The sequence below is a fragment of the Streptomyces sp. NPDC056883 genome, from assembly GCF_042788835.1.
Lineage (GTDB): Bacteria > Actinomycetota > Actinomycetes > Streptomycetales > Streptomycetaceae > Streptomyces > Streptomyces stoeckheimensis.
Genome location: NZ_JBHUBS010000002.1, coordinates 408,664 through 464,104, shown reverse-complemented (window position 1 = coordinate 464,104; position 55,441 = coordinate 408,664). Strand labels below are relative to the sequence as shown.

Below are 55,441 nucleotides of genomic sequence, written 5' to 3'. Positions count from 1 at the left end.
CGTGGGTCCGGCCGGGCCGGGGGCCGGTCCCGGGCTCGGGCCGGGGAACGGAGCGCGGCCCGCGCCGACGGAGGTGCGGGCGGTCCTGCCGGGACCGGCGACCGAGGCCTGGCCGCTGGGGGCGCTGCCGGAGGTCGCACAGGACGCGGACGCCGAAGCGGAGGCGGATGCTGAAGCGGAGGCGCATGCTGAAGCTGATGCTGATGCTGCGCCGGACGGTGCCTCGACTCCCGTGCCGGGGGCTGCAGTTGCTCCGCGGCCGGCCGCGCCCGCTGCGCCCGTTGCCCGGGCGCGGAGCCGGGTGAAGCCCGCCGCCCCGCGGCACCGGCCGGCGAAGCCCCGGCGGGTCGCACCGAAGAAGCCCGCGGCGCCCGCCGCGAAGGCCCGTCGCACCCGGCCCGCGCCGAACCGTACCTACGACATGGCGCCGCTGTGCGCGGCGGCCCGGGGGCGGGTGGACCCGGCCATCGTCGCGCTGTGCCACTGACCGCGTGGCGCTGCCGCGTGCGGGAGGCGGGATTCGCTTGGATGGGCCCGGCGGACCCCGACCGGGGCCCCTCCAGCCTCCACCTCCAGGAGTGGCCATGGCGAAGATCGCTCTCTTCGGCGCGACCGGCATGATCGGATCCCGGGTGCTGCACGAAGCACTCGGGCGCGGACACGAGGTCACGGCCGTCGTACGCGATCCCGCGCACTTCGCCGAGTCCGAAGTCAGCTCCGCGGACATCGCCGTCGTACGCGGCGACGTCCTCGACCCCGCGTCCGTGAGCCGGGCGGCGGCCGGGCAGGACGTGGTGGTCAGCGCGTACGGTCCGGGCTCCGGGGATCCCGGCACCCTCGTCGGTGCGGCGAAGGCACTGATCGGCGGCGTGCAGGCCCTCGGCCAGGACGGGCCCCGGCCGCGTGTGGTCACCGTCGGCGGTGCGGGCTCCCTGCGCACCCCCGGCGGACCGATGGTCTGGGACCAGGCCGGGATCCCGGCGCCGGTGCTCGCCGTCATGCACGCCCACGGGGACGCCCTCGACTTCCTGCGGACCGTTCCGGTGGACGAGGTCCACTGGACCAACCTCAGCCCGGCCGCCACGATCGAGCCCGGCACCCGGACGGGCACGTACCGGCTGGGGCTCGACGACCTGGTCGTGGACGATCACGGCAACAGCCTGATCTCCACGGAGGACTTCGCGGTCGCGCTGCTGGACGAGATCGAGCGCGACGCGCACGCGGGCAGGCGGTTCACCATCGGGTACTGAGCCGCCGATATTCGCTGGTCCGGGCTGGTTCGGCCTCCCTAGAGTGGCCGGGCACCAGCCTCGGCCCGCAGGGAGCGGATCATGCGCACGCACTACCCCCGGACCCCGCACCTGCCCTGGTCTCCGGGTGCGACGTCCGACGACGTGCGGACCAGCGGCCCCGGCATGCTGGCCGGGTTCGCCGGGCGCGAGGTCGTGGTCACCGAGAAGCTCGACGGCGAGAACACCACCCTCTACCCCGACGGCCTGCACGCGCGGTCGCTCGACTCGGGCCACCATCCGTCGCGGGCCTGGGTGAAGGGCCTGCAGAGCCGCATCGGCCCGGGAATCCCGGCCGGTTGGCGGGTGTGCGGGGAGAACGTCTACGCCCGGCACTCGCTCGCCTACGAGGAACTCGACGCGTGGTTCTACGGGTTCTCGGTGTGGGACGGCGACCACTGCCTGGACTGGGACCGGACGGAGCTCTTCCTGCGCGGTCTCGGGGTCCCCGGGCCCCGCGTCCTATGGCGCGGCGTCTTCGACGAGCGGGCCCTGCGCCGCCTGCGGCTCGATACGGCGCGGCAGGAGGGGTACGTCGTCCGCACCGCGGCCGGCTTCGACCGGGGCGACTTCGGGCGGTGCGTGGCCAAATGGGTGCGGGGCGGGCACGTGCAGACGGACACGCACTGGATGTACGCCCAGGTCGTGCCGAACGGGCTCGGTCCGGCGGCCGCCCTCTGGGACGCCCGCTCGGGCGCGGATCCGGACGCGGCCGGGCTGCTCCGCGCGCTGGGGCCGGACACGGCGGTCGAGGCGGCCGGAGTCGAGGAGCTGGTCGCCGAAGTGGCGGACCGCATCGACGGGCTGGGCGTACGCCGGTCCGGGGAGGAACGGCTGGCCGGGCTCCTGGCCGCGGCCCTGCACGGCGTACCGCGGTCCGTGCTCGCGTCCCGGCTGGCTGCGGGGCCGCTCGGGATGGCCACCGCACGGCGGGTCGCGGACCTGGTCGGGCTCTACCCGGCGCTGCGCAGGCCCTTCCCCTACCCGGACGCGGAACGGCGGGCGGGGCTCGTACGGATGGCGGAGGCGGCCGACCTGGGAGTGCTGCACGCGCTGGCCGGGGCGCTCCCCGGGGCCGGTGGGGGCGGTGAGCGGGGCGACGGGGCCGGCGAGCGGGGCGAGCACGTCGAGTCCGTCGAGTCCGTCGAGTGGTCCGCACTGCACGCCGAGGAGGCGGGGCTGCTCGGCCCGGCGCCCTTGGAGCCGCTGCGGGACGGGCTGCGAGAGGCCCTCGCGGGAGCCGGCATAGGCCCCGGAGGCGACGCGGGCGACGGAGGTACGGGCGGGGACGTCGCCGACCGCTGCTGGGCCGAGGCGCGCCAGGCCTACGGGCAGGGCAAACTGACCGGCGCCGAGGAGGCGGTCGCGGCGACCTGGCGTTGGCGGGACGGCGCCTCCTTCCCCCGGCTGGTGCAGCTCTGCGGGCCCTCGGGCAGCGGGAAGAGCACCTACGCCCGGAACCTGCCCGGGGTGGAGGCGTACATCAGCCTCGATGACCTGCGCGGCGCCCGGGGCTCCCGCGCGGACCAGCGGGACAACGCGGACGTGCTCCGCGAGGGCCTCGACCGGCTGGACTCCGCGCTCGCCGCGGCAGCGCGCCGAGGGGGCACGGTGGTGTGGGACGCGACCTCGCTCACGGGCCGGCAGCGCGGGCTGGCCGGTGCGGTCGCCCGGCGGCGCGACGCGCTCGTCACCCACGCGGTGCTGCTGGTCGGGGAGGCGGAGCTGATGCGCCGCAACTCCACGCGCACCCACCCGGTGCCGGAGCAGGTGCTGGCCTCGCAGCTGCGCCGGTTCGCTCCGCCGTATCCCGGCGAGGCGCACCGCACGTGGTACATCGGGGCGAGCGGAACCGTCGAGGACACGGCGGGCACGATCGGTGCGGCAACCCGCACGGTGCCCCGCACCGCGACCCGTACGACGACCCGTGAGGAGGGCTGATGCGTACCAGCGAGGAGCTCTACCACCAGGTCCGCTGGGACCCCCGATTCGATCCCGCCCGGTTCACGCTGGGCCTGCTGCAGCGCGGAGCCGCGCCGAAGCGGGTACCGCTGCCGTCCTTCGTGCCCGGGGGCGACATCCCCTGGCACCGGGTGCTGTTCGTGGAAGCCGACGGCGAGCTGGTGTGGGACCGGGCGACGGGCGTCGACATCATCGACAGCACCGCGGCCGGGCGGGTCCGCGACCCGAGGCTGCTGCGGGCGCCGTTCTTCACCGCACGGACGCCGTACGCGTGGGACGCGTCCGGGGGCGGCGCATGGCGGGCTGCACCCGAGGGCACGGCCGCCCGCACTCAACGGCCTTCGCAGATACGCCTGTTGACATGGAACACGCTCTGGGACCGGTACGACGCCCCGCGCATCGCCACCGCACGGCGCAGGCCGCTGCTGCTGGCCGACCTGGCGGCGGCGGACGCCGATGTGATCGCGCTCCAGGAGGTGGAGCGCGAGCTGCTCGGCATGCTGCTCGCCGAGCCGTGGGTACGGGCCCGCTACACGGTCGCCGCGAACCCGGGCGGCCGGGACGTGGCGGAGAGCGGGCTGCTGGTGCTGAGCCGACTGCCGGTGCGGGAGGCGGGCGTTCACGTACTGGGGCCGCACAAGGCGGTCGTCGCCGTGACCGTGGACACGGCGGGCGGGCCCCTGGTGGTCGCGGCCACGCACCTGACGAGCGATCACACGGAGCGGGGCGAGGACCGGCGCACGGCCGAACTGGCCCGGTTGTCGGAGGGATTGGCGGGGATCGAGGCGGCCGACGTGGCCCTGCTCGGCGACTTCAACGACGGCCGGTCGGGAGCCGAGGGACCGGCGGCGGCGCTGGGACTCCGGGACGCGTGGACCGAGGTCCACGGGCCGCAGGACGAGACCGCGACCTTCGACCCCGTCGCCAATCCACTGGCCGCCGTGGGGTCGTTGACGGGGCGGGCCGCCCGCCTGGACCGGATCCTGCTGCGGTCGGCGGGGGTTCGCGTGGCGGAGGCGGCACTGCGCGGCGACTCCCCATCGGCGGACGGACTGTTCATCTCCGACCACTACGGGGTCGAGGCCGCCCTGGACTTCGGCCCGGCGGCGGACGGGTCCGAGCATGCGGTACTGGACGTCCACGCCACCGCGCGGACGGCGGTGGCGTGGCTGGCGCCGCCGGACGAGCCGGTCGAGGCGCTGCGCCGCGCACACGACCCGCAGGCGGAGCGCTGGCCCGCGCACGTGAACCTGCTCTTCGGCTTCGTACCGGAGTCCTCCTTCGAGGCGGCGCTGCCCCTGCTGGCCGAAGCGGCCGCGGAAACGGCCGCGTTCACGGCACGCCTGGAGGGCGTGTACTCCTTCGGCCCGACCCTGTGGCTGGACCCGGCCGCGGCCGGTGACGCGCCGTGGCAGGCGATGCGGCAGTCCCTGGCCGCGCGGTTCCCGGGCTGCCGGGGCCGGGCCGAGGGCTACACCCCCCACCTGACCCTGGGCCGCAGCACCGATCCCCGGCGCGCGGAACGCGAGTTCGCAGCCCGCCTGGGCGCCGGCCGCACGGCCCGCGTGACCTCGCTCGCCGTACTGTCCCGACGCGGGGACGGCCCGATGGAGATCCGCGCCACGGTGGAACTCGGCACGGGAAGAACCCACTGGGCCCCCGACCCGCCACTCCCCGCACTTCCCGGCCCGAACGAAGCGGGGCTCGCCGCGCGGGTCGCCTCGCTGGTCTCCGCGGCGCTGCCCGAGGGGGTCGTGTGCGTGGCCGGCTCGCGCCGGATGGGGTGTGCGGGGGCGGGCTCCGATCTGGACCTGGTTGCGGCCCTGCCCGGCGCCGTCGACTTGGCGGAGGTGCGGGCGCGCATCGCGTCGGCCCTCCCCGAGGCCGAGCGGGTCCGTGAGGTGACCGGCGCCCGGGTGCCGGGCCTGCGGCTCGGCGTAGCCGGGCTGGACGTGGACCTCGTGGTGGTCGCCACCGGGCCGGTGCCGCCGGAGCGGGCCGTCGCCCGGCGGGCGGAGCTGGGCGAGGCCGCGGCGGTGGCGCTGAGTGCGGTGAGCGACGCCGAGGCGGTACGCGACTTCGTGGGCCCGGAGCATGCGGCGTTCGCCCGGCTGGCGCGCGAGGTCAAGGCCTGGGCCCGGTCCCGGGGCCTGGACTCGGCGCCCTTCGGCGGCCTGCCGGGACTCGCCTGGTCGGTACTGGCCGCCCACACGGTCCGCTCCGCCCCCGGCCTCTCCCCCGGGGCCCTGCTCCGTACCTTCTTCGCCACCTGGGCCGCCTGGGACTGGCGCACCCCGGTGTCCCTGGACCTGCCGCAGGCCGCGCCGGCCGCCCAGGGCGCAGCTGCGGACCGAGCCGCGCACGCAGCCGAGTACGCAGCCGCATGCGCGGCCGGGGACCCGGTCACCGTGCTGACCCCCTCCGCCCCGGTCCGTAGCTGCACCGGCCAAGTCAACGCAGGAATGGCGGAGTTGCTGACTCGCGAGCTGTTCGCCGCGTGGGAGGCGCTGGAGGAGAGCCCTGCGGCAGGGCCGGCCGACGCCGCCGCCGCCACGCCCCCGCACCGCCGGCACGCCGCCTGGGCCGTGGTCACCGTGACGGGCTCCCGGCCCCGCGACTTCGAGGACAACCTCGGCCGCACCCGCGGCCGCCTGCGCGCCCTGCTCGGCGCCCTGACGGAGGCCGGGTGCGCGGACGCCCACGCCTGGCCCCGGCCCTTCGAGCGGACCCCGGCCCTGGCCCGCTTCGCGATCGGCCTCGGCCCCACGCCTCCGGACGCGAGCACCCTGGCGGCCCTGGCCGCACCCTGGTCGGCGACACTCCCCGGCACCGAGGTCAACTGGGCGGACTGCGGCACCGTCCCCGACCTTCCCTGACGACAAGTAGCGAACACAGAACGGCAATCGGGCGGACCCCGGCGCCCACCCTCCGAACGCGGCGAAGACTCCCGACCAGAGCTCCGCCCCGCCGTAGCGGGCACGGCGAGACGGAGCGGTCAGAGCCTCAGTAGAGTTGGGCAAAGTTTTTTCGTCAATACTTTTCACAAGGATTGAAGAAACTCCAAGTTCACAGGCCTGATGCGTGTTTGACACGTCATTGGATCTTCAGTTCATGAACGCTCAAACCCTTGACGGCCCCGGCGCCGGGCAGTTCACTCACGCTTCGATCCCCCCGGATCCACAACGTCAGGAGTAGCCCCGCATGCCCCTCCTCTCCGCCCACCCACCCCACCCGGCGCGCCGCGTCCCGCGACCGTCCCGGCTGACCGTGGCCTCCCTCGCGGCCGCCCTGGTCGCGGCCCTCCTCGTGCTCCTGCCGAGCACAGCGGCGACGGCCGCACCCACGCTGCTCTCCCAGGGCAAGCCCGCCACCGCCTCCTCCTCCGAGGGCGCCGGCACCCCCGCCTCCGCGGCCGTGGACGGCAACAACGGGACCCGCTGGTCGAGCCAGTTCGCCGATCCGCAGTGGATACAGGTCGACCTCGGCGCGGCCGCCCAGCTGAGCCAGGTCGTCCTGCGCTGGGAGACCGCCGCCGCGAAGGCGTACCGCGTCGAGCTGTCCACGGACGGCACGAACTGGTCCACGGCCTACTCCACGGCCAACGGCACGGGCGGCGTGCAGACCCACGACATCACCGGCACCGCCCGCTACGTCCGCGTGTACGGCACCCAGCGGACCACCGGATACGGCTACTCCCTCTGGGAGTTCCAGGTCTACGGCACCGGGGGCACCGGCCCGCAGCTGCCCGGCGGCGGCGACCTCGGCCCCAACGTGATCGTCTTCGACCCGTCCACGCCGAACATCCAGGCCAAGCTGGACGAGGTCTTCGCCCAGCAGGAGTCGGCGCAATTCGGCTCCGGGCGCTACCAGTTCCTCTTCAAGCCGGGCACCTACAACGGCCTCAACGCCCAGATCGGCTTCTACACCTCGATCTCCGGCCTCGGGCTGAGCCCGGACGACACCACCATCAACGGTGACGTGACCGTGGACGCGGGCTGGTTCGGCGGCAACGCCACCCAGAACTTCTGGCGTTCGGCCGAGAACCTCGCGCTCAACCCGGTCAACGGCACCGACCGCTGGGCCGTCTCCCAGGCCGCGCCCTTCCGCCGGATGCACGTCAAGGGCGGTCTCAACCTGGCCCCGTCCGGCTACGGCTGGTCCTCGGGCGGCTTCATCGCCGACTCGAAGATCGACGGCCAGGTCGGCAACTACTCGCAGCAGCAGTGGTACACCCGCGACAGCTCCATCGGCGGCTGGTCCAACGGCGTCTGGAACCAGGTCTTCTCCGGCACCCAGGGCGCGCCCGCGCAGAGCTTCCCGGAGCCGCGCTACACCACCCTCGACACCACCCCGGTCTCCCGCGAGAAGCCGTTCCTCTACCTGGACGGCTCCGAGTACAAGGTGTTCGTCCCCGCCAAGCGCACCAACGCCCGCGGCACCTCCTGGGGCAACGGAGCCCCGCAGGGCTCCTCGATCCCGCTGAGCCAGTTCTACGTGGTCAAGCCCGGCACCAGCGCCGCGACGATGAACCAGGCACTGGCCCAGGGCCTGCACCTGCTCTTCACCCCGGGCGTCTACCACGTCAACCAGACCATCCAGGTCAACCGTGCGGACACGGTCGTCCTGGGCCTCGGCCTGGCCACCATCATCCCGGACAACGGGGTGACGGCCATGAAGGTCGCCGATGTCGACGGCGTGAAGCTCGCCGGCTTCCTGGTCGACGCGGGCCAGGTCAACTCGCCCAGCCTGCTGGAGGTCGGCCCGGCCGGCACCACCACGGACCACGCGGCGAACCCGACCACCGTCCAGGACGTGTTCATCCGCGTCGGCGGCGCGGGCGCGGGCAAGGCCACGGTCGGCATGGTGATCAACAACCACGACACGATCGTCGACCACACCTGGATCTGGCGCGCCGACCACGGCGACGGGGTGGGCTGGGAGACCAACCGCTCCGACTACGGGTTCCGCGTCAACGGTGACGACGTACTGGCCACCGGCCTGTTCGTCGAGCACTTCAACAAGTACGACGTGGAGTGGAACGGCGAGCGCGGCCGCACGATCTTCTTCCAGAACGAGAAGGCGTACGACGCCCCCAACCAGGCCGCGATCCAGAACGGTTCGATCAAGGGATACGCCGCCTACAAGGTCGCCGACTCGGTCAACACCCACGAGGGCTGGGGCCTGGGCAGCTACTGCTACTACAACGTCGATCCGACGATCCGTCAGGACCACGGCTTCCAGGTGCCGGTGAAGCCCGGAGTGAAGTTCCACGACATCCTCGTGGTCTCGCTCGGCGGCAACGGCCAGTACGAGCACGTCATCAACACCACGGGCCCGCCGACCTCGGGCACCTCGACCACCCCCTCCACCGTCGTCTCCTTCCCCTGATCACCCCCTGACACCCGGTTCGCGGGGCGGCCACCGGCCGCCCCGCGTTTTCCGGGGCACACGAGAGAGCGCTCTCCCAACCCCGCTCCCTCTCCGTTCCCTCCCTCTCCTCCCACGAGAAAGAAGCAGAGGAATGCATCTCCGACCGCGGACCCTGTCCGCACTCCTGGTCTCGGCGGCCATCGCCGTGACCGCGGCCGCCGGACTCGGCGCCACCACGCTCACCGCACAGGCCTCGCCCGACTCCGGCGCCGTCCACATGAACATGGACCACTCCGCCGTGGCGGCGGTCGCCGGGGGCGACGACCCCGACGGCGACGGCTACATCCCGGCCGTTCCGCAGGTCACCGGCGTGACCCCGTCCTGGAACAACCCGCCGGACCGCTACTTCCACGAGTTCCAGGCCAACTGCTCGGTCACCAAGACCGCGCCCGACGACCCGATCGTGTACGCGGGCCGGCCCGGCGCCTCGCACGACCACACCTTCATGGGCAACACCGGCACGGACGGCAACAGCACCACCGCCTCCCTCAGCGCCGGCAGCACGGCCTGTACCGCACTCGGCGACCTGTCCGGCTACTGGATGCCGACGCTTCTCAACGGCAGCCAGAAGATCCTGCCCACCGGCCCCCAGGTCATCTACTACAAGACCGGGGTCACCGATTACACGAGCGTGCGCCCCTTCCCCAAGGGACTGCGCTTCCTCGTCGGCAGCCCGACCCAGACCGCGGCGGAGTTCCGCGCGCACAAGGGCTGGGTCGAGGGCTGGGAGTGCGGTGACAGCTTCAAGAACACCGAGTTCCCGGCCAACTGCCCGGCCGGCACACAGCTCAACATCCGTATGCAGTCGCCCAGTTGCTGGGACGGCAAGAACCTCGACGTCCCGGACCACAAGGCGCACATGGCCTACCCGGTCACCAAGCCGGGCAACAACGACAACGTCTGCCCCGCCTCCCACCCGGTCGCGGTCCCGATGGTCGAGTTCAAGATGGCCTTCCCGGTCAGCGGGGACATGTCCCAGGTCAGGCTCTCCAGCGGGTCCGGCCACTCCTTCCACTACGACTTCTTCAACGCGTGGGACGAGCGCACCCTGAACGCCATGGTCGAGCACTGCATCAAGGGCGGCCTGCAGTGCAACAACCGCGGCTACGACCAGTTCCACCCGGAGGCCGGCACCGTCCTGGGCCCCGACGGCCGTCTCCCGTAGCGCGACTCCGGCGTCCGGCCTGATCCCCGGCACGACGCCCCCGTACGCTCCGCGCGCCGCCCGGGACCAGCCCGGGCGGCGCGCGGTCGCGCGCGCGGAAGCCTGCGGCGCCCGAGGCATCCGGGATGCCGTGATGCCGTGATGCCGTGATGCCGTGATGCCTACGATGCCTGCGACTCCGTGATGCCCGTGACGCCCGTGCCGTCCGGCTCAGACCTCCAGGACGATCTTCCCGGCGGTGTGTCCCTCCCGGTTGAGATCGAAGGCGGCCGCGAGTTCCGCGAGCGGGAAGGTCTTCGCGACGGTGACGGTGAGCTGCCCGGCGTCGGCCAGCCGGCCCAGCTCGGCGAGGTCGGCGCCGACGGGCCGTACCCACATCCACTGGCCACCGGAGCCGAGCACGGTGTGGTCGGCGATGGAGGCGTGCCGGCCGCCTTCGGCCAGTACGGCCAGGGTGGTGTCGAGGACTCCCCCGACGAAGTCCGCGACGACGGTGACCCCGTCGGGCGCGAGGGCGCGGACCCGCTCCGCGAGGCCGTCTCCGTACTCGACGGGTTCGCAGCCCAGCTCCCGCAGCCGGTCGTGGTTGCGCGCGGAGGCGGTGCCGATGACGCGCGCCCCGAGCGCCCGGGCGATCTGCACGCCCAGGGAGCCGACGCCGCCCGCTGCTCCGTGCACCAGGACGGTGTCCTCCTTGCCGGTGTCCAGACGCGTCAGCAGTTGGTACGCGGTGAGGCCCGCCAGCGGCAGCCCCGCGGCCTGCTGCCAGGTCAGGGAGGCGGGCTTGGGCGCGAGGGCCCGTACGGGCACGGTGACGAACTCGGCGAAGGTGCCGCCGTGGACGTAGTCCTTGCGGGCGTAGGCGACGACCTCGTCGCCGGCGGTGAACTCGGGGGTGTCGATGCCCACGTACTCGACCGTCCCGGCCACGTCCCAGCCGGGGACGACGGGGTACACGACGTCCATCAGGCCGTCGAGACCGCCCGCCATGATCTTCCAGTCGACGGGGTTGACGGAGGCGCACCTGACCCGGACGAGCACCTCGCCGGGTCCGACCTTGGGGACCGGGAGCCGGGTCTCGGAGAGCACCTCCACTCCGCCGTACGTGTCGTACGTCATCGCCCGCATGGTGCCCTCTTGGTCCTCGGACATACCTCTCGCCTCTCCGTGAGCCGTTCGCCTGCCCCCGCCCCCCATCCCACCACGAAGAGCCGCACCCACCCCGGGAGGAAGGCCGGGCGCGGCGCGGCGGAGCCTTTCCGCGGGTTCGGCGGAGCCGATTAATTCAGAGCGTGAAGTAAGTGGCGGCGATGGATCGCGCCCGGGGGTCCCGCACGGTATGTTGCGATCGATGTCAGGGGCGGAAGGAGTCACATGACGACGGGGCGCAGTGGACGTACGGTGCGGGACCTACGAACGGGCAACCGCAGCGCCGTGCTGCAGCAGTTGTACTTCGGAGGCCCCCTGAGCCGGCAGGAACTGGGGCCCGCGACCGGGCTGAGCTCGGGATCCGTCAGCAACGTGGTCGGCGAACTCGTCGCGGACGGACTGCTGGAGGAGGCCGGCATCGTCGACTCCGACGGCGGCCGCCCGCGTACGCTGCTGCGCGTGGCGCCCGGCAGCGCGCACATGATCGGCATTGATGTCGGCGAAACCCGGGTCAGGGTCGAGCTGTTCGACCTGACCCTTACCGAACTGGCGCGCACCGAGCTCCCGTTGCAGCCGCGCGGCTGCTACGACGTCGGCCCGATCGTCGACCACATCCGGAGCGGGATCGCCACCGTCCTGGAGCGGGCCGAGGTCGGGTCGGACCGGCTCCTGGGGGTCGGCATCGGCGTACCCGGCATCGTCGACCGCGATGCGCCGGGCGGAACCGTCGTCCACGGGCAGACCATCGGCTGGGACGCCGTCCCGCTGGAGGCGCTGCTGCGCGCGACGGGAGCCGTACCACCCGAGGTCCCGTACATCATCGACAACGGGGCGCGCACGCTCGGCCAGGCGGAGATGTGGTTCGGCGCGGGGCGCGGGGCCCGGGACGCGGTGGTCGTGCTCTTCGGCTCCGGCGTCGGAGCGAGCCTCATCACCGACGGTTCCCCGGACGGTGCCACCCCCGGGGGCGCACCGCTGGAGTGGGGCCACCTCACGGTGCAGGTCCGCGGGCGGCGCTGTCGCTGCGGGGCGCTGGGGTGCCTGGAGGCGTACACGGGGGCGGAGTCGCTCCTGGCGCGGTGGGCCGAGCGGGGCGGCGGCGGGGACACGGTCGTTGGGGATGCAGTCGGCGGGGATGCAGTCGGCGGGGATGCAGTCGGCGGGGACGAGGAGGACGCCCTGGCCGCACTGCTGGCGGCGGCCGGCGGCGGGGACAAGGTCGCTCTGGACCTGCTCGACGAGACCGCGGAGTACCTGGGCGCGGGCCTGTCGGACGTGATCAACCTCTTCCAGCCGGAGCGGATCCTGATCGGCGGCTGGGCGGGCCTGATGCTGGGGCCGCACATCCTCCCGGCGGTACGGGAACACGCGATGCGCTACTCGCTGCGCCATCCGGCGGCCCGGGTCACGATCGACATGGGCTCGCTGGGCCCGGACGCGGTCACGGTGGGCGCGGCCACCCTCCCGCTGGCGGCCTTCTTCGCCGCGGGCGGCCGACGCACACCACCGGAGCCCACGACGGAAGCCCCGGGCTGGCAGACCTCGCTCCAGACCCGTGGCGGCTCGACGACGGCCGGCGCTTAGCGGGGATCGGGCACCGGGACCAGGTATCGGGCATCAGGTACCAGGCATCAGAGAATCGGGGAGGTGATGATCCGGATCGCTCGGCACACCTCCCCGGCACTACTCTGACGACCCACCCGGCCGAGGAGCGGAGCACCCCATGATCCTCCCGAAGATCCGGGACCCCCGTTTCGTGACGATCCGCCGGGGCGGGACCCTCACCGACCCGGATCATCACCTCCTCGCCCTGTGGGCGGCGTCCTGCGCGGAGCACGTCCTCGACCTGTTCGAGTCGGTTCGGCCCGAGGATCCGCGGCCGCGCCGGGCGATCGATCACGCCCGCGCGTGGGTGCGCGGCGAGGTGACGATGACGCAGTCACGCGCGGCGGGCGGCCACGCGATGGGCGCGGCCAGGGACCTGCGCGGTGCGGCCCGCCACGCGGCGTACGCCGCGGGCCAGGCAGGTGCCGTCGCCCACGTCGCCGCGCACGAGCTCGGCGCGGCCGCCTACGCGATCAAGGCCGCCCGTGCCGCAGCGCCGGAAGCCGAAGCCGAGGCGGCAGGGCGCCTGGAGTGCCACTGGCAGCGCGACCAACTCCCGGAGCCGATCCGCGCCCTCGTCCTCGACGACCAGCGGCTGCGGAACGACATCTGCTGGTCGGCCTTCGACTGCTGAACCGGGCGGCTCGGCCGCATGATCCGCAGGCGGGCGTGGGCGGCACGACCACCCCGGCCGCGGCCCGTTGCGCGGGGGCCGGCTGGCACCGCGCACCGTATCCCGATGCTCCGGTCCCTCGGCCCGGTCAGCGGCCGGCGCCGCCGCTCATGCCGAGTCGCGGACCACCAGTTCCGGGTCGAAGAGCACCGCCGCGGGGGCCGTCGGGGCCGTGCCGGCCACCCGGTCCAGGAGGAGGCGGACCATTTCCGCCGCCATCTCCTCCACCGGCTGGCGGACCGTCGTCAGGCGGGGCCTGGCCGCCACCGCCGCGCCGGAGTCGTCGAAGCCGACCACCGCCACGTCCTCCGGGATCCGGCGGCCGTGTTCGCGCAGCACCAGACAGGCGCCCTGGGCCATCAGGTCGTTCGCCGCGAACACTCCGTCCAGGTCGGGGTGTTCGGCCAGCAGCGCACGCATCGCCTGCTCGCCGCCGTCCAGCGTGAAGTCCGCCTCGGCCACCCGTACCGCCGTTCCCGCCAGCTCCTCCCGGAAGCCCGCCACCCGGTCCCGGCTCGCCGGGACGTCCGCCGGGCCGCCGATCGCGGCCAGCCGCCGGCAGCCCCGGGCGAGCAGGTGCCGCGCGGCCAGTGCCCCGCCCTCGCGGTGGCGCAGGTCGACCCAGTCCAGCGGAACCCCGGGCGCCGGGCGGGCGAAGAGCACCGCGGGCAGCCCGGCGCGCGCGAGCATCCCGGGCAGCGGGTCACGGCCGTCGGTGGTGACGAGCAGTGCTCCGTCCCCACCGCCCTGGGTGAGGTACGCGACCACCTGCGCACGGTCCGCCTCTCCGTCGGCGAACAGCAGCACGGGGTGCACTCCGCGCGGGCGCAGGGCCCGTACGACCCCGCTCACCACCCGGCCGAAGAAGGGGTCCTGGAACACCCGGCCGGTGTCCGCTCCCGCGCCCGAGACCACCAGCGCGACCGCACCCGAGCGCCGGGTCACCAGCGAGCGGGCCGCGCGGTTCGGTACGTATCCGGTCGCCGCGACGGCGCGCTGGACCGCCTGCTGGATGGCGGGGTCCACGTTGCGGACCCCGTTCACCACGCGGGACACCGTGGCCCGGGACACCCCGGCGGCCCGGGCGACGTCCTCCAGGGTCGGGGCCGTGCCGGTGCCCGTACCGGTGGCCGTGCTCGCTGCGTCCATGTCGGCACTGTATCCGCCCGCCCTCAGTACCTGATCGGCCCCCGGAGCGGGCCGTGGAATCAGGCGGTGCGGCGGACGTGGATCGGGTGGGTCGCCTGGAAGGCCAGGCGGGCGTCCGCTCCGTCCGCGATCCGGGCGAGCAGCGAGTCGAGTTCGAGGTAGGCCTCCCACCGCTCGGTTCGGGACGGGGAGGCCCGTACCAGGTGGTCGACGAGCAGGTCCTCCAGGCCGGTGACCCGCTTGCCCTTCCACACCTTGTCGGCAGTGCTGACCAGCAGCTCCTCGAGGCTCACCCCGGGGTTCTCCCAGGCGCCGTGGGTGGCGGCGAAGCGGGCCCGTTCCGGGGTGAAGCCGTGCGCGAGGAGCAGCTCCCGTCCCGCTGGCTCGTGCGCCGAACCGGGGCCTTCGAGTTCGGCGGTGTGCACGGCCTTGCCGATGTCGTGCGTGGCCGCGCCGAAGAGCACGGCCTCACGGTCGAAGGCCAGCTCCGGACGGAACCGGGCGAACCAGTCCGTCAGCTCGTACGCCACGTCGTGCACGAGCCGCAGATGCGCCGCGAGCCGCGGCGGCGCGGCCACCTCGCGCAGCAGCGCGGCCACGGCCTCCGGGAGCGGGCGCATTGGCGGATCGGCCGGGGTGTCGAGCGCTCGGGCGAGGGCGGCGGATTCGGGCATCCGGCCAGACTAGGCCGTCACTCGTACTCCGTGCCCCCCTTGCGCGTCAGGTACGCCGGGCTGACCGCCTTCGCTATGGCCCGGCCTCCGAGCAGGGGGCTGTAGCGTTCCGTCGCCGGGCGGATGACGACACCCTCGCGCAGGTGCACGGCCCGGCCGGACACGGTCTCCCGGCCGCTCGCCCACTCCAGGACCTTGCCGAGGTCGTACGATCCCTCGAACAGGCGTGGCACCAGCGGGAGTTCGGACTCCACGAGAACCTCCGCCGGGTCCAGCCAGCGCACCTGGCCGTCGATCTCGGCCGAGACGTCGAAGACGGCGTACCCGGGTGGCGCGTCGGCCGCGCTCCGCACGTCGGTTCCGTACGCCAGGTCCTGGACGCCCTTGCCGTACACCTCGCCGAAGATCCCGACCCGGGTCGCCCCGAGCCGTTCCGCCAGCCGGGCCGCGGCCTCGGCCACTCCGTGACCGCGTACGGCCCGCCAGTAGAGGTTGCGCTCGTCCTCGCGGAGGGCCAGACCCCGGGATCCGAAGCCCTTCGACGAGACCAGGGTGCGGCCGTCTTCTGCGAGGTAGGTCAACAGGCAGGCGGTGCCGTGCAGTTTCTCCGTGAGGACGACCGGCTCGCCGGGCTCGAAGATCTCCGGATAGCGCTGGAGGTTCTCGATGTCCACCCACGGGAGCAGCTCGGGGGCCGCCTCCACGTCGCCGCTCATGGTCGTCGGGACGGGCGGGACCCACTTGACGACGCCGAGCAGCCCGGCGAAGTCCGTGCCCTCCTCGGCCGCCCGCCCGAGGTCCACGCCGTCCAGGGCGCGCGGCAGGCAGACGAGTCCCTGGGAGAGTTCGCCGCGCAGCCGAACGGCCTTGACGCGGTCGGCGGTGGAGCCGGCCAGGCGGCCGGTCAGTCCGAGTTCCTCGATCAACTCCGCCGGGAGGACGGACTGTTCGGGGATGTAGAGCGCGAAGTCGCCGGTCCGATACGCGCCTTTGGCCACGACCGCCCGGTAGAGACCGACTTGCGCCAGTTCTAGCGCGTCGGCGTTCGGGTGCGGATGGACTACGAGCTCTTCGGCGGTGACCCGCAGGGTCGACATGGCGGTGCTCCTCGGTAGGACGGAATCGGGCGGAGCCGCCGTGGGAACTCCGGCAGGAGCACCGGCGGACGCTCCGGCAGAGGCCCCGGCAGGGGCTCCGACAGCACTGTGCGGTACGCCATTTCCGCTGGTCCACCACATATCCCGGTGTTAGCCTGCGGCGATCCCAGGTGTGGGCACGACACGGGGTATTGCGTCACACAGGAGGCTCATATGTCACGTCGTCCGGTCACCATCGTCACCGGAGGCAGTCGCGGAATCGGCGCCGCCACGTGCGTCCGGCTCGCCGCAGACGGGCACGACCTCGTCCTCGGCTACCTCCACGACGACGCCGCCGCCAAGGCCACCGCGGACCGGGTACGGGAGGCCGGCGCCCGGTGTGTGACCGTGCGCGGCGACACCTCCGAGGAGTGCGGCGTGGACCGGCTCTTCGACATCGCCGGAGCCGAGTTCGGTACCGTCACCGGACTGGTCAACAACGCCGGAGTGACCGGCACTCCGGGCCGGCTCGCCGACATCCGGACCGAGGACCTGCGCCGCGTGCTCGACGTCAACCTCCTCGGGTACCTGCTCTGCTGCCGCCGGGCCGCCCGGGACATGGCCGAGTCGGGCGGCGGAGCGATCGTCAACGTCTCCTCCGCGGCCGCCACCCTGGGCAGTCCCGGCCGCTACGTCCATTACGCCGCGACGAAGGCCGCCACCGACACCCTGACCCTGGGCCTCTCCAAGGAGCTGGGCCCGGACGGGATCCGGGTCAACGCCGTGGCTCCCGGCATCATCGACACCGACATGCACGCCGCCATGGGCGACCCCGACCGCCCGGCACTCGCAGCCGCCGAGATCCCGCTCGGGCGGGCCGGCCAGCCGGCGGAGGTCGCCGCGGCCATCGCCTGGCTGCTGTCCGCGGACGCCGCGTACACGACCGGCACGATCCTGCGCGTCGCCGGCGGGCGCTGACGGGCCGAGCGGCGACGCCGCGCTTCGCCCGAAGGGGAGTCGGATCCTCCCCACGGCCGGGGCGTCACCGCTGGACAGTCGAGCGCACCGTGGCCCGGCGCGCCGGCTGCCGCAGGCTTCACCGCCGCTGCGAACGCAAGGCCGAGCACTTGCCGGCTACGGGACGTTCCAGGCGGAGATGAAGGGCTGCCCGTCCTCGGCGGCCAGGAAGCTGAGGGTGCCCGGATGCGGGTGGCCGAGCAGTCGGCTCGCGGACGCGTCGAGGCCGAGCCACCGCACGGTGAGCACGCGGGCCAGGTGGCCGTGCGCGACGACGGCGACGTCACCGTCGTTCAGCAGCGGACGGATGCGGTCCAACACCGCGTCCGTGCGCGCGGCCACCTGCGCGAGGTGCTCACCTGGGTGGTCGGCGTCACCGGGAAGGACGCCGTCGCGCCACAGGTCCCAACCCGGCCTCGACTCACGGATCTGCTCGGCGGTCAGGCCTTCGTAGCCGCCGTAGTCCCACTCCAGCAGGTCGGGATCGGGCCTGATGCCAGTCAGGCCGGCCAGTTCGGCCGTCCGCATGGCGCGGCTCAGCGGGCTGCTGAGCACGGCGGCCAGACGGCGGCGGGCCAGCCTCGGAGCAAGAGCCCTGGCCGCAGCTTCGCCTACGTCGGTCAGCGGTACATCGGTCCGGCCCGCGTGCTGTCCCGACAGGCTCCACTCGGTCTGACCGTGCCGGATCACTATCAGCTCACCCATGGCCGCGCACGCTATCCGATCTTGTGGCATGCCGAGACGGTTTCCTCGCCTTCTCCACCGTCAACTGCCCCTCACCATCCGCTGGCGACTCACCCCGTGAGATGAGCTCTAACCCGCGGCGCGGGGAAGCCAGTCGGCGGTGTCCACCACTTCGCGCGCGATGTCGACCACGGACCGTCCGTCAGTCGACACGCGCACGGTGTCGAGAGGCGTCCGCTCCTCCAGGATCCGCGCCTTGCGGGCGCTGCTCTCCAACTCGTGCTCCAGCTCCGAACCCAGTTCCCGAGCGGTCAGCCGCTCGCGCACGGTGGCGTCGGACGCGGTGAGCACGACCCGCACGATCCTGACGTCCGCCCCCATGGCCCGCTGGAACATGCCCTCGTTCTCGGCCAGAACGCTCACGGTGTGCGTGTAGATCAGGCGGCGGTACCCGAGCTCGGCGTAGTTCGACCAGAGCGCCGTCAGATTGCGCTCGGCGATCTTCCTGCGGCCGGGGTCTCCCTCCGGAGCCGGATGCGCCTGCCCCATGAAATCGCCTTCGATGACACAGTGGGCCACCATCGCGGCACGCAGACGCGCCGAGACCTCCCACCCCACGGTCGTCTTTCCGACGCCCGCACGCCCTCCGATGAGCAACACCTCTGTCTGATCCATGACTGCACCCTGCCACCGAGAACTCGAACCGCGCGAACGGGCCGTGTTCAGCCTTCGATGCCGAAGGCAGCGCGGGTGGCCGGACCGTAGACGCCCAGTGGGTCGCCCTTGATGCTCCGGTTCTGCTGGAGCTGGGTGACGCCACGCCGGGTCTGCTCGTCGTAGACGCCGGTGAGGGAGACGTACGTGAACCCCTGCGCGTGGAGCCGTTCCTGGAGGGCGCGCACCTCGGCCCCGCGGTCCCCCGGGCCCAGGGTGCCGTCGCCGGGAGTCGGGCGGGTGCCCGTCGGGCCCGGGGGCTTCGGGTCCCGGGTCGTACTCGGCGACGGGCCGGACGAGGGCCGTCCCGTGGCCGGCGGAGCCGTCGCGGACGGGGCTCCGGTCGCGGGCGGGCTCGGGGACTCCCCGGCCTGCGCGGTCTCCTCGCCCGCCCCCGGGCTGCGCGCGGGAAGGACCGGTACGGACAGGTTCGGCGGGACCACGGTTCGCGGCGGCTCCCGGTCGGGGCCGCGCAGGAGGTACGCGAGGGCCCCAGCCGCCCCTAGGGCGAGGAGGGCCAGTCCCACGAACGGGAGCCGGATGCCCCGCCGGTCGGCCGATGAAACCGCCGAGGGCGTGGGCCGCCGCTCCTCGGGCGCGGGGTCCGAACCGGGTGCGCGCGAGGGCGCGGGCTCCTCGGCGGACGCCCCGAAGCGCGTCGGTACGAGGATCCGCCCGGACTCCTCGGGCCAGGCGGGCGCGGAGGAGCCGTGCAGCGGGCCCGAGGGGGCCACGTAGGGGCGTACGAGCAAGCGATCGTCGTCGGGCACGATCCCACTCTCATAGGGGTCAGGGGACACGGTTGTCTCGCGGCGGGTACGGGGGACGGCGCGGCGGTGCGGTGTCGGCCCCCGTACCCGGCCGGTCAGGTCCTGCGCCGCCGGGCGACCAGGACCGTCCCGGCGCCGGCGGCCGGAACGCGGCCACCGCCGATCGCCGGGGGCGCGGACATGCCCGCGCCGAAACCGCCGACAGCTGCCGAAGCCAGAGGAGAGCGGGCGGACATGGGCATGTGAGGGATCTCCGAGGTGAAGCTCGTGCGGTGGCGCTGGACGTCCGGATGCGCGGACGCGGACGGTCCGGTTGATGGTGTTCGACCGGCGCACTCTTTCCCCAGGAGATGCCCCAGGTCAAGCCGGATGTCCGATCCACCCCATCCGCCCCGTCTGGGCATGGCCGCTTCACCGGAACCGTCCCGTCGGGATCGCCCCCTCTGCCGGGCCGGGGAGGTCGACCGTCCGGATTGCGGACGGTCAACTCCCGCTCCAGGGTCTACCGCCGGCCCGTCCTCCGGGATCCACCGCCGCTCTATCGCCGGTCGGCCGGTGAAGCGTCGCGGGCCCCGGCGGGGCCTCCGGCATCGGCGGCACCGGGCGCGGAGGCCTCGCCCCCGCCCGTGACGGCCCGCGTGGCCGTGCGGGACGTCGAGGTGACCCGGACGGTGACGGCGGCCAGGGCCATCAGGGCGGCTCCGGCCCAGGGGGCCGCGGGCACCGAGATCCCGTCGACGGCCAGACCGCCCGCCAGCGCACCCGCGGCGATGGCCAGGTTGAACATGGCCACCATGAGCGAGGAGGCGGCCTCCGCATCATCCGGTGCGGCCTTGATCATCCAGCTCTGGAGACTGACCGAGACCCCGCCGTACACGAGCCCCCAGGCCAGCAACAGCACCGTCCCCGCGACCGCTCCCGGCACCGTGGCGAGCAGCGCCAGGATCACGGTGAGGGAGGCCCCGACCGTGAACAGCGTGCGGTACGGATCGCGCGCCCCCGCCAGGAAGTTGCCGGCCACGCCCGCCACCCCGTACCCGAGGAGGAGGGTGCTCACGTAGGCGGCATCGACACCGGACACGTCCTGCAGGATGGGCCGTACGAACGTGTACGCGGCGAACTGCCCCGTCACCAGCAGGAAGGTGACGGCCACCCCGGCCCGGACCGCGCGGTTGCGCCGGAGCAGGGCCGGGAGTTGGGCGAAGGTGATGGTCCGGGTCGGCGGCAGCGGAGGGAGCAGCAGGAGCAGCGCGGCCAGGGTGAGGAGGCCGAGCCCGCCCACGGCCGCGAAGGCGAAGCGCCAGCCGCCGAGTTCACCGAGCAGGGTCCCGGCCGGGACGCCGAGCACCGAGGCCGTGGGGACTCCGCCGAAGACGAGCGCGGTGGCCCGGCCGACGTGGTGCGCCGGGACGAGGCGGACGGCGAGGCCGCCGGCTATGGCCCAGAACCCGCCGACGCTGACCCCCACGAGCAGCCGGGCGGCCAGCAGCACGCCGAAGCCCGGCGCGAGGGCCGCGACCAGGTTGGCGACGGCCATCAGGGCGATCAGCACGACCAGCACCCACCGCCGGTCGAGCCGGCCGGCGCCCACGGTGACCAGGGGCGCACAGAATCCCGCGATCAGCCCGGGCACGGTGACCATCAGCCCGGCGGTGCCGTCGGACACGCCGAGATCGGCGCCCACGGGGGTGAGCAGGCCGACGGGCAGCAACTCGGAGGTGATGAGGCAGAAGATCCCGAGCGCCACCGCCCCTACGGCCCCCCATCCCCGCCACCCGGCGACGGCCCCGTCCGGAGCGACCGCGACCGCGTCCCCGACCGTCCGGCCCGTCGCGGAGGCGGGCCCATCCGGTGATCCGGGTGATCCGGGTGATCCGGGCGGGGGCACTGGAGCAGGGTCCGAGGCAGGGACGGGAACAGGACTCGGCAGGTGCTTCGGCTCCGGGGGCTGCGGTTCGTTGCCGGGCGCGGGGGCTGCGGTCATGGGGCGGGACTCCATACGGGGCAGGCGGGAGGGCAGGCGGGCGGCCCACCGGAGCGTTCCCACCGCTCGGGCGGGGCCGGTCCGGGGAACCGGCACGGCGGTGCGGAGTACCGGAGGTCGCGCCTCCCCCGGCATCCGCACTGTCGTTCCCATCCGAACCTTGTCCGGATTTCTCCGCCAGGTCCACCCCCGTCCACGTGCGCGTGCTCCCGGGCCGGTGAACCTCCCGACACGGCAGAAACGATCACAGTGAGCCCACCGAACCGTTTCAGCAGCCCCCACGGCGCCCTTCCCGGTCCGCTCGGCCGTCCCCGCCCCACCCCCGCGCACGAGCGCGGGAACCGGCCCGCCCGCGGGTGCGGCATGGTGGTCCGATGCAGTTACGCCGGGTCCTGCCCCTCTCCCTCGTCGCCCTCCTCGCGAGCGCCGGCTGCGTGTCCGTCGGCGGCCCGGGGGTGTCCGACGTGCCCGCGCGCGACCCCGTACCGCCCGCCGATGCGCCGGATCTGAGCGGGCCGGCCGACGCGTCCCCCGCGGCCGGTGCGGTCGGGCTCCCCGCCGAGGCGCTGCCCCTCGGCGCACTCCCGGCGGGGGCCGGCGCCGACGATGACGGCGCCGACCGGGCCGCCGGGCACGCACCCGTCCGGCGTGCCGTCGAGGCCCCGCGCCCGGTGGCCGAACGACGCACGAAACCGGCCGCGCCGCGCCGCGCGCACCCGCCCAAGAAGACCGCCGCCCACCCCGACCGCCCCGCACGCAACCCCGTACCGCCGCTGCCCCGTACGGACGAGCTGTGCGCGGCTGCGGACGGTGCCCTGCCGCCTTCCATCGTGGATCTCTGCATCCGCCAAGCCGGCCGCTGACCTGGCCCGATGGCTTCACATGCCGCATATTCTGGGCGCGCTTGACTCTCACACCGTGTCAGGGCCTGCACTGGAAGGCGTCATGTTCACCATCGGAGACTTCGCCAAGCACGGCCGGGTATCGGTCCGCATGCTGCGTCACTACGACGCCCTCGGACTGCTGCACCCGGCCCGTGTCGACCCCGCCAGCGGCTACCGCTACTACGAGGCCGGGCAGCTCGCCCGCCTCAACCGTGTCATCGCGCTCAAAGAGCTCGGCTTCAGCCTGGAACAGGTGGGGTCGATACTCGACGAGCTGGTGAGCGCGGAGGAGCTGCGCGGCATGCTGCGGCTGCGGCAGGCGGAACTGGAATCGGCCATGGCCGCTGCGGCGGCCCGGCTGACCCAGGTCGAGACGAGGCTCCGGATCATCGAGAACGAGGGAACCATGTCTTCCATCGACATCGTCGTGAAGAGCCTTCCGCCCGTCCGCCTCGCCGAGTTGAGCGGGGTCGCTGCCAGCTACGACGGGCAGGACATCGGCCCGGTCATCGGCCCGCTCTACGACGAGCTGCTGAGCCGTGTCGAGGCCGCCGGCGTCACGCTGACCGACCCGGGCGTGGCGTACTACGAGGACGCCGGTGACGCGTCCCGTCCCGGTGCCGTCCTGGTCCACGCAGGGGTGGCGGTGGCGCCGGGCGTCCGGGCCGAGGACCTCGGAGGCGACGTACGCATCGTCGTGCTGCCCGCCGTCGAGCGGGCGGCCACGGTCGTACACCGGGGTTCGATGGACTCCGTCCTGCCGACCGCGCAGGCCCTGGCCCAGTGGATCGACGCGAACGGGGAGCGCTCCTCCGGCTACGCCCGCGAGGTGTCGCTGGCCTGCCCGGAGGACCGCAACCAGTGGGTCACCGAACTGCAGGAGCCCCTCGGCGCCTGACGGACCGCGCCCCCGGTTAGGCTCCGCTGATGCAACGCGTACTCGTGGTCGGCATCAGCGGAGCCGGCAAGTCCACCCTGGCCCGGGAGTTGGGACGGCTGCTCGCCCTGCCGTACCACGAGATGGACGAGCTGCACTTCTCCGGGCCGGGGTGGGCCGTCAGCCCGTCCTACGTCGCGGACCTGGAGCGGATCGGGGAGGGCGACCGGTGGATCCTCGACTCCCACGGGCCCGAGGCCGCGCGCGAGCTGCTGTGGCGGCGGGCCGACACCGTGGTGTGGCTGGACCAGCCGCGCCGTACCGTCATGCGCCGGGTCCTGGTGCGCTCGCTGCGCCGGAGCCTGCTGCGGGAGCGGCTGTTCGGCGGCAACCGGGAGCGGTGGCGGGAGTGGCTGCACGCCGACCACCCCGCGTGGTGGGCCTGGTCCCAGTACGGGGCCCGGCGTGCGGAGATCGGCGGGCTGGCCGACGACGCCCGGTTCGTTCCGCTGCGGGTGGTGCGGCTGCGCTCCCCGAAGGCCGCCGAGGCATGGCTGCGGGCTCAGCGACCCGCCGGGCGGCCGCCCGTCACGTAGGCACGACCCCGTGCCGCGCCCCGTACCGTTCCGCGCACGGCTCCGCGCCGGACCGTGCGCAGCCGACGCATCGTGGCGTGCCCGCGGCGGCGCCACTCCGCCCGCGGCAGACCGGCGCGCTGGCCGCCGCCGGTGATCAGGGCGTTGACCGGCGCGTGCGGGTCCGCGGCGAGCCCCTTGGCCACCAGGACCCCGACCACGAGCGGGACCAGGGCCACGGCGAGCGCGGAGCCGGCGGTGGTCACGTGCTGCTGCATCCGCGGGCGGTTCGCGGCGGGCGCGGTGGCGGTGGCGGCGCTGGTGACGGTCTCGGAGGTCATGCCCCCATTCGATCAGCGGGGGCCGCCCCGGGAATCGGCCCGGATACTCAGGCCGTTGGGTGTGAGGTACTCAGAAGCGGACACGACGAGAGACCGGATCGGAATCGGTCGAGGGGACAGCCGTACGTGAACACACCCGGGCAGGGCTTCGAACCGGCGAGCGGCGACGGCCCCGCGCCCTCCGAAGCGGGGCGGGCGGCGGAGCTCCGTACCGCCTACGAGGGCCTGCTGCAGATCCGCCGGCTCGTCAACGGCCCGTCCGGCGCCGGAGTTCCCGCCCCGTGGGAGCTCCGGCTGATGCCGCGCGCGGTGGCTCTCGCACTGGAGGCGGCGGGCATCCCGCCGTCGGCGCAGGACCCGGGCGGACCGCGCACCCGGACCGGGTACCGCGTGGGCTCCGCAGCCTCCGGGGAGGGCCGCGTCGAGGTGACCTGGCTCGGCCCGCCGGGCGGCGGCGCTGCTGAGGAGGAACAGGACCGCCTCACGGCCTGCGCGGCCGCCCTCGAACGCCTCGGCTGGGTCTGCCTGCTGTACCGCGGCCCCCGCCGCCGCCGCTTCCTGGAGGTCGAACCACCGCCCGCTCCCTGAGGCCACCGCCGAAATCCGGTACCCGCGGGGCCCCCGCCGGGGGACACTCACCGGATGGGAATGCTCGACGTCCAGGCAGACCGCGTCCGCGCGGGCGCAACGGTGGAATTCCGGCCCACCGGCACGTCCATGGTCCCGCTCGTCCACAGCCGGCAACGCGTCCAGGTCGCCCCGACGGACCCCACGCTGCTGGAACCCGGCGACATCGTGCTGGCCCGGGTGTCCGGCACGGTGTACCTCCACCTCGTCACGGCCGTGGACCCTCCGCGCCGCCGGGTCCAGATCTCCAACAACCGGGGCCGCATCAACGGCTGGACCGGCCACGACCGCGTCTTCGGCATCTGCCTCGCGGTGGACGGCGTCCCCCGCCCCGGGGCGGCGGCCAAGGCCCGCACGACACCGGACACCGCGGGCCCGGCCTGATCCGGAAGACACGCCCCAAGCGTGCCGTTCAACCATCGAACCGCTCTTGCATCGCCTCGTGGACCGCGAGTTCGTCCGAAGTCCCGAGAAAGGCCGGCCCACAGCCGACCGGAAGGCGCTCCACAACCATGGCGATGGCTTGTGAGACCGTCTCCGCAGGCCCCACGGCCTGCGAACGGAGAGGACCCGACACCCAGTAATGTCCGTCGGCTGCAGGCTGGATGTAGGGGATGTCCCACGTCCACCGTTGTTCGGTGCAGCGGCTGAAGTGCAGCTCGCCCATGCCGGTCCAGGGGAAAAGCTGTCGCAGGCCCGGTTCGGCGTACGCCGCGTCCAGCAGCTCCGGGCGCACGCGTCCGTCCGCGCGGACCTTTTGCCAGCCTGCTTCGACAGCGTCATCGCTCGATGGCCCCAGTGTCATGGGGCCATCATGACCACCATCCTTCAGTCTCGCCGGTGGCGAGGACATGGCCGCCGTCACAGCGGGCGGCCAGCTGTCGGTTCTTCGAGCCGAGCGCACGCCCGGGGCCGGCCCACGCGGCCCGGTCACCGAAGACGACCACACCGCCGTGCTTGGTCGGCCCGCACGCAGCGAGCGCAGCCGCGTGACCTGCGGGAGGTCTACGCCTCGGGCTCCGGGTCGGCCCTCAGGTAGCGACCCCAGATCTGGGCCTTGCGATAGGGGCCGTCCCCGCCGCTGTCGTACTGCGGTGTGTCGAAGGTGACCCAGTACAGCAGCTCACCCTCGAATGCCCGGGCGTGCTCGTTGGGTTCGGGTGCACACATCGCGTCGACCGTTCCAGCGAACTCGACCTGCCAAGGCCCGTCCCAGACCGGGTCACGGACGACCGTGACCCGGCTGCCCTGCACCAGTGCACCCATCGGCCATGTCCGGCTCAAGGTCTGAGCACCGAGGCCGAAGCCGTCTCGTCTCCGGTGTCCGGGCCTGCCGGTCGGGGCTCGGTGATCCGGTGCAGGGTGTTGTGGACCGCTTCTGCCAGGCGTTCGTCCTCGCGCATCTCCTCGTCGCGGTCACCGAGGTACATCGGGATGCGGACGCTGTGCTCCGCCGCCGCCCGCAGGGCGGGAAGGGCCGGTGCTGCGGCGGGGCCCAGGGCTGCCAGGACTCGGCAGACGTACGGGCCGAAGCCATCGCGCGCCACGTGGTCCAGGAGGGCGTCGAGCGGCGGGCCCGTCGGCTCGTCACTGGCGTGCAGCCACAAGGTGGCGAGGAGTCGCGGGTGCGCGCGCTCCGCGTCGGCGGCGTTCTCGCGGAGCCGGGCCACGTGGTGGGGCTCCAGTCCGCCGTGGTCGGCCAGCCACTCCAGGATCCGGGCCGCCAGGGCGATGTCGCGCGGCCGGTCCCCCAGTCCGGCGAGCGTCTCCTCCGCCCGGCGGCGGTCCCCGGAGATCCGGATCCGGGCCATGGCGGTGTGCCCGGCGCGGGTGCCGGGACCGTTCTCGGGGATCGCGTCGAGGAGGGGCAGGGCGGGTGCCGCCGCCGGGCCGATGGCTCCGAGCGTCGCGATCAGGCTGCCCGCCAGGCGGCGCTCCCGTTGGTTGCGCGGACCGTCGGCCGGCAGCCCTGCCAGCATCCGGACCAGCGCGGGCACGGCAGGGGCCGCGGCCGCTCCGCACGCGCTCAGAACGGCGAGCGCCCGTTGCGCTTCCTCGGACCCGGGCAGGTCCAGGGCCGCCACGGCCGCCGCCACGAGCGGAGCGAGGTCCGCGCCGGGTACACCGGCCAGGCCCTTGGCGGCTTCCGCGGACCGCCACCCGGACGATCCCGCGCGGACGATCCGGCAGAGCTCCGGGAGGGCCCGTACGTCCCCGATCCGGGCGAGCGCCAACGTGGCCGTCTCCGCCCGGCCCGCGCCGGGCTCCGCCAGTTCCTCCCGGCACAGCCGGGCGGCCTCCAGCGAGGCCCCGAGCACGCGTGCGGCCGCGGGCCCCGCCGAGGGGTCCGCCAGCAGCGGCCGCAGGTGCGGTACGAGGGCCGCCGGGGCGGCCCGCCAGTGGCGCATCGCCTCCGCCGCCAGGTCCACGGCCGCGAGGCGGGCCGCCTCCGTCGGCCGGACCGCGAGCCGGGCGATCCACGCGTAGCAGGTGCTCTCGTCCACGGAGCTGCGCGCCTTCATCCCCCACACGGTGCCGATCCGCCAGGTCACCCGGCTGCCGGGGCCGCCGATCCGCGTCCCGGCGACGTCGAGGTCCTCGAGGACGGCTTCGCCCTCGGGAGCCGGGGTGGCGCGCAGTCTGACCGCAGGATCGGCGTCGGTGCGCAGCCGCTCCGCGAGGCCGTCCCCGTCCCGTACGAGCAGGGCCTCGGCCAGCGCGAGGCGGGCCACGGGGTCCGGTGCGCCGGGATGGTCCACCGGGGCGGTCAGGAGCTGCTCGGCCCCCGCCCGGTCCGCCTCGGCGAACAGCCAGGCGGCCGCCCGCCGCACGGGCGGGTCGGGGTCGTCCAGCAGGGGCAGCGCGGTCCGGGCCGCGGCCGTACGGTCCTCGGCGCCGGATGCCAGGTCGGCGAGCAGCCGGAGCACCCACAGCCGTACGTCGCCCCGCGCGCCGGAGGCAAGGGAGGCGAGCCGCCTCGCCTCGGGGCCGTCGCCGTCACGGCGTACGGCGGCGAAGACCGCGGAGCGGGCCGCCCCGTAGGCATCGCCGGTACGGTCCTGCCCGGCCTCGTCCAGCCAGGCATCCACACAGTCGGCCGGGCCCTCGGGACCCGGCGGTCGGGGGCTCAAAGCCCCGGGCGCAGAACGCCCTTTCGCATCGTCGTCATGCCGTGGATCTTCGTCGGGCCACCGGCCGGGCGCAACCGGTTTCCCACCAGCGCTCGCCGGCCATCGCCGGTTCTCGCAGGTTCTCACCTGTAGCGCCCGGCCAGCTCGGCCACCGTGTCCGCGAGGGCCCGGCGCAGCTCCGGCGGTCCGAGCACCTCGGCCTCCGCGCCGAGGCGGAGCAGGTCGCCGACGGCCACGGAACCGGACTCGACGGCGAGTTCCACGCCCACCCAGCCGTCCGCGTCCGGCGGCCCCGCGGTGGCGAGGGCGCGGACGCCCGCCGCCCCGAACCACATCGGCAGCAGGCGCCGGGCGTGCGGGGAGAGCCGTACGAAGGCGGTCTGTCGGCGCGTGGCCGCCTCCAGGCGGCGGGCGGACTCCTCCCAGTAGGCGGCGAGTTCGAACCCCTCGGGGCGTTCGAAGCGCTCGCCCCGGGTGTCCACGGCGAGGAACCGCCCCACCCGGTAGGTCCGCACGGCGCCCTCGGCCTCGTCCGCCCCGTCCGCCCCGTCCGCCGCGGCCCGGGCGACCAGGTACCAGATGCCGCCCTTGAGGACGAGTCCGAGCGGCCACAGCGCCCGGTGGACGGCTCCGCTCCAGCGGCGGTAGTGGGTCTTCAGGATCCGCTGCTCCCACACCGCCTCGGCGATCTGCGCGAGGTGCGGTACGGGGTCGGCGTCCCGGAACCAGGCGGGCGCGTCGAGGTGGAAGCGCTGCTGGATCCGGCGGGCCCGGTCGGCGAGTTCGGCGGGGAGGGCGGCCTCGAGTTTCAGCTGCGCGGCGGTGAGGTCCGCGCCGAGGCCGAGGTCCCGGGCGGGGCCGGGGGCGCCGGCGAGGAACAGGGATCCGGCCTGGACGTCGGTGAGGCCGGTGAGCCGGGTCCGGTAACCGTCGACGAGGCGGAATCCGCCGGCCGGCCCGCGGTCCGCGTGGATGGGGATCCCCGAGGCTCCGAGCGCCTCGACGTCCCGGTACACGGTGCGGACGGAGACCTCCAGCTCGGCGGCGAGGTCGGGGGCGGTCATCCGGCCGCGGTTCTGGAGCAGCAGGAGGAGGGAGAGGAGCCGGTCGGCGCGCATGCGGTCATTGTCCGGCATACCTGACAGGAGATGTCAGGTACACGGACCAGGCTGTGCGCAGACGGGCCGACAGCCCGCCGAACACCGATCCGCCCGCACCAGGAGGCCCCCGTGCCCACGCCCGCATCCGCGCCCACGCCCACGCCCACGCCCAACGGTTTCACCTTCAAGGACTGGGAGGAGCACCCCGTCGGCCCGGAAGGCGTCTTCCCCCGCCTGGCCCGTGCCACGGTCACCAACGCCTTCACCGGCGCCCTCACCGCCCCCGCGACCACCTGCGCCTACACCGTGGCCTACACGGGGGACAGCACCGGCACCTTCACCGGCATGGAGCTGGTCACCGGCACCGTCGACGGCCGCGAAGGCGCCTTCGTCCTGGAGGAACGCGGCACCTTCGACGCCACCGGCACCCACTGCACCTTCACCGTGGTCCCCGGCTCGGGCACCGACGGCCTGACCGGCCTCGGCGGCTCCGGCTCCTTCGCCCACCGCTACGGCGACACCTCGGTGGAGTACGCCTTCGACTACGCGTTCACGGACGCGGCCGCAGGTGCAGCGGCGGTCCCGGCCACGGCTCAGTCGGCGTAGCGCAGCAAGCGCAGCGCGTTGGCGACGACCACGAGGGTGGAACCCTCGTGGACCAGGACCGCCGGGCCGATGCCGAGGCCCAGGGCGGTGGCCGGGACGAGCACCGCGACGATGCCGAGGCTCAGCCAGAGGTTCTGGCGGATGATGCGGCTCGCGCGGCGGCTGAGGCCGGTGATGAAGGGGAGCCGGCGCAGGTCGTCGGACATCAGGGCGATGTCCGCCGTCTCCAGCGCCACGGCCGAGCCGGCCGCGCCCATCGCCACGCCGACGGTGGCGCCGGCCATGGCCGGGGCGTCGTTCACGCCGTCGCCGATCATGGCCGTACGGGCCGTGCGGCGCAGCCGGGTCACCTCGGCGACCTTGTCCTCGGGCAGCAGGCCGCCCCGGACCTCCTCCACGCCGACCGCGCGGCCCACCGCGTCGGCCACCCGCTGGTCGTCGCCGGACAGCATCACGGTCCGCTGCACGCCGAGCCCGCGCAGGGCGGCCACCGCTGCGGCGGCCTCGGGGCGCGGGGCGTCCATCAGGCCGAGCGTGCCGAGCCAGCGGTCACCCCGGCGGACCAGCATGGTCGTGCGGCCGGTCCGGGCGAGTTCCTCCGTACGGGCGCGGAGCCGGGCCGGTACGGGCGGGCCCGCGAGGGTGTCCGCGTAGGCGAGGCTGCCGATGTGGACGGCCTCCCCGTCGAGCTCGGCGACGATCCCGAGGCCGACGAGGGCGCGCAGGTTCCCGGCCTCGGAATCGGCGGCCGTCCGCACGAGTCCCGCACCGTCGCGGACCACGGCCTGTGCGAGGGGGTGGTCGCTGAGGCGCTGCGCGGCGACGGCGGTGCGCAGCAGCTCCTCGCGCCCGGCGGCGTGGACGGGCTCGATCTCGGTGAGGCGGGGCCGGCCCTCGGTCAGGGTGCCGGTCTTGTCGAAGGCGATGGTCCGCAGCCGGCCGAACTCCTCCAGCGGCGCCCCGCCCTTGACCAGGACTCCCCCGCGCGCCGCCCGGCCCACGGCGCTGAGTACGGCGGCCGGGGTGGCGATGGCCAGGGCGCAGGGGCTGGCGGCGACGAGGACGGCCATGGCGCGGTAGAAGGTGTCGGCGAAGGGCTCGCCGGTGAGCGCCCCGGCGGCGAGCAGTACGGCGACGAGTACGAGGACGCCCGGTACGAAGAACTTCGTGAACCGCTCGGTGAACCGCTGGGTCGGCGAGGTGCGCTCCTCGGCGTCCTGCACCAGCTTGACGACCCTGGCCAGGGTGTTCTCCCCGGCGAGACGGGTGACGGCGATGTCGAGGGCGCCGGATCCGTTGACCGTGCCGGCGTAGACGCGGCTCTCCGGACCGGCGGCCGCGCCGGGGTCGGCGAGGGCGGCGGCCCGGTCGGCGACGGGGACCTTGTCCGCGGGGACGCTCTCGCCGGTGATGGGCGACTGGTCGACGCTGCCGGTGCCGGCGGCGACGAAGCCGTCGGCCGGGACCCGGGTGTGGGGGCGGACGACGACGGTGTCCCCGACGGCCAGCTCCTCGACGGGGACCTCCACCGGCGGCCCCGCGTCCCGGCGCACCAGGGCGGTACTCGGGGCCAGCGCGCCGAGCGCTTCGATGGAGCGGCGGGCCCGGCCCATGGCGTAGCCCTCCAGGGCGTGGCCGAGGCTGAACAGGACGAGCAGGACGGCGCCCTCCTCCCAGCGCCCGATCGCGGCCGCGCCGGCCGCGGCGACGAGCATGAGGAAGTCGACCTGGAAGCGGCCGCCGCGTACGGCGAGGAGGGCCTCGCGGAGGGTGAAGAACCCGCCGAAGGCGTACGCCGCGATGAAGAGGGCCTGCGGTACGGGGCCTCCGTGGCCGGTGAGCTGGAGGGTCAGGCCCGTGAGGTAGACGGTGAGGGCGAGCAGGGCGCTGACCAGCTCCGCGCGCTCGCCCAGGAATCCGTGGCGGTGGGTGGTCGCACCACCGCTCGTGGTCGCGTTCTCGGCTTCAGTCATGACATCAACATATCAGCATGTTGAAATATATGAACCTGGAGAGATCCTGATGTACTGATCTAAAGTGACCGGCATGCAACCGGAACCGCTCACCGAACCGGACGCCGCCGCCGTGGCCGAGGTCCTGCAGGGCCTGGCCTCCCCGGCCCGGATCCGCATCCTCGCCCGCCTGCTGGACGCCCCCTGCTCGGTCGGCGAGCTGGCCGAGGCACTCGACCTCGGCCAGCCCACCGTCTCGAACCATCTGCGGCTCCTGCGTCACCTCGACCTGGTGACCGGCCGCCGCGACGGGCGCAGCGTGATCTACGAACTCCACGACGCGCACGTCGCCGCCCTGCTCCGGCAGATCCTGGCGCACGTCCACCACGCCGGCCGGGACTGAGCGGGGGGCGTCTCGAACCGCGACGGCGGCCGGGCGAAGTATCCGCACCGGCCGCCGCACGTAGGAACAGGTCCCGCTACGGCGCGCCGAAGGTGAGCGTCAGCTTCGGGCCGCCCTCGTTGGCCGCGGCCTCCGAGGACCACAGCCACAGGGCGTCCGTCCCGGCGCTGCTCAGCGCCAGGCCGTAGGCACTGCCGAGCGCTCCGGCGACGGTGGCCTTGTCCAGGCCGGTCGTCTGGACGGCCGAGCCGTCCGGGACGCCCGCGAAGCTGCCGAGCGCCGGGCTGCCGAGGGCCGGGCGGTTGGCGTACGTGGTTCCGGCCTCCGTCCAGGAGCCGGTGACCGGGAGCACGGACACCGTGTCCGTCGTACCGGCGCCGGCCATGGTGCTGGTCTTCACGCTCAGCACGGCCGACTTGAGCACCGTGCCGGCGGGGGCGGCGGGCAGGTTGAACCGCAGGTAGCTCGCGTAGAACGAGGTTCCGCGGACCGCGAGCGAGCCGGACGTCCCGTAATTGGTGCTCGGGGCGCCCGCGTTGGCGTAGGTGTCCTCCGCGGCCTGGACCTCCACGACCGAGTCGGCCGGGGCGGAGGCCAGGGTGTGGTGGTTCTGCACCTGGGCCGCGCTCAGGACCGTCGGGTAGACGGCGGTCTCGTCCAGCTGGCCCGCCCAGTACTCGCTGACCGGACGGTCCGGCCAGCCGCCGAGGCTGTCGCCGCCCACGTGCCAGTAACCGGCGAAGTTCTCGTGCGCGGTGAAGCCCAGCGTGCCCTTCTGGGCGCCGTCCACGTACAGGGTCATGCCGCCCGGACCCTGGGTCGCGACGACGTGGTGCCACTGGTTGTCGTTGTACGCGGCTGCGGTCGTGACGGTGTGGGTCCCGCCGCTGTAGACGCCGTAGACGAGCCGGCCGTCATTGGTCATGTAGATGTGCTTGTCGTACTGACTGCTGCCGCGGGCCTGGTTGTTGCCGAACCCGATGAGCTTTCCGCCCGTGGTGGTGTTCGTCTTGAACCAGGTCTCGATGCTGTAGGTGGAGCCGACGTTCTGGCGGCGGTCCCCGTACACCTGGGTGTCCGTGCCGTTGAAGCCGATGGCCGTGCTCGCGCCCGTGACCGCACCGGGCGTCTGGCGCAGGGCGGGGGCGTTCAGGTGCACACCGCTCTGGTTGCCGTCCGCGGAGTCCGCGACGAAGGGCAGGGCCGACTCGTCGTAGCGCCAGAACAGCTGGGCACCGTCCGTGCGGACCGCGCTGGGGTACGCGTCGGCCGAGGTGGGCACCGTCACGCTCGCCGTCGCCGACAGGGCGCTGGCATTGCCGGCCGCGTCGGTGGCGGTCACCCGGTAGGTGTAGGACTGCCCCGCGGTGACGGTGGTGTCGGTCCAGGAGGCCTGCGGACGGCGGAAGAACAGCGAGTCCGCCTCGACCGTGGCGATCGGAGTGGCCGAACCGTTGCGGTAGACCTTGTACGTGAGCCTGCTGTCGTCCAGGTCGAGGCTGGTGCGCCAGCGCACCTGCGCCTCACCGGGCTTGAAGCTCACGGCGCTCGTCACCGGGACGCTGGGCGCGCCCGTGTCCCCGGTGGAGGCGAAGCGCGTCAGGCTCTGCTGCGCCGCACCGTTGACGGTGGTGAACTCGCCGCCGACCCAGAGGTACTGGACTCCGCCCTTGGAACCGACCGCCATCGCGCGCGGGCCGATGCCCTCGCCGATGCCGTCGTTGGTGTCGGGTGCCCAGCCCAGCTTGCCGGTCGAGGCGGTCGGCTGCGCGAGCAGGTGGTGGCGCTGCCCGTCCGGGAACTCGCCGATGCCGGAGCAGTCGTGCGCGTGCGAGGCGCTGTAGAGCACGTCCTGGTACGGGAGCACGGCCTGGGTCGCCCCGAGGCAGGTGTCGCGCCAGCGCTGGCCGAAGTCGCTCAGGTTCAGGGCGATCCGGCCGTCGAAGACGCCTCCGCCCGTCCCCTCGTTGCCGGTGTAGAAGCCGGTCGCGTCGGTGGCGATGTCCTTGACCACCGAGTTGGTCTCGATGAACCCCGGGTAGGCCTTGGTGACGGCGCCGCTCGTCGCGTCGACGACGGCGAGGGCGTGGCTGTTCGTACCGCCCACGGTGAAGAAGTCACCGCCCAGGACCACGTGCGAGCCGTCCGGGGTGACCTCGACGGCGCGGCCCGGCTCGTCGGCGTTCGCGGTGAACGGCTTCAGCGTGCCGTCGGCCGCGTTCACGGCGGCGAACCGCTCGCGGGGCTGGCCCGCGACGGTGAGGAAGTCGCCGCCCGCGTACACGGTGTCGCCGGTGACGGCGAGGGCCCGGACGGTGGCCGCGAAGGCGGGCCGGAAGTCGGTCTTCACGGTGCAGCTCGCCACGTCGATGGCGGCGATGCTGGACACCGCGGTGCCGTTGACGGCGCCGAAATAGCCGCCGGCGTACAGGGTCGACTTGTCCGGCGAGAGGACGAGCGCGCGGACGGTGGCGGTACCGGAACCCACGGTGAAGGACAGCTTGCAGGAGGTCGGGGCGCCCGTCGCGGCGTCGAGCGTCGCGAAGTTCACCGCCTCCTGCTCGGTTCCGGCGGCGCCGTCCGGCGGGCGCACCGCCGAGAAGGTACCGCCGACGAAGACCTGGTCGCCCGCCTCGGCGAGGGCCCAGACGACACCGTTGACCTGCCAGGTAGGCAGTTCGTCGGCGGTGAAGGCCACCGGCGGCGTGATGGCCGCGGCCTCTTCGACGAGGCCGAGGCCCATGGCCGTGCAGGTGCCGGCCAGGGCCAGGGTGAGAGCGGCTGCCAGCCCTCTGGATCTACGCATGAACCCCCCAGTTCGATATGGAATGCGGAATGACGGACCGTGAAAAACGGAATGGCCGGAAGCTATCGTACGGACGTCCACGGCCGTACCCACGGGCGCCCGGAGGGAACCCCGGCCCCTTTCACCGCACTTGACCCATCGGATGCCAAATCGCACCGACCCGCCCGTCCGGAACATGGGACGCCGGGCCCGTTCCGGCGATTGCCGCCCCACCCGGGCCCGCGCCCCTCTACGGTGCCCTGGGGGGACGGCACAGGCACGGGCAGAAGCGCACGCCCGGGGACGTACGCGGGCGCGGGCGCGGTACCGGAGGGGCGGAGCGGGATGAGCGACGAAGAAGACACGCGACTGGCCAGGATGACCCCCGAGATCTCCCGCCGCACCCTGACCCTGCTCCGCGGCCTGGCCGGGCTGGAACCACCGGAGCAGGTGCCCGAGGAGGCGATGAACACCGCCGACGAGGTCCTCGCCGAGTACGGAACCGACGGGCTCCGCGTGCTGGTGATGACCCTGGCGGCTTGGGCGACGGCACAGATCGAGAACGTCTCCGAACTGAGCGGGCGCAGCCACGAGGCCGTGCTCGACGCCATGGAGCTGGCCTGCCTGGAGGCCGGTGCCGAGGAGTGACCGCAGAGTAGCCGGGGAGCACCTCAGGGTTTGCGTCGCCGAAAATCGGACAATCCACCGGGGGCGGACACCCCGGATTCGGCCCGGCGTCAGCGACACTGGGGAGCGGGGGGTCCCGATCGGAGGCCGTCGTGAGCACACCTTCCCCCATCCGGATCGCTGCCGTCCTGTCGACCGAGCACCGCGGACGGCTGATGTCCCACGCCCGTGAGGTCAATTTCCCCGAGGGCGCGCGGATCTTCGACGAGGGCAACCGGGCGGATTCCTTCTGGATCGTGCGGTCCGGCACGGTGACCCTGGAGATCCCGGTTCCGGGTCGCCGGCCCACGCCCATCGAGAGCCTGGGCCCGGGAGAACTGGTCGGCTGGTCGTGGCTGTTCCCGCCGTTCGTGTGGCAGCTGGGCGCCGAGGCCATGACGCCGGTCCGCGCGTACGAGTTCGACGCCACGACCGTACGGATGCTCATGGACGCCGATCCGGCCTTCGGGTCCGCCCTCGGCCACTGGGTCGGGCGGGTCCTGGCGCTGCGGCTGCACCAGACCCGGACCCGCCTCCTCGACACGTACGCCCCCCGGCTCGCCGCGAGCTGACCCGGGCGGTTCGGGCCGATTCCGCCGGCCGCTCCCCCACAGGTCAGCCGCCCCGGACCGCTGCGGTCTGCGGTCATGCGTGCGCACTGCGTGACGAGAAGTAGAGGTGCGAACGGGCGTTCCGGTTCCGCATGGGCAAGACTCGCGTCCGTTATCCGACGCAACGACGCGAGGAGTGTTCGACATGCGATCCGTCACCAGGACCCTGGGACTGTCGTCCGCCGCCATGGGGCTCACCGCCCTCACCGCCCTGGCCGGCTCGGGCGCCGCCGGAGCCGCGCCCGCCGGCGGCGAAAGCCTGTACGCCCCGTCCGCGCTCGTCCTGAGCGTCACCGACGGCGAGGACGCGGTGAGCGGTACGGTGCTGCGCGCGGTCACCCTGGTCTGCGCGCCCCGGCCCGGCGGAACCCACCCGGACCCGGAAGCCGCCTGCGCCGAGTTACAGGCCCACGCCCCCGACCTGGACGCACTCGCCGAGCCGCGCCCCGACGCGGCGTGTACCCGGGAGTGGAGCCCGCTGACCGTCACCGCCGAAGGCGTGTGGCAGGGCCGCCGGATGAGCTACGCCTACACCTACGCGAACCCGTGCGCGCTGTGGAACAGCACCGGCACGGCCTTCGCCATCTGAGTTCAGCCCAGCTCCAGGCTCGTGACCCCGTAGATGCCGGTCAGGTCGAGGTCCGGTTCCTGGCCGGTGTACATCCGGGCGGTCTCGAACGTCGGGGTCAGGCCCAGTCCGCCCAGCAGGGCGGCGGCTCGCGGATGGGCGTCCGGCACGTCCACGGCGACCTTGCCGTCGGGGGTCCGTTCCGCGAGCCGGAGCAGGAGGGCGGCCGCGACGGCCGGGTCGGCGGCGTAGAGCGGGCCGACGCGCGAGGCGCCGCTGCTCGGCCGGACCACTGCGAGCCCCTCGACCCGGCCGTCCCGGACGGCGGCGAGGGCGGTGCGGCCGGGCAGCGCGACCCAGGCGGCGAGGAAGGCGTCGCGCGGCGTGGGGAAGAACCTCCGGTCGTACGCGGCGAGTTGCCCGAAGGGCAGGGTGGTCGCGTCCACGATCCGCACCCCGGGCGCCGGCTCCTCCGGAAGGTCCCCGGACGCCTGCGGCGCCCCCTCGTAACGGACGTTGTTCCAGGCCGAGCGGAAGCCGGACTTGCGGTAGTTGTGCTGCTGCTCGACCACCCCGTCCAGCCCGACGAGCCGCCCGTCGAGCCGCTCCATCCCGGCCTTCCACAACCGGATCCCGTACCCCTGCCCGCGCACGTCGGGGCGGGCGATGTAGAAGCCGATGAAGCCGAATCCGGCGCCGTACCGGACGGCCGAGATGCAGGCGACGGGCTCCCCGCGGAGCCGCCCGACGAGGAATCCGCCCGGATCGGCGACGGCGAAGGCGAAGCGGTCGGAGTCCCCGGGGTTCCAGCCCTCCTCATCGGCCCAGTCCCGGAGGAGCGCCATGTCGGCGGCGCTCGCGCCGTTGATCTCGAATCCAGCGAGTCCCGTCATGTCCGCTGTTGTACCAGATCCACCCCTGCGGTCCGCGTGGGCTCAACCGCCCGTCAGGAGGCGGACGAACGCCGCGCGATCGGCTTCCCGGTGCAGATCGCTCACCTGTCCGTCACCCACCTCCACGACCCGCCAGACTCCGTCCGCGCGCAGGGCGAGGTCCGTGGTGACGAAGGCGCAGCCGAGCTCCGCGACGGCGGCCCGCACGGGTCCGAGGTCCGGCGCCGCCGCCTCGGCGTACGGGCTGTCGGGGTGGGCGGTGACCAGCCGGGGTTCGCCGTCGCGCCACCAGACGCGGACCTCGGTGGCCACGCCCTCGGTCGCCGTGAACGTCTCGAAGGCGCGCAGCACCACCCCGCCGGCCAGGTCCTCGCCCTGGAGTTCCACGAACCGGTTCACCACGCGGTGGACGGCGGCCCGGTCCGCGAGGTCGGGGAGGTGGCAGGCCTCGGCCCACTCGTGTTTGCGGGACTTGACGTAGTCCTTGACGATGCCCGCGCGGGACGGCAGGGCCGCGGCGGCGTCCGCGAGCCGGTCCGGCTCCGGGGTCTTCCCCGGGGGTGTCGCCAGCCAGCGGCTGGGCGGGGTCAGTCCGGCGAACGCCTCGTACCAGCCGGGGAGTTCGTGGGCGCTTCGGTACGCGTCCGGGGTGACGCGGAGTCCGCCGCCGCGCTCGCGCAGGGCCGCGTCGAGTGCGGCGTACCGGGCCGCCGGAATCATCCAGCCCCGGTACCAGAGCGCCCCCGCCCCGACGGGCACCCCGGCCGCGGCCCGGCCCGCGTCCCCGGCGAGCAGCGCGTCGTGGTCGATGAGCGCGACGCCGCCTCCGGCGGCGCGCACCGCGCGGGCCTCCTCGGCGAAGTGGGCGTCGGGACGGCGCCCGTTCAGCGGATCGGAGCAGTACAGGACGGTGGTCTGCATGCCGCCACCCTACGGACGTCCGCGCGGAACGGGGGCCCGGATGCACCGGCCGCCCACCGGGCCCTGCTCACCAGGCTCCGTGCGCCGGCCGAAACCCCGTGGAGAACACCGCCCGGGCTGCCTAGAGTCGGCCCCATGGGAAAGCCGCTCGTCGCAGTGTTCAGTGGGGCCGGGATGTCCACCGATTCGGGGATTCCCGACTACCGGGGGCCGCAGGGGTTGTGGCGTCGGGAGCCCGACGCCGAGAAGCTCGTGACCTATGACTCCTACATGGCCGATCCGGAGATCCGGCGCCGGTCCTGGCTGATGCGCGCCGAGATCGGGGCCTTGGGGGCACGGCCGAACGCCGCGCACCTGGCCGTCGCCGATCTGGAGCGTGCCGGGATCCCGCTGCGGGTGATCACGCAGAACGTGGACGGGCTGCACCAGCTCGCCGGGACCTCCGCGCGGAAGGTGTTCGAACTGCACGGCACGGCGCGGGCCGTGGTGTGCACGGCCTGTCGTGCCCGTACCGACATGGACGAGGCGCTGGCCCGGATCGCCGCCGGGGAGTCGGATCCCGCCTGCCTGGCGTGCGGCGGGATCCTGAAGGCGGCGACCGTGATGTTCGGGGAACGGCTGGACCCCGAGGTGCTGGCCCGGGCCGTGGCGGTCGCCAAGGGGTGCCAGGTCTTCGTGGCCGTGGGCTCGACGCTCCAGGTGCAGCCCGCGGCCTCGCTGGCCGGGATGGCCGCGGAGGCGGGGGCCCGCCTGATCATCGTGAACGCGGAGGAGACCCCGTACGACCCCCTCGCCGACGAGGTGATCCGCGAGCCCATCGGGACGGCTCTGCCCGCCCTGCTGGCGCGGATCGCCTCGGAGGACATGCTCCTCTGACGCCTCAGCCGGCGTCGGCCGCCCGCCGCATCTCCGCCACGTCGAGCTTCTTCATCTTCATCATCGCGGCCGTGGCCCGCGCGGCCCGCCCCGGGTCGGGGTCGGAGATCAGCTCGATGGCCCCGGCCGGGATGACCTGCCAGGACAGCCCGAACTTGTCCTTGACCCACCCGCAGGCGGATTCCTGGCCGCCGTCGCCGGTCAGCGCCTCGTAGTAGTAGTCGGCCTCGGCGTCGTCGGCGCAGTGGATCTGGAAGGAGACGGCCTCGGTGAAGGGGAACTGCGGGCCGCCGTTGAGGCCGACGAACCTCTGGCCGTTGATCTCGAACTCGACGACCATGACCTCGCCCGCGACGCCGGGGCTCCCCTCGGGGTAGAGGCCGACGCGGCCGCGCTTGCCGTCCTTGAAGACCGACAGGTAGTAGTCGGCGGCGGCCTCCGCCGCGCCGTCGAACCACAGACACGTGGTGAAGGGGTTGCTCGCCATGACTGCCTCCAGAGTGTGCGGGTGGGGGAATCCGTCCCGCACATACAGACCGGTCCCGGCCCCGAAACTCATCGGTGGGGCCGGGACCGGTCCGTATCCAGTCTGGAATGCACTCCTGCGGGTTACATCTCGAGCATGCGGTCGACGATCCGGCGGGCCGCCTGGCCGTCGTCCAGGTCGCAGAACTCCTCGCGGAACGCCGCACGCGCCTGCGCGTACTGCGCACCCACCGCGTCCACGTTCCGCACGGCCTCGATCAGGCTCGCCGAATCCCGCAGGAGCGGGCCCGGGGCCTTCTTCTCCAGGTCGAAGGTGAACCCGCGCAGCGTGTCCCGGTAGTGCTCCAGGTCGTACGCGAAGAGCAGGACCGGCCGGTCGGTGTGCGCGAAGTCGAAGATCGCGGAGGAGTAGTCCGAGATCAGCACGTCGGCGACGAGCAGCAGGTCGGTGGCGTCGGGCCAGCGCGACACGTCGACGACGAACCCGTCGCGGACGCCTTCGCGCAGCTGCTCGGTGACCTTGTGGTGGCCGCGGATCAGCAGGACGTGGTCCTCGCCGAGCTCACGGCGGGCCGCGTCCAGGTCGATCTGCAGGTCGAGCTTGTAGCCGGAGGTGACCGTCCAGCCCAGGCGGTTCTCCCGCCACGTGGGCATGTACAGCACGACCTTCTTGCCCTCCGGCAGGCCGAGCCGCCGGCGGACCTCCGCGATCCGCTCCGCGTCGGGCCGCACCAGCGCGTCCGTGCGCGGGCTGCCGGACTCGATGACCTCGCCGCCGTAGCCGAGCGCCCGCTTCAGGACCGGGGTGGCGTACGAGCCCGGGGAGGCGAGCAGCGACCACTGCGCACTGTCGTGCTCCAGCGCGTCCAGCACCTCGGGGCTGGTGTAGTAGTCGTGCATGAAGTCGTGGCCGATCTGCTTCAGCGGCGTACCGTGCCACGTCTGCACGACGGTCTGGCCGGGACGCCGGCGGAAGGCGCGCGGCACGCTGTCGTTGACCACGTAGTACCGGGCCCGCGCGAGCACGTCCCAGGACTCGAGGCTGTCGTACTGGACCGCGCGGGCGGTCTCCGGGACCTCGGCCCGGCCGTCGCGCACCAGCCAGACGTGCTCCAGCTTCTCGTCGCGGCGCAGCAGTTCCTCGTGGATGGCGCGCGGCGAGTCTCCGCCGCCGTGCCCCTGGAAGGCGTCGTAGACCACGACGTCCTTGACCGGGAGGGCGCTCTGCGCCGGGTACGTCACGTCGCGCGCGATCCGCTGCGCGTAGCGCGAGCGGTCGTGCGGGCTGATCATCGGATCGGCGATCAGCGCCACGCGGTCGTAGAGGCGGGATTCGACCCTTATCCGGCGGTCCCGGGCCGTGACGGCGTGGGGTCCCGCGTGCAGGGCGGTCGGGGCGAACTGCAGCGGGGCGCCGCGGTCGACGCCGAGCAGGCCGGCGGTGGCCCCGCCCTGGGAGACCGGGCGCAGCGTGGGCCACCAGCGGCCCTGCGGCAGCGGGGTGCGGCCGGCCCGGCTCTCGGGGAGCACCGGCTCGAAGGAGGCTTCGAAGGTGTCGCCGTCGCGGGTGACGGGGTAGCTGAACTCCAGGCCGGTCGGGTCGTGCAGGACCAGCTCGTAGGGCTCGTCCAGGGGGGCGACGAACCGGCCCCGGAGCGTGAGCGCGCCGTCCTTGGCCTCGACGGTGTCGACCAGCGGCGGGGAGACCTGGACCGAGAAGGTCAGGTGTCCGGTGGTGCCGCGCTTGGCGAAGAGGGCCCGGCCGGGCTCCTCCCCGGGCAGCGCGAGGACCAGTCCGGCGAAGCCGGCGCGCTCGTCGTGCGCCAGCCGGTGCTCGGCGCCGTCGGCGCCGGTCACGGACAGGCTCCACGGCTCCGGGGTCCACTCGCCGGGCACGACCGGGGCGTCCGGGACTGCGGCCAGATCGGCCAGCGGCACGCGCACGGTGAAGGGGATCCGGCCGCCGGTGACGGCGGGGGCGGTCTCCAGCGGGAAGGTGAGCGCGGTGCGGGTGGAGACGTGCACGGCGCGCAGGGCGGCTCCGGCGCCGACTTCGGCGGCGAGCTCGCCGGCCACCTCGACGGCGTCGTCACCGGCCGGGCGGACGTCCAGGGCGCGGGCGCGGACGATCTCGACCTGGACGCTGAAGGTCCCGGTGGTGCTGGGGACGATCCGCACGTCCGGGGCGACCCAGTGGGCGGGCGGGTTCTGTCCGCTGTCGTGCTCGCCGCCCTTGAGCCGGGCGCGGTGCAGTCCGCCGGCGCCGGTGACGGCGACGGAGGTGCTCCACACGCCTTCGTTCCACTTCCCGCCCGTCTGGAAGGCGGTGGGGTCGATCACGGCGGTGAAACCGGCCCAGTCGGCGTGGCGCAGGGCGAGGTGCGGGGAGTTCACGGTGGCCATCGGGGAGGCGACCGTACGGGTGGTGACGACGGTCCGGCGGCGCTTGCCGTTCTCGCGGAAGACCAGCATCTTGCGCGAGCCGAGGCGGCTCTCGGCGCCCAGGTGTCCGGGGAGGGCGTAGCCGCGCAGCAGCAGCTTGCCGTCGGCCCAGTGGGCCTGCTCGACGCGGCTGACGACGCGGCGTTCGCGCGGGCCGAGGGTGAGGACCTTGGCGGGTACCGGTGCCTTGAGGAACGGGTAGTCGGCCTGCGGGCGGGCCAGTCCCTTGACCGGCACGCTGTAGGTGAAGTCCCGCTGGTGCTGGACGAGGGCCACGAACTCCTCGATCCGGCCCTCCGCGGCGAGGTAGGCCTTGAGCCGGTCGGCGACCGTCAGGTCGGGCCACAGCCCGGGGCCGATCTCCCGGACCAAGCCGCCGGCCTCCTTGGCGAAGGCGGCACGGAACTCGGCGCCGGCCTCGGGAACGTACTTGTAGATGAGCGGGAGTTCCTCGCTCAGCACGTTGCGGTCGTAGTCGCGCAGGTAGCGGGTGTAGGCGGCGCCCTGCTTGCTCTGGAGCGCCTCGCGGACCAGGCGGACGGAGGTCACGCGGTCGATGACCGAGACCGGGTCGGTGGAGCGCTGGGTGATGGAGCGCTCGCCGGTCTCGCGGACGCGCCAGTGGTAGACGCACTCGCCGATGACGTCGACGCTCTTGGCGAAGTAGTGCGCGGGAATGGAGACGGGGGCGTCCTCGTAGAGGATGCCTTCCGGGTACTGGAAGGCGTGCTCGTCCCAGAAGCTGCGCCGGTAGACCTTGTTCCACGCGGTGCGGTCGGTGACCAGCGCCGGGAACTTGGAGATGTGGGTCTTCAGCCGGGTCGCGGCGAAGGCGACGCGGTGGCCCCAGGACTGCTGCATGCCGACGGAGCGGAAGCGCTTGACGTTGCCGGCCGCGAAGTCGGAGCCGGTCTCGTCGAGGGCGTCGATCATGCGCTGGTACGCGTACGACGGCATGGTGTCGTCGCTGTCGACGAAGGCCAGGTACTCGCTGCCCGGGCTGATGTGGCGGGCGCCCACGTTGCGGGCCGCGCCGAGTCCCGCGTTCTTCTGGAGGACCAGCCGGAAGCGGTCGTCGCGGTCGACGAACGCCTGGGCGAGTGCCGCGCTCCCGTCGGTGGAACCGTCGTCGACGAGCACGACTTCGAAGTCGTCGAATGTCTGTGCTGCGATGGACTCCAGGCACTCGTCGAGGTAAAGCTCGACGTTGTAGACGGGGACGACGATACTCAGGCGCGGGGGCATGGGCGGCGAGTTCTCCAGCTTACTAACAATATTGATGATCAGCCGATTACAGCATCTTACTCTGTAACGAGATGATAAAATCCGGTCGTCTCGGACATAAGTGAGAAGCCGCCGGGGCGGGCGGCAATGAGTTCAGCCGCCCGCCACCTCGCCGTCATCGGATCAGACTTCCAGCTCTGCCTCGATCTTCTTCAGCTGGTGCCGGGCCATCGCGAGATTGGCCCGCGTCTTGTCGAGCGCCAGGTAGAGGAAGAGGCCCGCCGAGCCCCGGCCCTTCATCAGTCGGATCAGGTGGTACTGGGTTCCGAGGGTGATGAGGATGTCCTCGATCTCGTCCTTCAGGCCGAGCATCTCCATCGTGCGGAGCTTGGCCCGCACCACGTCGGTGTTGCCCGCGGCGGCGACCGTGAGGTCGAGGTCCTTTCCGCCGCCGACGGTGCCGAGGGCCATACCGCTGCTGCAGTCGACCAGGGCGACGCCGAGCACGCCGTCGATGCTGGTGGTGGCTTCCTTGAGCGATGTCTCCACGTTGGCCATGGGGGTTCCTCTTTCTTTTTCGTGTCCTGGTCGTTCTGGTGGTTTTCTTCGGTCGGTACGGATGTACGTGGTCGAGGGGATCAGGAGCCCTGGCCGGGGCCCGCGCCCGGGGCCGGGCCCGGCGCCGGGCCGCGGCGGCCGAGGCTGTGATCGATCAGCTCCGCTATGCGCAGGCTGGAACGGCGGGCCTCCAGGTGGAGCCGTCCGACGTTGACGCGCGGCTCCGCGATCAGGGTCAGCACGGCCGCGTCGCCCGCCGCGTAGGTGGCGACGTAGCCGTCCTCTCCGCGCACGAGCAGTTCGCGGAACCCGCCCTGCCCGGTGCAGTCGCTCAGCCGCTGGGCCACTCCCAGGGCCGCGGCGGTCAGGGCCGCGACGGATTCCGCCGCGGTGGCGGCGCTGTCGTGGGCCAGGACCAGGCCGTCGACGCTCGCGGCGAGGGCCCCGCCCAGCTGCGGGACGCGGGCCCGCAGCCGTCGGAGCTCGGCGAGTATCTCGGCCTCGGCTTCGGCGGGCACCGTACTCATGTCGGACCTTCTCCTTTCGGACTGCCGCCGCTCGGAACGGTCGCCGCGCTGGGCGGCTCGCAGCGGGAGCCTCACAGGCTTGCCTCCAGTGCGTCGCGTAACCGGCGCAGCAACGCCACGTCCGGGGACTGCGCCTGCGTCATCCAGTCGGGCAGCGGCGCCTCCGCGGCGGCGGGCGCCGGCGCGTGCGGGGTTTCGACCAGCCCGGCCGCCGCGAGGCGTCGTACGTCGAGCAGGGTGTGGAAGGCCGGCCGGCCCAGCACCCAGGCGAGGTCCGCCGGTGTCCGGACCCCGTCGGCGCGGTCGAGCAGGATCCGCTGGCGGGCGGTGACGGTCTGCCCGGGGGCGGCGGCCCGGGGCACGACCGGGGAGGTGTCCAGCAGCGGGTAGGGCCAGACCGCGTCGAGCAGCTCCCGGCGGCGGCAGGTCTCCCGCTCGACGGCGGCGGCCGGTACGGAGCGGACGGAGCCGATCCAGTGCGTGGCCCCGCGCCGGAAGCGGGAGGGACCGCTGCCCGGGGAGAGGGCGAAGAAGGCGGCGTCGAAGATCGCGGCGAGGTGGCATATCTCCAGTTCGCCGCCTGCGAGCCCGCCGCTGTCGACGAGGAAGCGGGCGACTTGGCGGCGGGCGCCGGCCTCGTTCACGGCTTCGGTCCAGCGCTCGGGGGTGAGGCCCCCGCCGGTGGTGAGCAGGACGTCGAGGCCCGGGGTGGCCGGGCTCTCCGCGTGCACCACGCGGCCGTCCTCCAGGAACAGGGTGCCGCGCTCGCGGAACAGGGCGCCGGTCGCCCGCTCGGCGGCGAGCCGGGTGAGCAGCGGGGAGACGGCGACGGTGGCGACGGCGGTCACTTCAGCACCAGCTCCTCGGCCAGGGCCCTGAGTCTGTGCCGGGCGAGGGCGAGGTTTCCGTCGGTCCGGTCGAGCCACAGGTGCAGGAACACGCTGCTGTCGAAGCTGGTCTCGACGAAACGGAGCACGTGGTAGCCGGTCCGGGTGGTGACGATCAGGTCCTCCACGGGCGGCCCGGCGCCGTCCTGCGCCTCGGTTCCGTCCGGGGCGAAGGACTCGTACTCGACGGCCGCCCGGGCCAGCTCGGCGGTCTCGGCCGCGGTGGTCTCGTGGTCTCCCACCGGTGATTCCCCGATGGTGCCGAGGGCCAGGCCGCTGCTCCAATCGACCAGCGCGGCCCCCCTGGCACCAGGCAGGGCCATTGCTTCGAGCAGGCATTCGTCGATCCCGGGCACGCGGACTCCCCTCCCGGCCGGACCGTGCGAGGTGCACGGTCGTGCGGCGCGACAGGAGGGAACTTACTCAACTTCCACACTGCGAAAGGGCGTTCTGGCATTTTCCGCTGGAACATGCGCGATGGCACGTGACAGCTTGGCCGGAACGCCACCACTTTTGATCATTGCGCCGCCGTCAGGAGGCGAGCGGCAGATGTTCCGAGAGCCGGAAGGCCCCGCCCTCGCGCTGGACGTAGCCCTCGTGGCTGAGGGTGCGCAGCAGGTGGTACACGGTGGGCAACGGGATTCCGGTGAGCCGGGACAGGCGCTTGGCGGTCGCCCCGCCCTCCGCGTACATCGCCTCCACGAGCCGCAAGGCCCGCTGCACGGAACCGATGAGGGTGGGTGCGGTGGCGGGTGTGCTGTCGGTGCTGTCGGCGGTGTCTGCGTTGTCGGTGGTGTCCGCGCTGTCCTTCGGGCTGTGCTCGCTACCCATGAATGGTCCCCCTGCTCCGGTACGAGGCCTGGCAAACCCATCAAAGTCGCTCACCGGCCTCAAAACCAGCGGACTCGCGTAAACCTGAGCATAAGATCAGTTCCCGGACCGGGCCCTCAGATGCGGGCCGGTGTCCAGCCTTCGATGTGCCAGGGCGCGCCGACGGTCAGCGCGTGCGGGGCGCCGGAGACGGTGAGGCAGGCCTCGCGCGGGGTGCCCCGTTCGAAGGTGAGCCGCAGGGAGCCGTTGCCGGCGACCTCGGCCGTGTTGATCCGGCACAGGGCCAGTTCACCGAGGAGCGCCAGCGGATGGCCGGGGAGCATGCTGCCCGGGCTGGCGGAGACGCGGACGTCGCCGTCGGCGGCGATGCCGACCCGGACCGAGCCGAAGAGCGGCTGCTCCAGCCGCCAGGGGGCGTCGATGACGATGCGGGCTTCCGAGTCAGTCAGCTCGTCGTGGACGGTGAGGAAGGGCGAGGCCCGGCGCCGCTCTCCCGTCTCCAGGACGAGGGCGCCCTCCAGGTCCACGGGCAGGGGGGCCACTGCGCTCGCGACGGGGAACGGACCGCTGTCCACGCGCAGGCACACCGGGTCCAGGCAGTCGGGCACCGGATCCACCACGGGCCCCGGCAGCGGGGGCCGGTCGGTCACCTCGCCCCAGAGGGCGGGGACGGCGTGGCGCAGCACCACGTCCGTGACCTCGTCCGCGACGCGGGCGGCGGTGCGCTCGTCGGTGATGCTCCACCAGTGGTCGTGCGGATGGCCGAGCAGACGCCCGATCCTGGCGTGCCAGCCGACGGGGCCGACGCGGTTGGCACTGAGCCGGGTCCCGAGGGCCGGCCGCATCCGCCGCAGGGCCTCGTGTTCCTCGTACGGGACCGCGCGCAGGTTGACGGTGAACCTGCACTCGGCGGCCCCGGACGAAGCGCTCCGCTGGAAGCCGAGCAGCGCGTGGTCGGGTTCGGCGGCGCGGAGCCGGTACTCCAGCCCCGTGCCGGTGAAACCCGCATCGCGGAGCGCCGGGGCGATCCGCTCGCGCAGCGTCTGGTGGAACAAGTCGGTCGCGTTCACCCCCGTAGTGTCACAAGCCGCACGCTCCCCGACCAAAACCGTCCATCCCCGGGCGGCCACGGAGCCCGGTCCGGGCCCCTCTATCCTGCGCGGACCGCGGATCACAGCAGGTCCGCGGCGGGGAGGGGATCGGCGAACGTGGAAACCGTGAGGCAGAGCGTCGGGGCGACGGACGCCCCGGAGGTACGGCCGTGCCCGGAGTGCGGGACCGAGGTCACCGTGCACCCGTGGTACGTCACCTGGTGCGCGGCCTGCGACTGGAACGTGGACCCGGGCGCCCCGGACCCGGAGCGGGGCCGCCTCGCACAGGTCCGGCGGCGCCTGGCCAGTCGGCACGGGGAGCAGTTGGCGCAGGAGATCGAGCAGGGCGCCGGCGGCGGCCGGGGCGGGCCGGACCGGTCGACCGTTCTGGCTTTCGGGCTCGCCCTGCTGGTGCACGGGGTCACCGTGGGCCTCTGCTTCGCCGCGGCCGTGCTGATCATCGGCGGATGGCACACCGGCATCCAGCCGGTGCTCGGTGTTCTGCTCCTGGTGGCCGTGGCGGTGCTGCTGCCGCGGCCGGGGCGGGCCCCGAGCGGACCGGCGGTGCTGTACCGGGCGGACGCTCCCGGGCTCTTCGGGCTGATCGACGAGGTGGGGGCCGCCGTCGGGACGACGGGGGTGCACGCGGTGGTGGTGGACGCCTCCGTCAACGCCGGGGTCCGCACCTACGGCTACCGCGGCCGGCGGGTGATGTTCCTCGGCCTCGGGCTGTGGGAGATCCTCGCGCCTCAGGAGCGGGTGGCCCTGCTGGGACACGAGCTCGGTCACTTCGCGAACGGGGACGTCCGCTCCTCGTTCCTGATGCACGGGGCCCTGCGGTCCCTCGCCGAATGGCACGCCGTCCTGCGCACGGTGAACCACGACAGCATCGTGGACTGGTTCCTGAACGCCTTGACGTTCCTGCCGCGCTGGACGGTGTACGGACTGCTACACCTGCTCGACGGCCTGACCATGCGCGCTTCGCAGCGTGCGGAGTACCTGGCCGACACCGGTTCGGCCCGTGCCGGTTCCAGCGGGGCGGCCGTCGCGCTGCTGGACCGGGGTCTGCTCGTCGACGGCGTCGAGGCGCACCTGCGGCGCGAGTCGATGGCCGCGGCGCGGGCCGGCGGCGGCGCGGGGGGCCGCGAGGAGCGCGAGGCCGCCGAGCGGGAGCTGTGGGAACGGCTGGCCGCGCGGATCGGCTCCGTCCCCGAGAGCGAGTACGAGCGGCTGCGCCGGGTCTCGGCCCGGCGCGGGCACAGTGTCGACGACACCCACCCGCCGACCCACCTGCGCCGGCGCTGCCTGGCTTCGGGCGACCCGCAGCCCGCGCTGGTCGTCTGCGACGGACCCCGGGCGCAGGTGGTCGCGGCCGAACTGGCTCCGGCCCGTGCCCTGCTGGCCCGCCGGGTGATCCGGGACCACGCCGGCTGAAGGCGCGTACCCCTACTGCGTGCAGGTCACGAAGGCCGGGAGCGGGGTCTCCTCGACGAGGCGGCGGGGAAGGGACAGCGCGAAGCGGTGTTCCAGTACGGCGAGGGTGAGGCGGTCGCGTTCCTCGTACGGTTCGTCATCGGGGCGGGCGTAGCAGCCGTCGGGGGTGAGGATCTTGGCCTCGACCAGCTCGGGCAGGAGGAAGTCGGGCCGGTGGCCGCCGCGCCAGTGCTCCTCGCCGATGCCGAAGCAGCAGACCAGCTCGCCGTCCCGGGCGTACGCGAACTGCTTGGGCGGGTGATCGGGCTGCGGGTCGAGGTACACGGCCTCGACCCCGGAGCGGGAGACCTCCGCGAGGCGCTGCGCCCCGGCGGGCACTCCGTGTTCCACGGCGAAGGACCAGCCGCCCCAGCTTCCGACCCGGGCCACCCCGTCCCCGTCCACCGTCTCGGTGACCATGCTCCAGGCGTCGATGGCTCCGAGCGGCCCGGGGCGCAGGTCCGGCAGGGCGCCGAGCCGGGCGGCCAGTTCCTCGGGGCCGATGCCCCGGGCGAAGGTGAGGCCGACGTACCAGGCGCTCCAGTCCGCCAGCCACTGGATGCCGTCGTCGCAGCCGCGGGCGCCGTCGCCCGCGCCCTGCCTCGTGATGTCCGCCATTGCCACGGTTCCTCCCGCGATCCCTGCGATGCGAGCCGGTCCTGCCGGTGGCGCCGGTCCTGCCGGAACCGGCCCTACCGGCACGATAGTCAGTCGGCGGGGCCTTCCGGGAGGAGGCGCTCGACCATCGTGCCGATGAGCCCCTCCACATCGTGGGGGTCCAGCAGTCCGGGCGCGGTCAGGTCGTCGACGATCAGCCCGAGCATGGCCAGGTAGATCAGGACCACGCCCTGCCGGTCCCCCGGCAGTCCCGCCTCCATGTGCCAGGCGATGTTCGCCTCCAGTTCGGCGCCCTGGAATCCGGCCAGTGCCTCCTGGAGTTCGGGCCGCCGGGTGGCCTCCAGGCGCAGTTCCAGCATCGCGGTGTGGACGCTGCGCTCGCGGCGCATGCGCTCCAGGAGCCGACCCAGCAGCACCTTCGTGTCGAAGGGGCCCGTCAGGTCCGCCGGATCGGGGGTCAGCCGCTCGCGGGTGCGGTGCAGGATCTGCACGAGGAGCTGGGCGCGGTGGGCGAAGTAGTTGGAGGCGGTGCCGGTCGGCACCCCGGCCTCCGCGTCCACGGCGCGCAGGGTCAGCCCCCGTGAGCCCTCGCGGGCGAGGACTTCGATGGCGGCGTCGAGCAGCGCGGCGCGGCGCTCGGGGTTCTGGCGCATGGGTGGGTCCCTGACGGTGTGGACGCGGCTGCCGGTATGACCGCCGCATATGCACTGCACGTGCAGTGCTTCGGACACGCTAGCGGACACCGCCTCGTCGGGGCCCTCCCCAGCGCCCCCTCCGACGTGCCACCCTGCCGGTCATGGAGCGGATCATCGGGGAGATACGCGAGGACCTGGACCGCCGGATCGCCGTGGCCGCCGAGCGGCTCGCCGACCGGTCGCCGGCCGATGATCCGGCCTGCGCCGTCTACGTCGCCCTGCTCGGCCGGGCCGCCCTGCGCGAGCGGGTCCACCACCTGCTCCGCCAGACCGTCGACGGCCTGCTGCGTGCGGCCCGCGGCCTGCCTCCCGACCTCGGCGCGGCCCGCGCCGACGGCGAGCTCCGCGCCCGGCAGGGGCTGCCGCTCGACTCCCTGCTGCGCGTCCACCGGCTCTGCGGCAGGCTGCTGTGGCAGGTCCTGACCGAGGCCGTCGCCGCCCACGACCGGGCGGCGCTGCCCCGGCTGCTGCCCGGGGCGCCCACGCTGTGGGACGTGGTCGACCGGATGGCGGACGCGGCGGCCGAGTCCTACCGCCGGACCGAGGCCGTACGCGGCGACCGCGAGCGGGAGCTGCGGGGCGCCCTGCTCGACGCCCTGTTCGAGGGCGGCGGTCCGGCGGGCCGGTCCGCCGAGGCGGCGCGGCGGCTCGGGCTGCCGGAGCGCGGCCGGTTCGCCGTGGTGGTCCTCGATCCCGGGGACGGTGCGTGGGCGGCCCCGGCGGGCGCCCCGCGCGTGCTGTGGCGGATCCGCGCCGACGGCGAGACCGGCCTGGTGGAGCTGGGCGGGCTGCCGCTCGCCTCCGTGACCGATCTGCTGGCGCCCCTCGGCTTACGGGCCGGGGTGAGCCCGGTGGTGGAGACGCCGGGCGAGCTGGCCGGGGCCCGCCGGCTGGCCGTCCTCGCGCTGCGCGCGGCGCCGGGGGCCGACGGTCCGCACACCGCCCTGCTGGACGAGCGGCTCCCGGCGGCACTGGTCGCGGCCGAGCCCGAGCTCGCGGGCCGGCTGCGTCAGGTGGTGCTGGGTCCGGTCCTGGCCCTGGCCGCGGAGGACCGCAGGGTGCTGCTGACCACCCTGGGCACCTGGCTGTCCTGCCGGGGCTCGACCACGTACGCCGCCCAGCGGCTGTACTGCCACCGCAACACCGTCTCCAACCGGCTGCGCCGCCTGGAGCAGCTGACCGGTCGCTCGTTGGCCGATCCCGCCCACGTCGTGGAGCTGGCGCTGGCGCACGCGGCGGTCACCCAGCGCCCGGCCGGGTCCCCGCCTGTTCCTGCGGGTCCCCCGTCCCCGCAGCTCCCTCCTCCGCAGGTCTCGCGGACTCCAGCAGGTACGGCACGTCGATCACCGCGACCCCGGGCGTGAACAGCAGGCGCGCCTTGAGGCGCAGCGCGTTCTGGTTGTGCAGGGGCTGTTCCCACCAGTGCCCGACCACGTACTCGGGGATGACCACGGAGAGCATGTCCGTGCCCTCGGCGGCCGCCTGTTCCTGCACGTAGGCCAGCACGGGACCGACCACCTCGCGGTACGGGGAGTGCAGCACCTTGAGCGGGATGCCCGGGTCGTGGTCCGCCCAGGCCTCGCGCAGCCGGTTCGCGTCCTCCTCGTCGGCGGCCACCGAGAGGGCCGTCAGGGTGTCGGGGCGCAGCCCCATCGCGAAGCCGAGGGCCTTGAGGGTCGGCGCGTGGACGGCGGCGACGAGGACGACGACGTGATGGCGGGCGGGCTTGCGGGGTTTGACCCCGGGGGCGACGGCGACTTCCCGGGCCACGGTGTCGTAGTGGCGGCGCACGCCCTTCATCCCGAGGAAGAGCACGGGCATGGCGATGACGACCAGCCAGGCGCCGTGGGTGAACTTGGTGATGAGGACGATGACGAGGACCACGGAGGTCATGACGGCGCCGACCGCGTTGATGGCGAGCCGGCGGTGGATGTGGATCCGTTCCTCCTTGCGCGTCTCCGGGGAGGCGAGCTCCTGCTTCCAGTGCTTGACCATGCCCGCCTGGGAGAGGGTGAAGGAGACGAAGACGCCGATGATGTAGAGCTGGATGAGGCGGGTCAGCTGGGCGTCGAAGGCGACGATCAGGCCGATGGCGGCGAGCGCCAGCAGGACGACGCCGTTGGAGTAGACGAGCCGGTCGCCGCGGTTGAAGAGCTGGCGCGGTACGTACCGGTCCTTGGCCAGGATCGAGGCGAGCATCGGGAAGCCGTTGAAGGCGGTGTTCGCGGCGAGGATCAGGACCCCGGCCGTGACGGCCTGGAGCAGGTAGAAGAGGACGTGCCAGTCGCCGAAGGTGGCTCTGCCGATCTGTGCGAGCGCGGTGGACATCGGGGTTCCGGGGGCCAGGCCCAGCTCGGTCGGCTCCGCCGCCACGTGCACCTGGTAGGTCATGGCGAGGTAGGTGATCCCGGCGAACATGGTGACGGCGAGCGCGCCCATCGCGGCGAGGGTGGTGGCCGCGTTCTTGCTCTTGGGCTTCTGGAAGGCGGGGACGCCGTTGCTGATGGCCTCGACGCCCGTGAGCGCGGTGCAGCCGGAGGCGAAGGCCCGCAGCGCGAGGAGCACCACCGCGAGGCCGGCGTAGTTGCCCTCGGCGGTGATCGGCAGCTCGGCGGATTCGGCGCGGATCGTGTCGCCGGTGGCGAGCCGGTAGGCGGCCACCGCGAACATCAGGTAGATGACGAGGACGAAGCCGTAGGTGGGGACGGCGAAGACCCGGCCCGATTCCCGTACCCCGCGCAGGTTCATGAGGGTCAGCAGCACCACGAAAGCCACCGACAGGGGGACTTCGTGGTCGGAGAGGGAGGGGATCGCCGAGGTGATGGCGGAGACCCCGGAGACCACGGAGACGGCGACCGTCATGACGTAGTCGACGAGCAGGGCGCTGGCGGCGGTGAGGGCGGCGGTCTGGCCGAGGTTCTTGGAGCTGACGATGTAGGCGCCGCCGCCGCCCGGGTAGGCGTAGCAGGTCTGCCGGTAGGAGGCGACGACGACCACGAGCAGGAACACGATGGCGGCGGCCGCGTACCAGGCGAGGTGGAGCAGCGCGACCCCGCCGAGGGCGAGGATCAGCAGGATCTCCTCGGTGGCGTAGGCCACGGAGGAGAGGGGGTCGCTGCAGAAGATCGGGAGCGCGAGCCGTTTGGGCAGCAGGGTCTCGCCCAGACGCGCGGTGTCGAGCGGTTCGCCGACCAGCACACGTTTCGCATTGATACGCCTCATTCAGGCATGATCAGCCAAAACTGTGGCGATTCATCCCATATAGGCCCTGTGTCACGGGGTGAACCGCCTACATCTTCGCCGCCGCGCTCCGGATGGCCTCCCGGATGCGGAAGTACGTTCCGCAGCGGCAGATGTTGGCGATCGCGTCGATGTCCTCGTCCGTGGGCGTGCTCGTACGCTTCAGCAGGGCGACGGCCGCCATGATCTGGCCGGGCTGGCAGAAGCCGCACTGGGCGACGTCCTGTTCGAGCCAGGCCTCCTGCACCGGGTGCAGGTCCTCGCCGTCGGCCAGTCCCTCGATCGTGGTCACCGTCTTCCCCGCGCAGGCGGAGACCGGCACCACGCACGGGCGGACGTCCACCCCGTCGAGGTGGCTGGTACAGGCCTTGCAGACGTCCACTCCGCAGCCGTATTTGGGGCCGCGCACGTTCAGCATGTCGCGGAGCACCCACAGCAGGGGCAGATCGTCGGGCGCGTCCACGGTGACGCTCTGCCCGTTGACGGTGAAGGTGTGCGAGGGCACGGCTCGGCTCCTGGACTAGCGGGGGTAGGGGGTGAAGTCGACGTCGAAGTCGAGGGGGAAGCTGCGCGGCTTGGTGCCGGTGGCCCGGGCGTAGGCGTTGGCGATCGCGCCCACGGCGGCGGGCAGGCCCAGCTCGCCCGCGCCGCCGGGCTCGGTTCCGGTCGCCGGGAGCACGAAGACGCGTACGTCCTTCGGGGTGTCGCGCTGCTGCGCCCAGTGGAACTGGCTGTAACTGCCTTCCAGCGGGAGCCCCTTGTCCAGGTGCAGGCCGGCCTTCAGCGTGGTGGAGATCGCGTCGGTCAGGCCGCCGATCATCTGCGCCTCCAGACCGCGCGGATTGACGGGCAGGCCCACGTCGACGGCGATGACCGCCTTCGTGACGCGGACGTGCTCGGGATCCCTGGTGTCGATCTCGACCAGGCAGGCCGTCCGGGACTTGTACTCCTCGTGGAAGGCGATGCCCTGGGCGCAGCCGGCCGGCATGGCCCGCCCCCAGCCGCCTTCGGTGGCCGCCTTGTCGAGCACGGCGCGCTGCGCGGCCGTCTTCAGGAAGGTCCGGCGGAACTGGTACGGGTCCCGGCCCGTCGCGGCGGCCAGCTCGTCCACCACGATCTCCTCGGCCCCCCGGGTGTTCGCCGAGTACACCGACCGCCAGGACCCGGTGGGGACCCCGGTCGGGACCTCGGTGAGCGCCTGGGTGGTGAGCCCGAAGTGGTACGGGGACTTGATCGTGGTCAGGAACAGGGTCTGCGCGAGGGTGGCGTTGCCGATGCCGAGCGGGAGGCTGGCGGCGGTGGCGGTGATGATCTCGCCGAGTCCGTGCCGGAAGTCGGTCTCCGCGGCGGCGACCCGGTGCTCGAAGCTGAGCACCTCGCCCAGCAGGTGCGTCGCCCGGATCTTGTGGTGGGTGGCGGGACGCATCCGGCCGTGCCGGGTGTCGTCCACCCGGGTCCACATCAGCCGCACCGGGCGGCGGCAGACCTTGGAGATCCGGGCCGCTTCCAGGGCCGCGTCGAAGAACAGCCGGCGGCCGAAGGAGCCGCCCGCCTGCACCACGTGGACGGTGACCTTGTCGAGGGGCAGGCCGAGGTCGGCGGCGATCGTTTCGCGGGCCACGATCGGCGACTTGAGCCCGGACCAGATCTCGGCCCGGTCCTCGCGCACGTCGGCGACCGCCGAGTTGGTCTCCATCGGGGCGTGGCTGACGAAGGCGAAGTCGAACTCGGCGTCCACGTGCGGGGTGAGCAGCGGCGGCACGAGCAGCGGCGGGGTGGCGGCGCGCAGCTTCGTACGGACGGCTGCGTCCGAGAGCTGGTCGGCCGGGCCCGGGCCCCAGGTGACCTGGAGGGCGGCCTTGGCGTCGAGGGCCTGGCCGAAGGTCTCGGCGACGACGGCGACCCCGGTGGCGATGGTGACCACGTGCAGGACGCCGGGCATGGCCCGGACGGCGGCGAGGTTGGCGACGGAGCGGACGCTGCCGCCGAGCGTGGGCGGTCGGCGGACCACGCAGGGCTTGGCCCCGGGCACGTCCAGGTCGAGGGTGTAGCGCTGGGCCCCGGTGACCATGGCGCGGGCGTCGATCCGGCTGGTGGGCTTGCCGACCAGGGCGTGCTTCGCCGCCGGCTTGGGGGTGGCGCCGAGGACGATCAGGGTGGGGTCGGCGGCGGCCGCGGCGAGGGAGCCGTAGGCGGCGGTGCGGCCGTCGGG

General features: G+C 73.5%; 51 protein-coding genes and 1 pseudogene (1 of these 52 cut by a window edge). 22 read left to right on the top strand and 30 right to left on the bottom strand.

The features are described 5' to 3' along the window. Positions 1-301: 301 nt before the first annotated feature. The 6 genes from ACFRU2_RS07450 to ACFRU2_RS07425 all read left to right on the top strand — a co-directional run bounded on the left by ACFRU2_RS07450 (position 302) and on the right by ACFRU2_RS07425 (position 9,846). On the top strand, positions 302-487 hold the full coding sequence (locus tag ACFRU2_RS07450; RefSeq protein ID WP_382968822.1) for a hypothetical protein: 186 nt from the start codon (positions 302-304) through the stop codon (positions 485-487). A gap of 97 nt (positions 488-584) precedes the next feature. Further along, positions 585-1,250, top strand: a complete 666-nt coding sequence (locus ACFRU2_RS07445; RefSeq protein WP_382968819.1) for an NAD(P)-dependent oxidoreductase — start codon at positions 585-587, stop codon at positions 1,248-1,250. An 81-nt stretch (positions 1,251-1,331) separates the two neighbouring features. Then, on the top strand, positions 1,332-3,230 hold the full coding sequence (locus tag ACFRU2_RS07440) for an RNA ligase family protein (RefSeq protein WP_382968816.1): 1,899 nt from the start codon (positions 1,332-1,334) through the stop codon (positions 3,228-3,230). Next, positions 3,230-6,127: a poly(A) polymerase gene (locus ACFRU2_RS07435; RefSeq protein ID WP_382968813.1), complete on the top strand. Its 2,898-nt coding sequence runs from the start codon at positions 3,230-3,232 to the stop codon at positions 6,125-6,127. The genes ACFRU2_RS07440 and ACFRU2_RS07435 overlap by 1 nt, the downstream gene beginning before the upstream one ends. A 325-nt stretch (positions 6,128-6,452) precedes the next feature. Continuing rightward, entirely contained in the window at positions 6,453-8,639 is a 2,187-nt protein-coding gene (locus ACFRU2_RS07430) for a discoidin domain-containing protein (protein WP_382968811.1), read from the top strand. 133 nt (positions 8,640-8,772) lie between these two features. Next, positions 8,773-9,846 (top strand): DUF1996 domain-containing protein, encoded by a 1,074-nt coding sequence (locus tag ACFRU2_RS07425; protein ID WP_382968808.1) that lies wholly within the window; start codon positions 8,773-8,775, stop codon positions 9,844-9,846. Positions 9,847-10,056: 210 nt separating this feature from the next. Here ACFRU2_RS07425 and ACFRU2_RS07420 read toward each other — a convergent pair whose 3' ends face one another. Next, positions 10,057-10,974 carry an NADP-dependent oxidoreductase gene (locus ACFRU2_RS07420; RefSeq protein ID WP_382969595.1) on the bottom strand — a complete coding sequence of 306 codons (918 nt, stop codon included), beginning with the start codon at positions 10,972-10,974 and terminating at the stop codon, positions 10,057-10,059. 246 nt (positions 10,975-11,220) lie between these two features. Between ACFRU2_RS07420 and ACFRU2_RS07415 the strand changes: the two genes are divergently transcribed. Together ACFRU2_RS07415 and ACFRU2_RS07410 are read left to right on the top strand one after the other, a co-directional pair. Beyond that, complete coding sequence (locus ACFRU2_RS07415) at positions 11,221-12,579, top strand: ROK family transcriptional regulator (RefSeq protein WP_382968805.1); 1,359 nt, start codon at positions 11,221-11,223, stop codon at positions 12,577-12,579. Between the two features lie 139 nt (positions 12,580-12,718). Beyond that, positions 12,719-13,234, top strand: a complete 516-nt coding sequence (locus ACFRU2_RS07410; RefSeq protein ID WP_382968803.1) for a putative immunity protein — start codon at positions 12,719-12,721, stop codon at positions 13,232-13,234. 147 nt (positions 13,235-13,381) lie between these two features. On the opposite strand, the gene ACFRU2_RS07405 is transcribed toward ACFRU2_RS07410, so the two are convergent. The 3 genes from ACFRU2_RS07405 to ACFRU2_RS07395 are packed head-to-tail and all read right to left on the bottom strand — an operon-like array spanning position 13,382 to position 16,193. After that, complete coding sequence (locus ACFRU2_RS07405) at positions 13,382-14,422, bottom strand: LacI family DNA-binding transcriptional regulator (RefSeq protein ID WP_382968801.1); 1,041 nt, start codon at positions 14,420-14,422, stop codon at positions 13,382-13,384. A 59-nt stretch (positions 14,423-14,481) separates the two neighbouring features. Beyond that, complete coding sequence (locus ACFRU2_RS07400) at positions 14,482-15,096, bottom strand: HD domain-containing protein (protein ID WP_382968798.1); 615 nt, start codon at positions 15,094-15,096, stop codon at positions 14,482-14,484. Positions 15,097-15,113: 17 nt separating this feature from the next. Beyond that, on the bottom strand, positions 15,114-16,193 hold the full coding sequence (locus ACFRU2_RS07395; RefSeq protein WP_382968792.1) for an RNA ligase (ATP): 1,080 nt from the start codon (positions 16,191-16,193) through the stop codon (positions 15,114-15,116). A 213-nt stretch (positions 16,194-16,406) separates the two neighbouring features. On the opposite strand from ACFRU2_RS07395, the gene ACFRU2_RS07390 reads away from it, so the two are divergent. Beyond that, positions 16,407-17,150, top strand: coding sequence for an SDR family NAD(P)-dependent oxidoreductase (locus ACFRU2_RS07390; RefSeq protein ID WP_382968789.1), 744 nt, complete (start codon positions 16,407-16,409; stop codon positions 17,148-17,150). Positions 17,151-17,306: 156 nt separating this feature from the next. On the opposite strand, the gene ACFRU2_RS07385 is transcribed toward ACFRU2_RS07390, so the two are convergent. From ACFRU2_RS07385 to ACFRU2_RS07370, 4 genes are all read right to left on the bottom strand, one after another. Beyond that, positions 17,307-17,894: a histidine phosphatase family protein gene (locus ACFRU2_RS07385; protein WP_382968786.1), complete on the bottom strand. Its 588-nt coding sequence runs from the start codon at positions 17,892-17,894 to the stop codon at positions 17,307-17,309. Positions 17,895-18,002: 108 nt separating this feature from the next. Continuing rightward, positions 18,003-18,548, bottom strand: a complete 546-nt coding sequence (locus ACFRU2_RS07380) for an AAA family ATPase (RefSeq protein ID WP_382968783.1) — start codon at positions 18,546-18,548, stop codon at positions 18,003-18,005. 47 nt (positions 18,549-18,595) lie between these two features. Then, complete coding sequence (locus ACFRU2_RS07375; protein ID WP_382968781.1) at positions 18,596-19,357, bottom strand: peptidoglycan-binding protein; 762 nt, start codon at positions 19,355-19,357, stop codon at positions 18,596-18,598. A 538-nt stretch (positions 19,358-19,895) separates the two neighbouring features. After that, on the bottom strand, positions 19,896-21,104 hold the full coding sequence (locus ACFRU2_RS07370; protein WP_382968778.1) for an MFS transporter: 1,209 nt from the start codon (positions 21,102-21,104) through the stop codon (positions 19,896-19,898). Positions 21,105-21,715: 611 nt separating this feature from the next. Here ACFRU2_RS07370 and ACFRU2_RS07365 point away from each other — a divergent pair. The 3 genes from ACFRU2_RS07365 to ACFRU2_RS07355 all read left to right on the top strand — a co-directional run bounded on the left by ACFRU2_RS07365 (position 21,716) and on the right by ACFRU2_RS07355 (position 23,698). Next, on the top strand, positions 21,716-22,204 hold the full coding sequence (locus ACFRU2_RS07365) for a hypothetical protein (protein WP_382968775.1): 489 nt from the start codon (positions 21,716-21,718) through the stop codon (positions 22,202-22,204). Positions 22,205-22,286: 82 nt separating this feature from the next. Further along, positions 22,287-23,123, top strand: coding sequence for a MerR family transcriptional regulator (locus tag ACFRU2_RS07360; RefSeq protein WP_382968772.1), 837 nt, complete (start codon positions 22,287-22,289; stop codon positions 23,121-23,123). 29 nt (positions 23,124-23,152) lie between these two features. Further along, positions 23,153-23,698, top strand: a complete 546-nt coding sequence (locus ACFRU2_RS07355; protein ID WP_382968770.1) for an adenylate kinase — start codon at positions 23,153-23,155, stop codon at positions 23,696-23,698. Here ACFRU2_RS07355 and ACFRU2_RS07350 read toward each other — a convergent pair. Continuing rightward, positions 23,665-24,018 (bottom strand): hypothetical protein, encoded by a 354-nt coding sequence (locus ACFRU2_RS07350; RefSeq protein ID WP_382968767.1) that lies wholly within the window; start codon positions 24,016-24,018, stop codon positions 23,665-23,667. The two genes, ACFRU2_RS07355 and ACFRU2_RS07350, sit on opposite strands and share 34 nt — an antisense overlap. A gap of 126 nt (positions 24,019-24,144) precedes the next feature. On the opposite strand from ACFRU2_RS07350, the gene ACFRU2_RS07345 reads away from it, so the two are divergent. Both ACFRU2_RS07345 and ACFRU2_RS07340 read left to right on the top strand, forming a co-directional pair. Next, complete coding sequence (locus ACFRU2_RS07345; protein ID WP_382968764.1) at positions 24,145-24,606, top strand: hypothetical protein; 462 nt, start codon at positions 24,145-24,147, stop codon at positions 24,604-24,606. A gap of 54 nt (positions 24,607-24,660) precedes the next feature. Continuing rightward, positions 24,661-25,029 carry a S26 family signal peptidase gene (locus tag ACFRU2_RS07340; protein ID WP_382968762.1) on the top strand — a complete coding sequence of 123 codons (369 nt, stop codon included), beginning with the start codon at positions 24,661-24,663 and terminating at the stop codon, positions 25,027-25,029. A gap of 28 nt (positions 25,030-25,057) precedes the next feature. Here ACFRU2_RS07340 and ACFRU2_RS07335 read toward each other — a convergent pair whose 3' ends face one another. The 4 genes from ACFRU2_RS07335 to ACFRU2_RS07320 all read right to left on the bottom strand — a co-directional run bounded on the left by ACFRU2_RS07335 (position 25,058) and on the right by ACFRU2_RS07320 (position 28,894). Further along, positions 25,058-25,450 (bottom strand): DUF6193 family natural product biosynthesis protein, encoded by a 393-nt coding sequence (locus ACFRU2_RS07335; RefSeq protein ID WP_382968759.1) that lies wholly within the window; start codon positions 25,448-25,450, stop codon positions 25,058-25,060. 200 nt (positions 25,451-25,650) lie between these two features. Then, on the bottom strand, positions 25,651-25,911 hold the full coding sequence (locus tag ACFRU2_RS07330; RefSeq protein WP_382968757.1) for a ferrous iron transport protein A: 261 nt from the start codon (positions 25,909-25,911) through the stop codon (positions 25,651-25,653). 14 nt (positions 25,912-25,925) lie between these two features. Next, positions 25,926-27,734 (bottom strand): hypothetical protein, encoded by a 1,809-nt coding sequence (locus ACFRU2_RS07325; protein ID WP_382968754.1) that lies wholly within the window; start codon positions 27,732-27,734, stop codon positions 25,926-25,928. 164 nt (positions 27,735-27,898) lie between these two features. Next, positions 27,899-28,894 (bottom strand): helix-turn-helix transcriptional regulator, encoded by a 996-nt coding sequence (locus ACFRU2_RS07320; RefSeq protein ID WP_382968751.1) that lies wholly within the window; start codon positions 28,892-28,894, stop codon positions 27,899-27,901. A gap of 111 nt (positions 28,895-29,005) precedes the next feature. Between ACFRU2_RS07320 and ACFRU2_RS07315 the strand changes: the two genes are divergently transcribed. Further along, the gene (locus ACFRU2_RS07315; RefSeq protein ID WP_382968749.1) at positions 29,006-29,482 is read left to right on the top strand and encodes a DUF3224 domain-containing protein; all 477 of its coding nucleotides are present in this window, start codon (positions 29,006-29,008) and stop codon (positions 29,480-29,482) included. On the opposite strand, the gene ACFRU2_RS07310 is transcribed toward ACFRU2_RS07315, so the two are convergent. After that, positions 29,470-31,455 (bottom strand): heavy metal translocating P-type ATPase, encoded by a 1,986-nt coding sequence (locus ACFRU2_RS07310; RefSeq protein ID WP_382968746.1) that lies wholly within the window; start codon positions 31,453-31,455, stop codon positions 29,470-29,472. The two genes, ACFRU2_RS07315 and ACFRU2_RS07310, sit on opposite strands and share 13 nt — an antisense overlap. Positions 31,456-31,528: 73 nt before the next feature. Here ACFRU2_RS07310 and ACFRU2_RS07305 point away from each other — a divergent pair, with 73 nt between their 5' ends. Continuing rightward, positions 31,529-31,837: an ArsR/SmtB family transcription factor gene (locus ACFRU2_RS07305; protein WP_382968743.1), complete on the top strand. Its 309-nt coding sequence runs from the start codon at positions 31,529-31,531 to the stop codon at positions 31,835-31,837. A gap of 76 nt (positions 31,838-31,913) precedes the next feature. Here ACFRU2_RS07305 and ACFRU2_RS07300 read toward each other — a convergent pair whose 3' ends face one another. Further along, on the bottom strand, positions 31,914-34,643 hold the full coding sequence (locus tag ACFRU2_RS07300) for a DNRLRE domain-containing protein (RefSeq protein ID WP_382968740.1): 2,730 nt from the start codon (positions 34,641-34,643) through the stop codon (positions 31,914-31,916). A 324-nt stretch (positions 34,644-34,967) separates the two neighbouring features. Here ACFRU2_RS07300 and ACFRU2_RS07295 point away from each other — a divergent pair, with 324 nt between their 5' ends. The 3 genes from ACFRU2_RS07295 to ACFRU2_RS07285 all read left to right on the top strand — a co-directional run bounded on the left by ACFRU2_RS07295 (position 34,968) and on the right by ACFRU2_RS07285 (position 36,488). Further along, the gene (locus ACFRU2_RS07295; RefSeq protein ID WP_250739249.1) at positions 34,968-35,270 is read left to right on the top strand and encodes a hypothetical protein; all 303 of its coding nucleotides are present in this window, start codon (positions 34,968-34,970) and stop codon (positions 35,268-35,270) included. A gap of 131 nt (positions 35,271-35,401) precedes the next feature. Beyond that, complete coding sequence (locus tag ACFRU2_RS07290) at positions 35,402-35,860, top strand: Crp/Fnr family transcriptional regulator (RefSeq protein ID WP_382968737.1); 459 nt, start codon at positions 35,402-35,404, stop codon at positions 35,858-35,860. A gap of 184 nt (positions 35,861-36,044) precedes the next feature. Further along, on the top strand, positions 36,045-36,488 hold the full coding sequence (locus tag ACFRU2_RS07285; protein WP_382968734.1) for a subtilase-type protease inhibitor: 444 nt from the start codon (positions 36,045-36,047) through the stop codon (positions 36,486-36,488). A gap of 2 nt (positions 36,489-36,490) precedes the next feature. Here ACFRU2_RS07285 and ACFRU2_RS07280 read toward each other — a convergent pair whose 3' ends face one another. After that, positions 36,491-37,360: a GNAT family N-acetyltransferase gene (locus tag ACFRU2_RS07280; RefSeq protein ID WP_382968732.1), complete on the bottom strand. Its 870-nt coding sequence runs from the start codon at positions 37,358-37,360 to the stop codon at positions 36,491-36,493. A gap of 42 nt (positions 37,361-37,402) precedes the next feature. Further along, positions 37,403-38,281 (bottom strand): ATP-grasp domain-containing protein, encoded by an 879-nt coding sequence (locus ACFRU2_RS07275; RefSeq protein WP_382968729.1) that lies wholly within the window; start codon positions 38,279-38,281, stop codon positions 37,403-37,405. A gap of 135 nt (positions 38,282-38,416) precedes the next feature. Between ACFRU2_RS07275 and ACFRU2_RS07270 the strand changes: the two genes are divergently transcribed. Continuing rightward, positions 38,417-39,157: an NAD-dependent deacetylase gene (locus tag ACFRU2_RS07270; RefSeq protein WP_382968726.1), complete on the top strand. Its 741-nt coding sequence runs from the start codon at positions 38,417-38,419 to the stop codon at positions 39,155-39,157. A gap of 4 nt (positions 39,158-39,161) precedes the next feature. Here the strand turns inward: ACFRU2_RS07270 and ACFRU2_RS07265 are convergent, their stop codons facing one another. The 8 genes from ACFRU2_RS07265 to ACFRU2_RS07230 form a co-directional block, all read right to left on the bottom strand. Beyond that, a complete protein-coding gene (locus tag ACFRU2_RS07265) occupies positions 39,162-39,644 on the bottom strand; it encodes a VOC family protein (RefSeq protein WP_250739239.1) in 483 nt (160 codons plus the stop codon). Between the two features lie 122 nt (positions 39,645-39,766). Next, entirely contained in the window at positions 39,767-43,330 is a 3,564-nt protein-coding gene (locus tag ACFRU2_RS07260) for a CDP-glycerol glycerophosphotransferase family protein (RefSeq protein WP_382968723.1), read from the bottom strand. A 162-nt stretch (positions 43,331-43,492) separates the two neighbouring features. Continuing rightward, positions 43,493-43,867 (bottom strand): hypothetical protein, encoded by a 375-nt coding sequence (locus tag ACFRU2_RS07255; RefSeq protein WP_382968720.1) that lies wholly within the window; start codon positions 43,865-43,867, stop codon positions 43,493-43,495. Between the two features lie 80 nt (positions 43,868-43,947). Then, positions 43,948-44,394, bottom strand: coding sequence for a roadblock/LC7 domain-containing protein (locus ACFRU2_RS07250; protein WP_382968717.1), 447 nt, complete (start codon positions 44,392-44,394; stop codon positions 43,948-43,950). 71 nt (positions 44,395-44,465) lie between these two features. Beyond that, a complete protein-coding gene (locus ACFRU2_RS07245; protein ID WP_382968715.1) occupies positions 44,466-45,242 on the bottom strand; it encodes a transcriptional regulator in 777 nt (258 codons plus the stop codon). Then, complete coding sequence (locus ACFRU2_RS07240; RefSeq protein ID WP_382968712.1) at positions 45,239-45,637, bottom strand: hypothetical protein; 399 nt, start codon at positions 45,635-45,637, stop codon at positions 45,239-45,241. Before ACFRU2_RS07240 ends, ACFRU2_RS07245 begins: the two co-directional genes overlap by 4 nt. A gap of 175 nt (positions 45,638-45,812) precedes the next feature. After that, entirely contained in the window at positions 45,813-46,112 is a 300-nt protein-coding gene (locus ACFRU2_RS07235) for a helix-turn-helix domain-containing protein (protein WP_382968709.1), read from the bottom strand. A gap of 116 nt (positions 46,113-46,228) precedes the next feature. Further along, positions 46,229-47,182: a DUF4304 domain-containing protein gene (locus tag ACFRU2_RS07230; RefSeq protein ID WP_382968706.1), complete on the bottom strand. Its 954-nt coding sequence runs from the start codon at positions 47,180-47,182 to the stop codon at positions 46,229-46,231. 147 nt (positions 47,183-47,329) lie between these two features. On the opposite strand from ACFRU2_RS07230, the gene ACFRU2_RS07225 reads away from it, so the two are divergent. After that, the gene (locus ACFRU2_RS07225) at positions 47,330-48,637 is read left to right on the top strand and encodes a M48 family metallopeptidase (protein WP_382968704.1); all 1,308 of its coding nucleotides are present in this window, start codon (positions 47,330-47,332) and stop codon (positions 48,635-48,637) included. Positions 48,638-48,649: 12 nt separating this feature from the next. On the opposite strand, the gene ACFRU2_RS07220 is transcribed toward ACFRU2_RS07225, so the two are convergent. Then, on the bottom strand, positions 48,650-49,294 hold the full coding sequence (locus ACFRU2_RS07220) for a DUF6461 domain-containing protein (RefSeq protein ID WP_382968701.1): 645 nt from the start codon (positions 49,292-49,294) through the stop codon (positions 48,650-48,652). Between the two features lie 89 nt (positions 49,295-49,383). Continuing rightward, positions 49,384-49,947 carry a TetR/AcrR family transcriptional regulator gene (locus ACFRU2_RS07215; protein WP_382968699.1) on the bottom strand — a complete coding sequence of 188 codons (564 nt, stop codon included), beginning with the start codon at positions 49,945-49,947 and terminating at the stop codon, positions 49,384-49,386. 143 nt (positions 49,948-50,090) lie between these two features. On the opposite strand from ACFRU2_RS07215, the pseudogene ACFRU2_RS07210 reads away from it, so the two are divergent. Continuing rightward, positions 50,091-51,209, top strand: a pseudogene (locus ACFRU2_RS07210) (PucR family transcriptional regulator); the annotation flags it as partial. A gap of 19 nt (positions 51,210-51,228) precedes the next feature. Here ACFRU2_RS07210 and ACFRU2_RS07205 read toward each other — a convergent pair. The 3 genes from ACFRU2_RS07205 to ACFRU2_RS07195 all read right to left on the bottom strand — a co-directional run. After that, entirely contained in the window at positions 51,229-53,211 is a 1,983-nt protein-coding gene (locus ACFRU2_RS07205) for an APC family permease (RefSeq protein WP_382968696.1), read from the bottom strand. A gap of 67 nt (positions 53,212-53,278) precedes the next feature. Continuing rightward, a complete protein-coding gene (locus ACFRU2_RS07200; protein WP_243341230.1) occupies positions 53,279-53,734 on the bottom strand; it encodes a (2Fe-2S)-binding protein in 456 nt (151 codons plus the stop codon). Positions 53,735-53,749: 15 nt separating this feature from the next. Continuing rightward, positions 53,750-55,441 carry the 3' portion of a molybdopterin cofactor-binding domain-containing protein gene (locus ACFRU2_RS07195; protein WP_382968693.1) on the bottom strand. 567 nt of this gene lie beyond the right edge of the window, so the window shows 1,692 of its 2,259 coding nt (coding positions 568-2,259); its start codon lies off the right edge, out of view; the stop codon is at positions 53,750-53,752.

Excerpts from the sequence above, each read along its gene's own strand:
- ACFRU2_RS07425 (WP_382968808.1), top strand. The coding sequence starts at position 8,773 with ATGCATCTCCGACCGCGGACCCTGTCCGCACTCCTGGTCTCGGCGGCC.
- ACFRU2_RS07270 (WP_382968726.1), top strand. The coding sequence starts at position 38,417 with ATGGGAAAGCCGCTCGTCGCAGTGTTCAGTGGGGCCGGGATGTCCACC.
- ACFRU2_RS07405 (WP_382968801.1), bottom strand. The coding sequence starts at position 14,422 with ATGGACGCAGCGAGCACGGCCACCGGTACGGGCACCGGCACGGCCCCG.
- ACFRU2_RS07260 (WP_382968723.1), bottom strand. The coding sequence starts at position 43,330 with ATGCCCCCGCGCCTGAGTATCGTCGTCCCCGTCTACAACGTCGAGCTT.
- ACFRU2_RS07220 (WP_382968701.1), bottom strand. The coding sequence starts at position 49,294 with ATGGCGGACATCACGAGGCAGGGCGCGGGCGACGGCGCCCGCGGCTGC.
- ACFRU2_RS07390 (WP_382968789.1), top strand. The coding sequence starts at position 16,407 with ATGTCACGTCGTCCGGTCACCATCGTCACCGGAGGCAGTCGCGGAATC.
- ACFRU2_RS07365 (WP_382968775.1), top strand. The coding sequence starts at position 21,716 with ATGCAGTTACGCCGGGTCCTGCCCCTCTCCCTCGTCGCCCTCCTCGCG.
- ACFRU2_RS07310 (WP_382968746.1), bottom strand. The coding sequence starts at position 31,455 with ATGACTGAAGCCGAGAACGCGACCACGAGCGGTGGTGCGACCACCCAC.
- ACFRU2_RS07285 (WP_382968734.1), top strand. The coding sequence starts at position 36,045 with ATGCGATCCGTCACCAGGACCCTGGGACTGTCGTCCGCCGCCATGGGG.
- ACFRU2_RS07295 (WP_250739249.1), top strand. The coding sequence starts at position 34,968 with ATGAGCGACGAAGAAGACACGCGACTGGCCAGGATGACCCCCGAGATC.
- ACFRU2_RS07415 (WP_382968805.1), top strand. The coding sequence starts at position 11,221 with ATGACGACGGGGCGCAGTGGACGTACGGTGCGGGACCTACGAACGGGC.
- ACFRU2_RS07400 (WP_382968798.1), bottom strand. The coding sequence starts at position 15,096 with ATGCCCGAATCCGCCGCCCTCGCCCGAGCGCTCGACACCCCGGCCGAT.
- ACFRU2_RS07265 (WP_250739239.1), bottom strand. The coding sequence starts at position 39,644 with ATGGCGAGCAACCCCTTCACCACGTGTCTGTGGTTCGACGGCGCGGCG.
- ACFRU2_RS07280 (WP_382968732.1), bottom strand. The coding sequence starts at position 37,360 with ATGACGGGACTCGCTGGATTCGAGATCAACGGCGCGAGCGCCGCCGAC.
- ACFRU2_RS07420 (WP_382969595.1), bottom strand. The coding sequence starts at position 10,974 with ATGCGGGCGATGACGTACGACACGTACGGCGGAGTGGAGGTGCTCTCC.
- ACFRU2_RS07205 (WP_382968696.1), bottom strand. The coding sequence starts at position 53,211 with ATGAGGCGTATCAATGCGAAACGTGTGCTGGTCGGCGAACCGCTCGAC.
- ACFRU2_RS07330 (WP_382968757.1), bottom strand. The coding sequence starts at position 25,911 with ATGGGTGCACTGGTGCAGGGCAGCCGGGTCACGGTCGTCCGTGACCCG.
- ACFRU2_RS07380 (WP_382968783.1), bottom strand. The coding sequence starts at position 18,548 with ATGGATCAGACAGAGGTGTTGCTCATCGGAGGGCGTGCGGGCGTCGGA.
- ACFRU2_RS07360 (WP_382968772.1), top strand. The coding sequence starts at position 22,287 with ATGTTCACCATCGGAGACTTCGCCAAGCACGGCCGGGTATCGGTCCGC.
- ACFRU2_RS07320 (WP_382968751.1), bottom strand. The coding sequence starts at position 28,894 with ATGCGCGCCGACCGGCTCCTCTCCCTCCTCCTGCTGCTCCAGAACCGC.
- ACFRU2_RS07430 (WP_382968811.1), top strand. The coding sequence starts at position 6,453 with ATGCCCCTCCTCTCCGCCCACCCACCCCACCCGGCGCGCCGCGTCCCG.
- ACFRU2_RS07440 (WP_382968816.1), top strand. The coding sequence starts at position 1,332 with ATGCGCACGCACTACCCCCGGACCCCGCACCTGCCCTGGTCTCCGGGT.
- ACFRU2_RS07385 (WP_382968786.1), bottom strand. The coding sequence starts at position 17,894 with ATGGGTGAGCTGATAGTGATCCGGCACGGTCAGACCGAGTGGAGCCTG.
- ACFRU2_RS07355 (WP_382968770.1), top strand. The coding sequence starts at position 23,153 with ATGCAACGCGTACTCGTGGTCGGCATCAGCGGAGCCGGCAAGTCCACC.
- ACFRU2_RS07215 (WP_382968699.1), bottom strand. The coding sequence starts at position 49,947 with ATGCGCCAGAACCCCGAGCGCCGCGCCGCGCTGCTCGACGCCGCCATC.
- ACFRU2_RS07350 (WP_382968767.1), bottom strand. The coding sequence starts at position 24,018 with ATGACCTCCGAGACCGTCACCAGCGCCGCCACCGCCACCGCGCCCGCC.
- ACFRU2_RS07305 (WP_382968743.1), top strand. The coding sequence starts at position 31,529 with ATGCAACCGGAACCGCTCACCGAACCGGACGCCGCCGCCGTGGCCGAG.
- ACFRU2_RS07410 (WP_382968803.1), top strand. The coding sequence starts at position 12,719 with ATGATCCTCCCGAAGATCCGGGACCCCCGTTTCGTGACGATCCGCCGG.
- ACFRU2_RS07300 (WP_382968740.1), bottom strand. The coding sequence starts at position 34,643 with ATGCGTAGATCCAGAGGGCTGGCAGCCGCTCTCACCCTGGCCCTGGCC.
- ACFRU2_RS07275 (WP_382968729.1), bottom strand. The coding sequence starts at position 38,281 with ATGCAGACCACCGTCCTGTACTGCTCCGATCCGCTGAACGGGCGCCGT.
- ACFRU2_RS07335 (WP_382968759.1), bottom strand. The coding sequence starts at position 25,450 with ATGACACTGGGGCCATCGAGCGATGACGCTGTCGAAGCAGGCTGGCAA.
- ACFRU2_RS07435 (WP_382968813.1), top strand. The coding sequence starts at position 3,230 with ATGCGTACCAGCGAGGAGCTCTACCACCAGGTCCGCTGGGACCCCCGA.
- ACFRU2_RS07250 (WP_382968717.1), bottom strand. The coding sequence starts at position 44,394 with ATGAGTACGGTGCCCGCCGAAGCCGAGGCCGAGATACTCGCCGAGCTC.
- ACFRU2_RS07255 (WP_382968720.1), bottom strand. The coding sequence starts at position 43,867 with ATGGCCAACGTGGAGACATCGCTCAAGGAAGCCACCACCAGCATCGAC.
- ACFRU2_RS07395 (WP_382968792.1), bottom strand. The coding sequence starts at position 16,193 with ATGTCGACCCTGCGGGTCACCGCCGAAGAGCTCGTAGTCCATCCGCAC.
- ACFRU2_RS07340 (WP_382968762.1), top strand. The coding sequence starts at position 24,661 with ATGGGAATGCTCGACGTCCAGGCAGACCGCGTCCGCGCGGGCGCAACG.
- ACFRU2_RS07445 (WP_382968819.1), top strand. The coding sequence starts at position 585 with ATGGCGAAGATCGCTCTCTTCGGCGCGACCGGCATGATCGGATCCCGG.
- ACFRU2_RS07235 (WP_382968709.1), bottom strand. The coding sequence starts at position 46,112 with ATGGGTAGCGAGCACAGCCCGAAGGACAGCGCGGACACCACCGACAAC.